The organism is Paenibacillus sp. J22R160 (assembly GCF_059692135.1).
The window spans coordinates 1-57,671 of the sequence record NZ_JCAUAU010000007.1; the positions used below are offsets into that span (position 1 = coordinate 1).

52 protein-coding genes, 9 tRNA genes, 1 rRNA gene, 1 other RNA gene and 1 riboswitch are annotated in these 57,671 nt (G+C 47.2%); of the genes, 53 read left to right on the forward strand and 10 right to left on the reverse strand.

Going from position 1 to position 57,671, the window contains the following annotated elements; genetic code table 11:
- From AC58UW_RS16760 to AC58UW_RS16800, 9 genes are all read left to right on the forward strand, one after another.
- A 23S ribosomal RNA gene (locus tag AC58UW_RS16760) occupies positions 1-97 on the forward strand; the annotation flags it as partial.
- Positions 98-215: 118 nt separating this feature from the next.
- Positions 216-307: transfer RNA gene (locus tag AC58UW_RS16765), tRNA-Ser, on the forward strand.
- A gap of 29 nt (positions 308-336) precedes the next feature.
- Positions 337-413, forward strand: a tRNA-Met gene (locus AC58UW_RS16770).
- Between the two features lie 16 nt (positions 414-429).
- Positions 430-505, forward strand: a tRNA-Val gene (locus AC58UW_RS16775).
- A gap of 13 nt (positions 506-518) precedes the next feature.
- Positions 519-594 (forward strand) — tRNA-Thr (locus AC58UW_RS16780).
- 27 nt (positions 595-621) lie between these two features.
- Positions 622-698: transfer RNA gene (locus tag AC58UW_RS16785), tRNA-Asp, on the forward strand.
- 44 nt (positions 699-742) lie between these two features.
- Positions 743-815 (forward strand) — tRNA-Phe (locus AC58UW_RS16790).
- A 47-nt stretch (positions 816-862) separates the two neighbouring features.
- A tRNA-Tyr gene (locus AC58UW_RS16795) sits at positions 863-944 on the forward strand.
- A gap of 9 nt (positions 945-953) precedes the next feature.
- Positions 954-1,026 (forward strand) — tRNA-Lys (locus AC58UW_RS16800).
- Between the two features lie 96 nt (positions 1,027-1,122).
- Here the strand turns inward: AC58UW_RS16800 and AC58UW_RS16805 are convergent.
- From AC58UW_RS16805 to AC58UW_RS16820, 4 genes are all read right to left on the reverse strand, one after another.
- A complete protein-coding gene (locus AC58UW_RS16805) occupies positions 1,123-1,425 on the reverse strand; it encodes an MTH1187 family thiamine-binding protein (protein WP_497421787.1) in 303 nt (100 codons plus the stop codon).
- Positions 1,426-1,516: 91 nt separating this feature from the next.
- Positions 1,517-3,079, reverse strand: coding sequence for a GMC family oxidoreductase (locus AC58UW_RS16810; RefSeq protein WP_497421788.1), 1,563 nt, complete (start codon positions 3,077-3,079; stop codon positions 1,517-1,519).
- Positions 3,076-3,672, reverse strand: coding sequence for a gluconate 2-dehydrogenase subunit 3 family protein (locus AC58UW_RS16815; RefSeq protein ID WP_497421789.1), 597 nt, complete (start codon positions 3,670-3,672; stop codon positions 3,076-3,078). Before AC58UW_RS16815 ends, AC58UW_RS16810 begins: the two co-directional genes overlap by 4 nt.
- A 6-nt stretch (positions 3,673-3,678) precedes the next feature.
- Positions 3,679-4,071 carry a hypothetical protein gene (locus AC58UW_RS16820; RefSeq protein ID WP_497421790.1) on the reverse strand — a complete coding sequence of 131 codons (393 nt, stop codon included), beginning with the start codon at positions 4,069-4,071 and terminating at the stop codon, positions 3,679-3,681.
- Between the two features lie 237 nt (positions 4,072-4,308).
- Here AC58UW_RS16820 and AC58UW_RS16825 point away from each other — a divergent pair, with 237 nt between their 5' ends.
- From AC58UW_RS16825 to AC58UW_RS16940, 24 genes are all read left to right on the forward strand, one after another.
- Positions 4,309-5,160, forward strand: a complete 852-nt coding sequence (locus tag AC58UW_RS16825; protein ID WP_497421791.1) for an NlpC/P60 family protein — start codon at positions 4,309-4,311, stop codon at positions 5,158-5,160.
- A gap of 134 nt (positions 5,161-5,294) precedes the next feature.
- Positions 5,295-6,410 (forward strand): PucR family transcriptional regulator, encoded by a 1,116-nt coding sequence (locus AC58UW_RS16830; RefSeq protein WP_497421792.1) that lies wholly within the window; start codon positions 5,295-5,297, stop codon positions 6,408-6,410.
- A 113-nt stretch (positions 6,411-6,523) separates the two neighbouring features.
- Complete coding sequence (locus AC58UW_RS16835; protein WP_161406843.1) at positions 6,524-7,645, forward strand: ABC transporter ATP-binding protein; 1,122 nt, start codon at positions 6,524-6,526, stop codon at positions 7,643-7,645.
- A gap of 183 nt (positions 7,646-7,828) precedes the next feature.
- Positions 7,829-8,770, forward strand: a complete 942-nt coding sequence (gene hprK / locus AC58UW_RS16840) for an HPr(Ser) kinase/phosphatase (protein ID WP_145668175.1) — start codon at positions 7,829-7,831, stop codon at positions 8,768-8,770.
- Positions 8,771-8,812: 42 nt separating this feature from the next.
- Complete coding sequence (lgt, locus tag AC58UW_RS16845; RefSeq protein WP_497421793.1) at positions 8,813-9,790, forward strand: prolipoprotein diacylglyceryl transferase; 978 nt, start codon at positions 8,813-8,815, stop codon at positions 9,788-9,790.
- Positions 9,768-10,427, forward strand: coding sequence for a pyrophosphatase PpaX (gene ppaX, locus AC58UW_RS16850; RefSeq protein ID WP_497421794.1), 660 nt, complete (start codon positions 9,768-9,770; stop codon positions 10,425-10,427). Before lgt ends, ppaX begins: the two co-directional genes overlap by 23 nt.
- A complete protein-coding gene (locus AC58UW_RS16855) occupies positions 10,424-10,900 on the forward strand; it encodes an acyltransferase (RefSeq protein ID WP_497421795.1) in 477 nt (158 codons plus the stop codon). The genes ppaX and AC58UW_RS16855 overlap by 4 nt, the downstream gene beginning before the upstream one ends.
- Before the next feature lie 235 nt (positions 10,901-11,135).
- Positions 11,136-12,347 carry an ATP phosphoribosyltransferase regulatory subunit gene (locus AC58UW_RS16860; RefSeq protein ID WP_497421796.1) on the forward strand — a complete coding sequence of 404 codons (1,212 nt, stop codon included), beginning with the start codon at positions 11,136-11,138 and terminating at the stop codon, positions 12,345-12,347.
- A gap of 72 nt (positions 12,348-12,419) precedes the next feature.
- Positions 12,420-13,058 carry an ATP phosphoribosyltransferase gene (hisG, locus tag AC58UW_RS16865; protein WP_497422018.1) on the forward strand — a complete coding sequence of 213 codons (639 nt, stop codon included), beginning with the start codon at positions 12,420-12,422 and terminating at the stop codon, positions 13,056-13,058.
- An 18-nt stretch (positions 13,059-13,076) separates the two neighbouring features.
- On the forward strand, positions 13,077-14,363 hold the full coding sequence (gene hisD / locus AC58UW_RS16870; RefSeq protein WP_497421797.1) for a histidinol dehydrogenase: 1,287 nt from the start codon (positions 13,077-13,079) through the stop codon (positions 14,361-14,363).
- The gene (gene hisB / locus AC58UW_RS16875) at positions 14,364-14,972 is read left to right on the forward strand and encodes an imidazoleglycerol-phosphate dehydratase HisB (RefSeq protein WP_497421798.1); all 609 of its coding nucleotides are present in this window, start codon (positions 14,364-14,366) and stop codon (positions 14,970-14,972) included.
- A gap of 2 nt (positions 14,973-14,974) precedes the next feature.
- Positions 14,975-15,577: an imidazole glycerol phosphate synthase subunit HisH gene (gene hisH, locus AC58UW_RS16880; protein ID WP_497421799.1), complete on the forward strand. Its 603-nt coding sequence runs from the start codon at positions 14,975-14,977 to the stop codon at positions 15,575-15,577.
- 253 nt (positions 15,578-15,830) lie between these two features.
- A complete protein-coding gene (gene hisF, locus AC58UW_RS16885; protein ID WP_497421800.1) occupies positions 15,831-16,589 on the forward strand; it encodes an imidazole glycerol phosphate synthase subunit HisF in 759 nt (252 codons plus the stop codon).
- Positions 16,586-17,242, forward strand: a complete 657-nt coding sequence (hisIE, locus tag AC58UW_RS16890) for a bifunctional phosphoribosyl-AMP cyclohydrolase/phosphoribosyl-ATP diphosphatase HisIE (RefSeq protein ID WP_497421801.1) — start codon at positions 16,586-16,588, stop codon at positions 17,240-17,242. Before hisF ends, hisIE begins: the two co-directional genes overlap by 4 nt.
- A gap of 26 nt (positions 17,243-17,268) precedes the next feature.
- Entirely contained in the window at positions 17,269-18,075 is an 807-nt protein-coding gene (gene hisJ / locus AC58UW_RS16895; RefSeq protein ID WP_497421802.1) for a histidinol-phosphatase HisJ, read from the forward strand.
- A 75-nt stretch (positions 18,076-18,150) separates the two neighbouring features.
- Entirely contained in the window at positions 18,151-19,101 is a 951-nt protein-coding gene (locus AC58UW_RS16900) for a ribose-phosphate diphosphokinase (RefSeq protein WP_497421803.1), read from the forward strand.
- A 103-nt stretch (positions 19,102-19,204) separates the two neighbouring features.
- Positions 19,205-20,941, forward strand: coding sequence for a tetratricopeptide repeat protein (locus AC58UW_RS16905; protein WP_497421804.1), 1,737 nt, complete (start codon positions 19,205-19,207; stop codon positions 20,939-20,941).
- 101 nt (positions 20,942-21,042) lie between these two features.
- The gene (gene trxB, locus AC58UW_RS16910) at positions 21,043-21,990 is read left to right on the forward strand and encodes a thioredoxin-disulfide reductase (RefSeq protein ID WP_497421805.1); all 948 of its coding nucleotides are present in this window, start codon (positions 21,043-21,045) and stop codon (positions 21,988-21,990) included.
- A 154-nt stretch (positions 21,991-22,144) separates the two neighbouring features.
- Positions 22,145-23,092: an ROK family glucokinase gene (locus AC58UW_RS16915; protein WP_497421806.1), complete on the forward strand. Its 948-nt coding sequence runs from the start codon at positions 22,145-22,147 to the stop codon at positions 23,090-23,092.
- An 84-nt stretch (positions 23,093-23,176) separates the two neighbouring features.
- Positions 23,177-24,064, forward strand: a complete 888-nt coding sequence (gene rapZ / locus AC58UW_RS16920) for an RNase adapter RapZ (protein WP_127458363.1) — start codon at positions 23,177-23,179, stop codon at positions 24,062-24,064.
- Between the two features lie 31 nt (positions 24,065-24,095).
- Entirely contained in the window at positions 24,096-25,079 is a 984-nt protein-coding gene (locus AC58UW_RS16925) for a gluconeogenesis factor YvcK family protein (RefSeq protein WP_497421807.1), read from the forward strand.
- Between the two features lie 5 nt (positions 25,080-25,084).
- Positions 25,085-26,017 carry a DNA-binding protein WhiA gene (whiA, locus tag AC58UW_RS16930; RefSeq protein WP_497374280.1) on the forward strand — a complete coding sequence of 311 codons (933 nt, stop codon included), beginning with the start codon at positions 25,085-25,087 and terminating at the stop codon, positions 26,015-26,017.
- Between the two features lie 148 nt (positions 26,018-26,165).
- Complete coding sequence (locus tag AC58UW_RS16935) at positions 26,166-26,435, forward strand: HPr family phosphocarrier protein (RefSeq protein ID WP_028555561.1); 270 nt, start codon at positions 26,166-26,168, stop codon at positions 26,433-26,435.
- Positions 26,436-26,652: 217 nt separating this feature from the next.
- Positions 26,653-28,422, forward strand: coding sequence for a stalk domain-containing protein (locus AC58UW_RS16940; protein ID WP_497421808.1), 1,770 nt, complete (start codon positions 26,653-26,655; stop codon positions 28,420-28,422).
- A gap of 267 nt (positions 28,423-28,689) precedes the next feature.
- Here AC58UW_RS16940 and clpP read toward each other — a convergent pair whose 3' ends face one another.
- The gene (clpP, locus tag AC58UW_RS16945; protein WP_029195996.1) at positions 28,690-29,271 is read right to left on the reverse strand and encodes an ATP-dependent Clp endopeptidase proteolytic subunit ClpP; all 582 of its coding nucleotides are present in this window, start codon (positions 29,269-29,271) and stop codon (positions 28,690-28,692) included.
- Between the two features lie 227 nt (positions 29,272-29,498).
- Positions 29,499-29,570, reverse strand: a tRNA-Arg gene (locus tag AC58UW_RS16950).
- 233 nt (positions 29,571-29,803) lie between these two features.
- On the opposite strand from AC58UW_RS16950, the gene AC58UW_RS16955 reads away from it, so the two are divergent.
- The 12 genes from AC58UW_RS16955 to ssrA all read left to right on the forward strand — a co-directional run bounded on the left by AC58UW_RS16955 (position 29,804) and on the right by ssrA (position 43,075).
- Positions 29,804-30,826: a sugar-binding transcriptional regulator gene (locus AC58UW_RS16955; RefSeq protein ID WP_497421809.1), complete on the forward strand. Its 1,023-nt coding sequence runs from the start codon at positions 29,804-29,806 to the stop codon at positions 30,824-30,826.
- Positions 30,827-30,906: 80 nt separating this feature from the next.
- Positions 30,907-31,911, forward strand: coding sequence for a type I glyceraldehyde-3-phosphate dehydrogenase (gap, locus tag AC58UW_RS16960; protein ID WP_145668129.1), 1,005 nt, complete (start codon positions 30,907-30,909; stop codon positions 31,909-31,911).
- Between the two features lie 137 nt (positions 31,912-32,048).
- Positions 32,049-33,230 carry a phosphoglycerate kinase gene (locus tag AC58UW_RS16965; protein WP_497374270.1) on the forward strand — a complete coding sequence of 394 codons (1,182 nt, stop codon included), beginning with the start codon at positions 32,049-32,051 and terminating at the stop codon, positions 33,228-33,230.
- Between the two features lie 27 nt (positions 33,231-33,257).
- Positions 33,258-34,010 (forward strand): triose-phosphate isomerase, encoded by a 753-nt coding sequence (gene tpiA, locus AC58UW_RS16970; RefSeq protein ID WP_497421810.1) that lies wholly within the window; start codon positions 33,258-33,260, stop codon positions 34,008-34,010.
- A 1-nt stretch (position 34,011) separates the two neighbouring features.
- The gene (gene gpmI / locus AC58UW_RS16975; RefSeq protein WP_497421811.1) at positions 34,012-35,550 is read left to right on the forward strand and encodes a 2,3-bisphosphoglycerate-independent phosphoglycerate mutase; all 1,539 of its coding nucleotides are present in this window, start codon (positions 34,012-34,014) and stop codon (positions 35,548-35,550) included.
- Between the two features lie 37 nt (positions 35,551-35,587).
- Positions 35,588-36,880, forward strand: a complete 1,293-nt coding sequence (eno, locus tag AC58UW_RS16980) for a phosphopyruvate hydratase (protein WP_477502391.1) — start codon at positions 35,588-35,590, stop codon at positions 36,878-36,880.
- 89 nt (positions 36,881-36,969) lie between these two features.
- On the forward strand, positions 36,970-37,686 hold the full coding sequence (locus tag AC58UW_RS16985; protein ID WP_497421812.1) for a M50 family metallopeptidase: 717 nt from the start codon (positions 36,970-36,972) through the stop codon (positions 37,684-37,686).
- 112 nt (positions 37,687-37,798) lie between these two features.
- Entirely contained in the window at positions 37,799-38,035 is a 237-nt protein-coding gene (gene secG / locus AC58UW_RS16990; RefSeq protein ID WP_477502393.1) for a preprotein translocase subunit SecG, read from the forward strand.
- A gap of 75 nt (positions 38,036-38,110) precedes the next feature.
- A complete protein-coding gene (locus AC58UW_RS16995) occupies positions 38,111-38,908 on the forward strand; it encodes an alpha/beta hydrolase (protein ID WP_497421813.1) in 798 nt (265 codons plus the stop codon).
- Positions 38,909-38,953: 45 nt separating this feature from the next.
- Positions 38,954-41,965: a ribonuclease R gene (gene rnr / locus AC58UW_RS17000; RefSeq protein WP_497421814.1), complete on the forward strand. Its 3,012-nt coding sequence runs from the start codon at positions 38,954-38,956 to the stop codon at positions 41,963-41,965.
- A 94-nt stretch (positions 41,966-42,059) separates the two neighbouring features.
- A complete protein-coding gene (gene smpB, locus AC58UW_RS17005) occupies positions 42,060-42,542 on the forward strand; it encodes an SsrA-binding protein SmpB (RefSeq protein WP_497421815.1) in 483 nt (160 codons plus the stop codon).
- Positions 42,543-42,710: 168 nt separating this feature from the next.
- Positions 42,711-43,075: a transfer-messenger RNA gene (ssrA, locus tag AC58UW_RS17010) on the forward strand.
- Between the two features lie 886 nt (positions 43,076-43,961).
- On the opposite strand, the gene AC58UW_RS17015 is transcribed toward ssrA, so the two are convergent.
- A complete protein-coding gene (locus AC58UW_RS17015; protein ID WP_497421816.1) occupies positions 43,962-44,822 on the reverse strand; it encodes a S1 family peptidase in 861 nt (286 codons plus the stop codon).
- Between the two features lie 447 nt (positions 44,823-45,269).
- On the opposite strand from AC58UW_RS17015, the gene AC58UW_RS17020 reads away from it, so the two are divergent.
- From AC58UW_RS17020 to AC58UW_RS17035, 4 genes are all read left to right on the forward strand, one after another.
- A complete protein-coding gene (locus AC58UW_RS17020; RefSeq protein WP_497421817.1) occupies positions 45,270-45,989 on the forward strand; it encodes a hypothetical protein in 720 nt (239 codons plus the stop codon).
- 427 nt (positions 45,990-46,416) lie between these two features.
- Positions 46,417-46,519: riboswitch (purine riboswitch) on the forward strand.
- Between the two features lie 207 nt (positions 46,520-46,726).
- Positions 46,727-47,554 carry a 5'-methylthioadenosine/S-adenosylhomocysteine nucleosidase gene (locus tag AC58UW_RS17025; RefSeq protein ID WP_497422019.1) on the forward strand — a complete coding sequence of 276 codons (828 nt, stop codon included), beginning with the start codon at positions 46,727-46,729 and terminating at the stop codon, positions 47,552-47,554.
- A 144-nt stretch (positions 47,555-47,698) separates the two neighbouring features.
- A complete protein-coding gene (locus tag AC58UW_RS17030; RefSeq protein ID WP_497421818.1) occupies positions 47,699-48,010 on the forward strand; it encodes a hypothetical protein in 312 nt (103 codons plus the stop codon).
- Positions 48,011-48,253: 243 nt separating this feature from the next.
- Complete coding sequence (locus AC58UW_RS17035; protein ID WP_497421819.1) at positions 48,254-48,787, forward strand: DUF3231 family protein; 534 nt, start codon at positions 48,254-48,256, stop codon at positions 48,785-48,787.
- A gap of 55 nt (positions 48,788-48,842) precedes the next feature.
- Here AC58UW_RS17035 and AC58UW_RS17040 read toward each other — a convergent pair whose 3' ends face one another.
- The 3 genes from AC58UW_RS17040 to AC58UW_RS17050 all read right to left on the reverse strand — a co-directional run bounded on the left by AC58UW_RS17040 (position 48,843) and on the right by AC58UW_RS17050 (position 51,948).
- Positions 48,843-49,715, reverse strand: a complete 873-nt coding sequence (locus AC58UW_RS17040) for a DNA-primase RepB domain-containing protein (RefSeq protein ID WP_497421820.1) — start codon at positions 49,713-49,715, stop codon at positions 48,843-48,845.
- Between the two features lie 181 nt (positions 49,716-49,896).
- Complete coding sequence (locus AC58UW_RS17045) at positions 49,897-50,304, reverse strand: CHRD domain-containing protein (protein ID WP_497422020.1); 408 nt, start codon at positions 50,302-50,304, stop codon at positions 49,897-49,899.
- A 375-nt stretch (positions 50,305-50,679) separates the two neighbouring features.
- Positions 50,680-51,948, reverse strand: a complete 1,269-nt coding sequence (locus tag AC58UW_RS17050) for an MDR family MFS transporter (RefSeq protein ID WP_497421821.1) — start codon at positions 51,946-51,948, stop codon at positions 50,680-50,682.
- A 169-nt stretch (positions 51,949-52,117) separates the two neighbouring features.
- Between AC58UW_RS17050 and AC58UW_RS17055 the strand changes: the two genes are divergently transcribed.
- The 4 genes from AC58UW_RS17055 (at position 52,118) to AC58UW_RS17070 (ending at position 57,247) form a co-directional block, all read left to right on the forward strand.
- The gene (locus tag AC58UW_RS17055; RefSeq protein WP_497421822.1) at positions 52,118-52,672 is read left to right on the forward strand and encodes a CcdC protein domain-containing protein; all 555 of its coding nucleotides are present in this window, start codon (positions 52,118-52,120) and stop codon (positions 52,670-52,672) included.
- Positions 52,673-52,942: 270 nt separating this feature from the next.
- A complete protein-coding gene (locus tag AC58UW_RS17060; protein WP_497421823.1) occupies positions 52,943-53,917 on the forward strand; it encodes an ornithine cyclodeaminase family protein in 975 nt (324 codons plus the stop codon).
- Positions 53,918-53,929: 12 nt separating this feature from the next.
- Positions 53,930-55,096 (forward strand): dipeptidase, encoded by a 1,167-nt coding sequence (locus AC58UW_RS17065; RefSeq protein WP_497421824.1) that lies wholly within the window; start codon positions 53,930-53,932, stop codon positions 55,094-55,096.
- Between the two features lie 12 nt (positions 55,097-55,108).
- A complete protein-coding gene (locus AC58UW_RS17070) occupies positions 55,109-57,247 on the forward strand; it encodes a CocE/NonD family hydrolase (RefSeq protein ID WP_497421825.1) in 2,139 nt (712 codons plus the stop codon).
- Positions 57,248-57,671 lie beyond the last annotated feature (424 nt).

Below are 57,671 nucleotides of genomic sequence, written 5' to 3' on the forward strand. Positions count from 1 at the left end.
GTAAGACCCCTTGTAGACGACGAGGTTGATAGGTTCGAGGTGGAAGTGCAGCAATGCATGCAGCTGACGAATACTAATCGGTCGAGGGCTTAACCTAATATAGGGATCTTTGAACGTAGTTCAAAATCTCTCTGCTTAAAACCTAAGAATCAAACCTTTACGCAAGTTTCGTATCTAGTTTTCAGGGAATAATATTTCCTGAGTATATATGTCTTGGAGAGATACCCAAGTGGCTATAAGGGGACCCTCTGCTAAGGGGTTAGACTGCGTAAGTGGTGCGAGGGTTCGAATCCCTCTCTCTCCGCCAGTTCCAAACATATATAACAGCTTTTATGTGGCGGCGTAGCTCAGCTGGCTAGAGCGTACGGTTCATACCCGTAAGGTCGGGGGTTCGAGCCCCTCTGCCGCTACCATAAAACCAATCCAGATGGAGGCTTAGCTCAGCTGGGAGAGCATCTGCCTTACAAGCAGAGGGTCGGCGGTTCGATCCCGTCAGCCTCCACCATCTTTCTTCACATGCCGTTGTAGCTCAACTGGTAGAGCAACTGACTTGTAATCAGTAGGTTGGGGGTTCAAGTCCTCTCGACGGCACCATTCATTTGGTGCAGCTTGAATTGTCATGGAGCCGTGGTGTAGAGGCCTAACATGCCTGCCTGTCACGCAGGAGACCGCGGGTTCGAATCCCGTCGGCTCCGCCATTCATGTTTTTCGATGAATGGGACAAACTAAAAGAAGTACATAAGGCTCGGTAGCTCAGTCGGTAGAGCAGAGGACTGAAAATCCTCGTGTCGGCGGTTCGATTCCGTCCCGAGCCATTGAGATGGTTGTGCTGCCACGACGCAGCACGGTTATCTCGCAATCTGGAGGCTTAGTGAAGTGGCTAAACACGGCAGACTGTAAATCTGCTCTCTCCGAGTTCGGTGGTTCGAATCCATCAGCCTCCATTTCCCTAAGAGCCATTAGCTCAGTTGGTAGAGCACCTGACTTTTAATCAGGGTGTCGTAGGTTCGAATCCTACATGGCTCACTTTTATAAGTAAAAGCACAAGACCGCGAGGGTCTTTTTTATTTTTATTATGTTATTTTACTTAATAGAAAAGCATCCCTAGATGGGATGCCTTTTTTATTTCAACTTCTCTGCAACGGACTGCATTTTTTGTGACATCGAGGCTGCTTTATCACGGCGATCGTCGATTTTGATGGAGGTGGAAACGCGCTGCGCTCCATTGGTGAAAGGAACCTCATGCACAGCACGAATGACTTCCAGAATTCGATCTAAGGCCCCTTCTAGAATAGTGCCCATGGGGGTCATTTCGAAGGTAATATCGTCGTGCTTTTCTAGCTCTTTGTGTAGATCAGCTACATAACCGCTAAGGCTGGTGGTTCCTGTTCCGATTGGGATTATCGTAAATTCTGCAATAGCCATATGACGGCACTCCTTTCATCTTGTCTGCTATGCTCTATTGTAGATGTTGAGGTGCACGAGATGCAACTAAGCCATAGAAAGATCAGCTCCATTAAATGCTGGCGAGTTCAATAATATAATCAGCAGTCCTTGCAGCGAGTGCCATAACGGTGTTGGTCGGATTGCAGCCGCTGGAGGTCACGAACAAGCTCGCATCGCAGATAAAAAGGTTCGGTATATCGTGGCTCTGCCCGTACGTGTTAACAACGGAAGTAGCAGGATTATTTCCCATGCGGCATCCCCCCATGAAATGCTGCGTATCCGGGACGACGAAGGCAATTTCGCCACCGGCCGCTTTGAGGATAAGCTGCATATTGTCCACGGCGTGATCAATGAGCTTGCGGTCATTATCTCCGTAATTAAAGGTGACAGCAGCACGCGGCATGCCATATTCATCTTTTTCATCAGATAAGGAGATATGGTTATCCCACTGCGGAAGTACCTCTCCCACCATCGTTAGCCTGCCATAGTGATTGTAATTTAGCATAGCTTGTCTTAACCCTGATCCCCACAAAGGTTCTTGTGTAGATTTGCTAATCCCATCGGCCATATCAATAGGCCTTGAACCGTGGGAGTGAATCGTATAACCACGAGCATAGCCGCGTCGAGGATCCGTTTCATAGAAATCTTGCGTAGACGCTAGCACAGGGGTGCCTTTGTATAAACGAACCTCTTGCTCAAATTTGGCATAAACATCGTTACTGCTGTGAGTCATAATCGCGCGGCCTACCCACCCGCTGGAATTAGCTAGACCGTCAGGAAATTGCGGCGACGCGGAGTGGAGCAGCAGACGAGGCGTCTCGACAGCATGTGCGCATAAAATAACCGTTTTGGCACGCTGCCGGTACTCCGTTCCTTGATGAACGAAAAGCACACCATTGACATGGCCGTTAGCATCAATTTCGATCTGAGTAACCATGCAATCGGGGAGAATTTCTGCCCCAGCCTTCACTGCTTTGGGAATATGTACGGTCAAGGTACTGAATTTGGCATTCGGCATGCAGCCCTGGATACAGAATCCGCGATTGATGCAGGGAGGACGCCCATCAAAGGGGGCAGATAGTATGGCAAGCGGTGTAACGGCTGATTGAATACCGAGTGCTTCGCAGCCTTTTTGAAACAGATAAGCATTGGGACTTAAGGGATCTCGTTCTGGATAGGGATAAGGTCCCTGAAAGTTGCCCCACGGGAAGAGTTTGGGACCGGAGACGGCAATTTCTTTCTCGATCCGATTATAGTAAGGTTCAAGATCTTTGTAATGAATAGGCCAGTCTTCTCCAACGCCATCGATGGATTTGGTTTTGAAGTCAGATTCATGAAATCGCAAGAAAACGCCTGTGAAGTTTTGTGTTCCCCCGCCAACCCCCCGACCCGAATTAGAGTAACCCATGCCTAACGGGACTGTCCCATCTACTAGCCGAGTATCTTCCCAGCCCAACTGCCGCATGCTCAATTCGTCGCTAGCAAAGTTTTTCTGAGGATCTCGCCAAGGGCCAGCATCCAAAACAACGACACTCAGCCCAGCCTCACTCAGTTCTTTGGCAAGAACTCCGCCAGCAGCGCCTGCTCCAACAATTAAGATATCAACGGCATCTTGCTCATATCGCCTTTTCATTGCTCTTTCACAGCCTCCCAGGGGTCAACCTGACCTGTTTCAGCACGAACATAACCACGAGGATAGGCAGGACCGCCAAAACCAATCTCTGACCATACCAAAGGATGAGAATAGTAAGCCTCTACGCTGAGCTTTAGTAGTTTTTGAAATAAAGCTTTCTGCGGGAGGCCATCCCAATTTACAGTTGGAGGATAGCTGTCGCTGCTGATCTGCAACATAATTTGTCGCTGAGAAGGTTCATCTAGCTGGAAAAAAGGTTTGCTGCTATCGATCCAGCCAGTCTCATCAATGGCTTTAAGTCCTTGGCGTAAAAGCGCGCGTACAGGGGGAACATTTGCTTTTCGCTGCCCCTCGCCTTTGTCTTGTGTGAGAACCTCGTCAATATGACAGAGGATGTATTGAATGATTTCGCCTCGATTATCATCCATTAGCAGCGAGCACCATGCCCGCAGTGTTTCTGCCTCAACATGTGTGAGGAACTGATACATAGTATCACGCTGTAAACGAGCGTTTACGATATTCCGGGTATTGGCATCCCATTCCTTTTGCTCATCCATGACGTTATAAGTCGGATAATAGCTATGATTTGTCATCGTCAATCAACCTCCATAAATGGCAGCAAGACCAAGAATACTTAGAAATGAAAATAGTATAGGCATCAGCACTGGCGGTCCTGTGAGAAAATTTCGTAAAGCAAAGCCGCCTACTCTTTTTCGAACACCAATGAGGTGAAAAGTAAAGCCGATCAATCCTTGGAGGACACCAAGCCAAAAGATGATATGCACAGTCGTATACCACCCATGACGATTTATCAGCGTGCACAAGATGGAGACAAGACTGATAAGGAGAGACAGGATGACTGGACTCCACATTATTTTCTTATGAAAGTTTTGACGATAGTGCGATAAAGTCACTTGGATCCATAAGAGGAGATAGGCGACTCCAACCAAGAGAATGATGACACGGTCCAAAGACCATAGCGTCCAAACCATATGTAGTACCTCCTATAGGGCAAACATCCCTTGTACAATTATTTCCAAAAATACGAAGTTTATGAGCACGCCAGCCTTTAATGGACGCACGGAAGAAAGATTTGTTAGGTTTACCAATCATGTGCGGGTTAGGAAACATTTTAGGAATGAAAGACTTTTCATTGACATGGTAATCTTGTACTAGATTAATTGGACTTTTCCATATCTACTAACAAATACGTACTGGAGGATTTAAAAATGATAAAGATTCTTGCAAGACGCACATTTGGGATTACGGCAGCGGTAACGATTGCTCTGTCAGCAACAACAGCTATATCCGCATACGCCGCGAACGATGATATGGATGCAGTTTCACTAGCCAAGAAAATGGTAGGAGTCGATTATTCCAAAAGCAACGAAACGCCTGGTGCGGGGTTTGATTCCGCGGGCTTAATTTATTATGTCTACCAAACGTTGGATTACTCGATTCCAAGAACACTTGCTGATCAATTTAATATGAATAAAAAGAAAATTACGGATATTTCCAAAGCGGAACCAGGTGACGTCTTGTTCTTTGGCAGTGGCGAGAAGCCGTCATTTGCTGGCATCTATGTCGGTAAAGGCAAAATGGTCATGTCTTCCCAGAGCAAAGACGAAGTCGTCACTCGCAGTGTAAGTGACTATAAGAGTAGTTTTATTGCCGGGAGAAGCATTCTTTCCTCTAAGGATCGTTTGAAAGCAGAACTTATTTTGACTGCTCAGAAATATTTAGGCACACCGTACGTCTTTGGTGCGCCATATGGACAAACCAAAACGATGGATTGTTCGTCTTTTGTGAAGACTGTGTTTGCTGAGTACGGCATTACGCTGCCGCGGGTATCTCGCAATCAAGCCAAAGAAGGCAAGTTTGTAAGCAAAAGCGATTTGCAGACCGGTGATTTAGTTTTCTTTACAACAGTGGATTCAGGGAAAAATATTGGACATGTCGGGATTTATGTAGGGGATGGGAACATGATCCATACGTACGGTGAAGGCGGCGTGAAATTTACCTCCATAAACAAAGAATGGTGGGCAGATCATTACGTGACGGCACGTCGGGTTTTAAACTAGAAGGAAAGCTGCTATTTAATGAAGAGAACCCTTTTGCTGCCTAGTTGCAGGAGGGTTCTTTTCCATGAAACCTGCCATATATGGTACAATAGGGAGATATAGATAGAAGAAGCTAGGAGTAAGGAGAGACGCAGATGGATTGGGAGCGCATAAAAGAACGTTTGGAAGCGGTTTTACAGACACATATGCACATTAGTTTGATCTCTGAAGCAGATTGGTTGCACTTATCCGAAGAACAAGCCGAATATCCGGCGAGCTTTTGTCGAAGCATTGAACGTGGGCAAGATGTGTTGTTTTATTTAGCTAAGGAACACAAGGAAATACGCGTATTGCAGGTAGCTGGAGCAAAACTGACGGCATCTGAGCGTAAACTCGTTGAAATGACGGTTGAATCCAAGCAAACTCAGGAAAAGAAGCAGCGCGGCACTTATCTGTCAGAAGATGAAAGAAAAGCCTACCAGTTAAGGGATTGGCTGCTTCAGCAAATGGAGCTCGGTTCAACTTATGCGGAACTTCCGGATGCGCTTGCATCACAATCCTCTCTGTATTCAACGAAAATTCCGCTGCTCTTATACGGGGATTACTCCCAAAGCCAAAGCGTTTCTTACGCGGAGCTGAAGAAGCTGCTGGAATCTTTCTTTGAATCGGAGATCATTCTGATTCCTCTAATGGACAAAGAATGGCTGATTCTAGCGCCGGAAGGCCTACTAACGAGCGGCAGCGAGGAACGCGAGGGCGACGAAGAAGAGAGTGTAGAACAAACGCTAGATGCCCTAGGTTCAGGTTTATATGAAATGCTAGCCAATGAATGGGTGGGAGAGTGCCATCTTGCTATCGATTATCCGGTGAAACCCGCGAAATCGCTGTTTGCTACGATTCTCAAGCTAAGGGAAACCATTATGCTGGGCCGATCTTTCCACGTAGGCAGCTTCCTTCATCTTCGATGGGAGCTTCGTTTGGAAAAGCTGCTGCATCTTATTGAGGAAGAGGAAAAGGCAGAATTCCTCGAACAAGTACTACGCGGTACGGACCATGCACTGGATACGGAAACGGTTACAACCCTTGAACATTTCTTTACGTTAGACTGCAATGTTAGTGAAACTGCGAAGAAGCTGTATATTCATAGGAACACCCTATTATATCGGTTGGACAAGTTCAAAAATGAGACCGGACTGGATGTCCGAACGTTCAATCATGCGGTATTGGTGAGACTTGCCCTATTATTGTACAAAGTAACGAAAAGAAAGTGATTTTTTTGTAGGTATTGTGCATAGTCAGTCCGGCATTCGTGGGGTAAGATGAGTATAGTCAAAAGTTGATGAACAAGTAGTGTACATCGATAAATCGTAGGGGGAATGAACACATGGCAGGCGTACGTTTAAATCATATCGTTAAAAGATATTCTGGTGCAGAAGAATCTACAGTTAAAGATTTCCATCTTGAAGTTGCAGATAAAGAGTTCGTCGTATTGGTTGGAGCATCCGGTTGCGGAAAATCCACAACACTTCGTATGATCGCAGGATTAGAGGAAATCACTGAGGGTGAACTTTACATCGGAGACCGCCTAGTTAATGACGTTGCTCCTAAAGACCGCGATATCGCAATGGTATTCCAATCCTATGCCCTTTACCCGCATATGACTGTTTATCAAAACATGGCATTCGGTTTGAAACTTCGTAAATTCAAAAAAGCTGATATCGATGCTCGCGTTCGCGAAGCAGCGAAAATCTTGGATATCGTTCACTTGCTGGACCGCAAACCAAAAGCTCTTTCCGGTGGTCAACGTCAACGTGTTGCCTTGGGTCGTGCGATTGTTCGTGAGCCACAAGTATTCTTAATGGATGAGCCGCTTTCCAACTTGGATGCGAAACTTCGCGTACAAATGCGTGCGGAAATCACAAAATTAACAAAACGTCTTGGTGTTACGACAATTTACGTAACGCATGACCAAATCGAAGCAATGACAATGGGCGATCGCATCGTTGTTATGGATAAAGGTATCATTCAACAAGCAGCTACACCTGAAGAAATCTACAACTTCCCAGTGAACATCTTCGTTGCGGGCTTCATCGGATCCCCATCCATGAACTTCATGACAGGTACATTGACACAAGAAGGAAGCGGAATTTTCTTCAAAGCAGGTTCTGTTAACGTTGAAGTTCCAGCTGGTAAAGCACAAGTTCTGAAAGATAAAGGATATGTTGGTAAAGAAGTGATTCTGGGAGTTCGTCCAGAAGACATTCACGAAGAGCCAGTATTCTTGGAAGCTTCCCCTAACACAGTATTCAACGTAAACGTTGAATTGACTGAGAACTTGGGTCACGAAATGTACTTGTACCTGAACGGTATCGGCGCTAACACAGTTATCGCACGTGTAGATGGCCGTTCCGGAATCAAAGAAGGCACAAACGTGAAATTGGCTTTGGATATGAACAAAGTTCATTTCTTCGATAAAGAATCCACATTGTCCATCTTAGTTAAGTAATTTGGATTAGAAAGGCCAGCCGTTATCGGCTGGCTTTTTTGCTGTTTGAGGAGAAAGAGGAAGTTTGCGAACACTTTAGTTGATTTCGATATCGTATTCCATTACGATGAAACTATTGGAAAGAAAAGAGTATGAGCAGATGAAGCAGGTTTTGCTCAGGCAAAACGCAGAGGAGATAGGACGATGGCCAAAAAGGTGAAGGTTTCCGAGTTAGTGGAACAACTCCATATGGAGGTTCTTGCAGGTGAATCTGGACTCAAACGTGCGATAACAACCGGAGATTTGTACCGTCCGGGTCTCGAGATGGCGGGATATTTCAATTATCATCCGAGAGAACGTATCCAAATGCTAGGGAAGACAGAAATCACCTTCATGGAGATGTTAACGACAGGTGTACGTAGAAACCGAGTAGAGCAGCTATGCGCTCCAGAGGAAACACCTTGCATCATCGTGACAAGAGGACTAGATATCCCAACTGAGCTATTGGAAGAAGCGACAAAACGAGACCTTCCTGTGCTTCGCAGTCAAATGTCGACAACCATTTTTGCAAGCCGATTAACGGGGTTTTTGGAAAATAAATTAGCGCCAAGCACGACAATTCATGGCGTACTCGTCGATGTTTATGGAATCGGTATGCTGATTACAGGCAGCAGCGGTATCGGGAAAAGCGAAACGGCTCTTGAGCTTGTAAAAAGAGGGCATCGCCTGATTGCGGATGATGCGGTTGAAATACGACAAAACGGGGATAAAGTGCTGACAGGGAATGCGCCGGAATTGATCCGTCATTTGCTCGAAATCCGCGGCGTCGGTATTATCAATGTGATGACGTTATTCGGTGCCGGAGCAGTTCGTAATGTAAAGAAAATTTCTGTCGTGGTGAAGCTGGAGAATTGGCAGCAGGACAAGCAGTATGATCGTTTGGGCTTAGATGAGGAGCTTACACGCATCATCGACACGGATCTGCCGCTCGTTACGATTCCTGTACGACCAGGACGAAATCTCGCGGTTATCGTAGAAGTGGCTGCGATGAACTATCGTTTGAAGCGGATGGGGTACAACGCGGCGCTTCAGTTTACGAATAAACTGACAGAATCGCTGAACGAAGATTATGAAGATTTTGATTGAGATCTGGGTAGAGAGAAAGTTTACATCTGAAGGAGTGAAACTATGTTAGAAAGTGTTGCGTTCTCCCTTGGACCCATTCACGTCCGGTGGTATGGCATTATTTTAGGTACAGCAGCATTAATCGGGCTATTATTGGCGATTCGAGAAGGGAAACGATTCAAGATTATCCCTGATTTCTTCATGGATTTGTTGCTGATTGGCGTGCCTTCAGCGATTATTGGGGCAAGAATATACTATGTGGCTTTCCAGTGGTCTGATTATAAGAATAATTTGGCTGAAATATTCATGATCTGGCACGGCGGAATCGCCATCTATGGTGCGTTAATCGGGGCAATTATAGGCGTGTACTTCTATGTTAGAGCGAAAGGCTACGGTTTTTTGCGGATTGCGGATATTTGCGCTCCAGGCTTAATCGTTGGCCAGGCTATTGGACGTTGGGGCAACTTCATGAATCAGGAAGCGCACGGTGGTCCTGTTTCAGAGTCATTCCTGCGCGACACGTTGCATTTGCCTAATTTTATTGTGAATCAAATGAATATTGAAGGTACTTTTTATCACCCAGCGTTTCTGTACGAATCGTTATGGAACATTGTAGGATTGTGTGTGCTTCTGTGGCTTCGCCGCAGACCATTCTTGCGGGCAGGCGAGCTCTTCTTCGGCTACTTCATCTGGTACTCCATAGGGCGCTTCTTCATTGAGGGCGTGCGCACAGATAGTCTGGATATCACAGGTCCTGCATGGCTAGCTTCGTTTATTAATGCACTTTGGTCTCCGATGAAAATCGTCTTTGAGCCGGGCGTGATGACTTATGGCGGCAACGTGAGATTCTCTCAGCTGCTAGCGCTCCTGCTTGTCATCGGAATGGCGATCTTGATTATCGTAAGAAGGAAAAAAGGGTATGCCAATGTTCGTTATGCGGACCCTATTGTCTCGTCAAAAATATTAGACAAAAACAGAGTAGTGAAAGATCAAGAGCAACAGGATAAAGGAGCAGAATATGATTCAAACCGTACTGTTTGACCTGGATGGCACTATTGTTGATACCAATGAGTTGATTGTGCAGTCCTTTTTGCATAGTTTGGAAGGCGAAACGCTAGAACCCGTAGGCCGGGAGCTAATTATCCCGAATATGGGGCGACCGCTTGTGGAGCAAATGGAGTTTTTTACAGGTAAAAAAGAAGTGGAAGAGCTTATTAAGAAATATAGATCGTTTAACTTATCCAAACATGATGAGCTTGTTAAAGAGTTTCCTAACGTACGAACAGTCATGAAGAAGTTGCATGAAAATGGGATTAAAATCGGCATCGTGACCAGCAAAATCAGACAAACAACCCTAATGGGCCTAAAATTGTGCGGATTAGACGAATTCGTGAGCACGATCGTTACCGTAGAGGATGTCAAGGAAGCGAAACCGCACCCGGAAGGGATACTCGCCGCGCTGAAGGTATTAGGGGGCACTCCGGATCAAGCCGTGATGGTGGGAGACAGCCATTATGACATTGAAGCCGCGAAAAATGCGGGTGTCATCTCAGTCGGCGTTACATGGTCATGGAAAGGCCGTTCCTACTTGGAGGAGTATAGCCCGGATCATCTGATTGACGATATGTTTGACCTGCTGCCTATTGTGGGGCTTACGTCGGATGTGGATGCTCATTGAGAAAAACGGACAGGTATCCGGTTGAGGGTCCTAACGCCCTGTGGCAAATCTATCATACCGTCAGCAAATGGAAGGCGATTCGTAATTTCGTATTTATCCAACTTACGAGGTACTCGCCTTCGCTGCGGATGAAAAACTGGATCTATCGGCATATCCTTGGGATGACCGTGGGGGAACACACAGCATTTGCCTTGATGGTGATGGTGGATGTGTTTTTTCCAGAGAAGATACATATTGGCAATAATACGATTATCGGGTATAACACGACAATTTTGGCTCATGAATATTTGACCAAGGAATACAGGCTTGGCGATGTTCATATCGGGTCCCATGTGATGGTAGGGGCAAACACGACGATTCTCCCTGGTGTAACGATCGGAGACTACGCGATCATTGGCGCCGGTTCAGTCGTGCACAAGGATGTAGCCCCGCATAGCTTCGTCGCAGGAAATCCACTGCAAACGATACGTTAAATACAAAATGAGAAATAAGGGTTGTACGCTATTGAGCTGTACAGCTCTTTTTCTTTGTGCATGTAAAGTGGTTGTAAATGTAGGGAACTAGAGAAAGAGGCAATTGACGGTCCTAGGGTTACGTGATAAAATAGCCGTACATTCTTTATTTTGGTAGTATGGTAGCACGTTAATGCATTAAAGTAAAAGATGAGAGAGAAAACAGAACTGAATTCCAAGATGTTGAGGTGAGACGGTGTCAAAGCCAAAAGTATTTGAAAAGCCGTTAGGGGTCAAGGATTACTTACCTGAAGCGGTAATGAAGCTGCGCAACATAGAATACCGTGTACTGGCTTGTATGGAGCGCTGGGGATATAACCAGATCCTGACACCTACACTTGAATATTACGATACCGTTGGAGTGGCAAGCTCCACAGAAGATAAGAAGTTGTTCAAATTGCTAGATCGTAAGGGTCAAACGCTAGTTTTGCGTTCTGAATTAACCGCTCCGATCGCTCGAGTGGCTTCGTCATTATTGAAAGAACATGCGTTCCCATTGCGTTTATCCTATCATTCGAACGTGTTTCGCGCAATAGAAGAAGAAGCAGGGCGGGATTCTGAGTTTTACCAAACAGGTGTGGAACTCATCGGGGATGCTTCATCAGAGGCTGACGCTGAAGTAGTAGCCTTGGCGATTGCTTCTCTGCAAGCAGCTGGCGTTGGAACATTCAAGATTGCGCTCGGCCATGTAGGTTTCTTGAACGGACTGTTCCAGGAGACACTGGAAGGCCGCAACGATGCGCAGCTGAGCTTAAAAGAACATTTGCTCGGTCGTGATTATGTCGGATACCGCGAAGCTATTAAGTCACTAGCCCTTACGCCAGAGGTAGAGCGGGAGTTAATCGGCGTGTTAAGGCTTAGAGGTGGAGATGAAATCTGCGAGCAAGCTCGGATGGTATCTCAACATCCTATCGCTCAGGATGCGATTCGACACCTATGTGAAGTATGGGATGTCCTGCAAGCTTATGGCGTAAGTGAGCATGTTGTTATAGATTTAACAATGATTGGAGATTTCTCCTACTATACAGGCATGACATTCGAAGGATATGCGGCGGATCTTGGCTTCCCTGTGTGCAGCGGCGGCAGATACGATAATCTATTGAGCCAGTTTGGGCGTCCTGCGCCGGCGACGGGTTTTGCGCTGAAGACGAACCGCATTCTTGAGGTGACTGGCGGAGAAGCTGTAGCGACTCCTAAGCGCGTTTTGATTGCTTATGATGCAGAGCACCGTGAAGAAGCACTCCAACTAGCCAAAGCTAAGCGGAGCAGCGAGGAAACGGCTGTTGTGATTACGCAGCTGGTGAGCGAGCCAGAAGCTTGGTCGAAGGCCCGAGTGGTTAAGGAAGACGGTTCAATTGAGGTGCGCGGCATTGTGTATCAGGAAGTTATAGCGTTGTTGGCACAATAAGGCAAACACAAAGCAGGAAGGGAGCGCAGATTAAGCGCTTTTCCTCCGGTGATCGGAAAGAAGGTTGGAACGGTGGATGACATACTTAAAGTAGCGATGCCGAAAGGCCGTATTTATAAACAGGCAGCGAAGCTTTTTCATAAAGCGGGGCTGCCGATTCCGGAGGATCTGGAAGAAGGACGCCGGTTAATTATTCCCGTACATGAAGCGAAAATGGAATTCATTTTGGCAAAGCCTGTGGATGTCCCAACGTATGTCGAATACGGAGTAGCGGATATCGGGGTTGTCGGTAAGGACGTGCTGATGGAGGAAAACCGTAACGTTTACGAGCTGCTGGATCTGGGAATTGCACGCTGCCGCATGTCGGTGATCGGGCTGCCGGACTGGAAGCAAGTAATCAATCCGCGGGTGGCGACGAAGTATCCGAACGTCGCGTCACAATATTTCCGCGAGCAAGGACAGCAGGTGGAGGTCATTAAGTTGAACGGCTCTATCGAGCTGGCGCCGCTCATCGGTCTTGCTGACCGTATTGTAGACATGGTGGAGACGGGACAGACGCTCAAAGAGAACGGACTCGTGGAGCAAGAGGAGATTTTTCAAATTACGAGCCGCTTAATTGCGAATCGAGTCAGCTACCGCATGAAGAACGAATCCATTCAGCGGTTGTGTGATATGCTGCAGGCGGTGCTTCCTGCGCTGACGAAGGTCTAGAAAGAGAGGGAGATGGATATGCGGATACTACCCGCCTCTGAATTTGAATTGAAACGCGAGGTTGAATACGGCTCACCGGAGCAAAATGAAACCGTCCGCCGCATCATCGAAGAGGTGCGTCAGGACGGCGATGCCGCGCTTCGGCGCATGGCGAAGGAATTCGACCGTGTCGAAGTCGCTGAGCTTCGCGTCAGCGAGGAAGAGATCCAGGCGGCGTACGCAGAAGTCGACGCCGAGTTTCTGGCGGCGCTGCGTCAAGCAGCCGCAAATATTCGTGCGTTTCATGAGAAACAGAAACGCACGTCATGGATGGACCTGCAGCCGGACGGCAGCCTGCTGGGACAAATCATCCGACCGCTGAAGCGGGTCGGCTTGTACGTGCCCGGAGGCAAGGCGGCTTACCCGTCCTCCGTGCTGATGAATGCCATCCCCGCGATCGTGGCGGGGGTGCCGGAGATTGCGATGGTGACGCCTCCGGCCACCGCTGGGGAAGAGGGCATCAACCCGCATATCCTCGTGGCAGCAGCCGAAGCGGGTGTGAAAGAGATCTACCGCGCAGGCGGGGCGCAGGCGGTAGCCGCGCTGGCCTACGGCACGGAATCGATCCAGCCGGTCGATAAAATCGTCGGCCCTGGCAACATCTACGTCGCGCTGGCGAAGCGCTTCGTGTTCGGCGTCGTCGATATCGACATGATCGCCGGGCCAACAGACATCGTCGTGCTGGCGGATGAACACGCCGATCCCGAATACGTGGCGGCTGATTTGCTGGCGCAAGCCGAACATGATGAGATGTCACCGGCCATTCTGGTGACAACATCGCAAGAGCTAGCCGAATCGGTTCGGCTAGAACTATGGCGGCAGCTGGACGTACTGCCGAAGAAAGCGATCGCTGCCGTTTCCACAGCGACCAAAGGGGCCATTCTCCTCGTGGACAGCTTGGACGAAGGCGTTGACGTAGTCAACCGCTTGGCGCCAGAGCATTGCGAGCTGTTGGTGCAGGAGCCTTTTAACCTGCTGCCGCGCATTGAGAATGCTGGGGCTATTTTCTTGGGAGCGTACAGTACAGAGCCTGTCGGCGATTATTTCGCCGGCCCGAATCATGTACTGCCGACAAACGGTACAGCCCGTTTCTCATCTCCGCTGAATGTAGACGATTTTTTGAAAAAATCAAGCGTTATTCACTATAGCAAGGAAGCGCTCATCGCGAACGGCGAAATGATTATGACTTTGGCCCGCAACGAAGGGCTCGAAGGTCACGCGAGAGCGGTGGAAATACGACTCAAGAAGGAAGGGAAGTTGAAATAAATGGCTGAACAGGACAAAGGGATTACCCGATCGGCGAGTGTAGCTCGCAAGACGAATGAAACGGATATCAAACTTTCGTTCCAGGTGGATGGGACAGGGGTTTCGGAAATTCAAACGGACGTTCCTTTCTTGAATCACATGCTGGATTTGTTCACGAAGCATGGACACTTCGACCTGAATGTTGACGCTAAAGGCGATATCGAAATTGACGACCATCACACGGTCGAGGATATCGGGATTTGCTTGGGGCAAACGTTACGCGAAGCATTAGGTGATAAAAGAGGTATCAAACGTTATGCAAGCGTGTTTGTGCCTATGGATGAGGCGCTCGCGCAGGTCGTGATTGATATCAGCAACCGCCCGCATTTTGAGTATCGTGCTCAGTACCCTACGGCTAACGTGGGCAGCTTTGAGACGCAGCTTGTTCACGAGTTTCTATGGAAGCTGGCGCTGGAAGCTCGCATCACGCTTCATGTGATCGTGCATTACGGGCAAAACACTCATCACATGATTGAAGCGGTGTTCAAAGCGTTAGGCCGTGCAATAGATGAAGCGACATCGATTGATCCTCGCGTGCAGGGGGTTCCTTCGACGAAGGGAGTGCTGTAAGAATGATCGCGATTATTGATTATGGCATGGGGAATCTACATAGCGTCAGCAAAGCCGTTGAGAGGCTTGGTTATGAAGCTGTGGTTACAGGTGATGCGGAGCAGATTCTAGCTGCTGAAGGGGCAATCCTGCCAGGGGTAGGCGCGTTCGGCGATGCGATGGAGCAGCTCCGCGAGTCAGGGCTGAACGATGTCGTTCTGCGTTACGCAGAATCGGGCAAGCCGCTGCTCGGTATTTGCCTCGGCATGCAGCTGCTGTTCGCTAGCAGCGAGGAGCACGGGAATCATGAGGGGCTGGGCCTTTTGCCCGGATCCGTTGTGCGTTTCCGCGGTGACTACAAAGTGCCGCATATGGGTTGGAACAAGCTGAGCTATAAGCAAAGCGCGAGCCCAATCTTTAAAGGGATTGAGGAAGGGCACGTATACTTCGTGCATTCCTATCATGCGAAGCCAGAGCGCGAGAGTGATCTGCTAGCGGTGACGGATTACTATCAGCCGGTGACGGCGATTGTCGGCAGAGACAACGTGTACGGAATGCAGTTTCACCCTGAGAAAAGCGGAGATATCGGCATGCAGCTGTTGAAAAATTTCCTGGCGATGTGTTAGGAATGGCCGGGGAATAGCAGTCCTAAAGGTCTCTTATTTCGTGGAATGGGACAGTTTGAGCAGGAATAGAAGTCTTTGGAGACTCTTATTCGGAAGATGGAGTGGAAATTGCCCTCCTTTAAGCTAATTAGAGGACTCTAAAGACTCTTATTTTAGCGGGCCTGGTCTTTTTTCCTAAATTTGAAGCCTCCAGAGACTCCTATTTTGCAATAATAGAATCCAGGGGCTCTTAAGTTAAGAAGGAGGTGCCAACATGTTAGCCAAAAGAATTATTCCTTGCCTCGATGTCAAGGATGGTCGGGTGGTCAAGGGCGTAAATTTCGTGAATTTACGAGATGCGGGCGATCCCGTGGAGCTAGCAGCGATTTATGATAAAGAAGGCGCGGATGAGCTCGTATTCCTCGATATTTCGGCTTCCGTCGAAGGACGCGCAACGATGGTAGAGGTCGTCCGGCAAACGGCGGGAGAAATCACGATTCCTTTCACGGTAGGAGGGGGCATCTCCAGCGTGGATGATATGAAGCGCCTGCTTCGTGCAGGAGCGGATAAAATCGGTATCAACACAGCGGCTGTTCGTAATCCTCAGCTTGTGTCCGATGGAGCGCGCAAGTTCGGCTCCCAGTGTATCGTTGTAGCGATTGACGCGAAGTTTAACGCGGAGTGGGGCGAGTGGGAAGTGTTCACGCACGGCGGGCGTAATGCAACAGGCATCAAGACGCTAGAGTGGGTGAAGCGGATGGAAGAGCTTGGCGCCGGCGAAATCTTGCTGACGAGCATGGACGCGGACGGTACGAAGGACGGGTTCGACCTGAAGCTGACACGCGCTGTATCTGAACTGCTCACCATTCCTGTGATTGCTTCCGGTGGAGCGGGCAAAACCGAGCATTTCTATGATGTATTCACCGAAGGCAAGGCCGATGCAGGGCTGGCTGCTACGATTTTTCATTATAAAGAGCTATCGATTCATGGGGTCAAGGCTGACCTGAAAGGTAAAGGGGTTGAAATTCGATGACATTTTCACTGGAACAGATTAAATATGATGCACATGGACTAGTACCTGCCATTGTACAGGATGCCGTCAGCAAAGAAGTGCTCATGCTGGCCTATATGAACAGCGAATCTTTGCAGCGTACGATTCAAACAGGAGACACTTGGTTCTGGAGCCGTTCCCGTGAGGAGCTGTGGAACAAAGGCGCTACTTCCGGTCATACGCAAAAGGTTAAGGCTCTACGCTACGACTGCGATGCGGACACGCTGCTTGTTCTTGTAGAGCAAGTAGGCCCAGCTTGCCACAATGGTACTTACACTTGCTTCACGGAAAGCATTCCGGTTGAAGGGGCAGCGCAAGAAGGAACGGAACCTGCGGTCTCCGGAGATCGTTTTGCCATCCTTGGCGAGCTGGAAGCGGTCATTGCTTCACGCGATGCTGAGCGTCCGGATGGCGCTTATACGACCTACCTTTTCGAAAAAGGCGTCGATAAGATCCTCAAAAAAGTAGGCGAAGAAACGGCAGAAGTCATTATCGCTGCCAAAAACAAAGACAACGAAGAGCTTCGCTATGAAGCGAGCGACCTTATTTTTCACTTAATGGTCCTTTTGCGTAATAATAAATTGCCATTGGATGATATTATGAAAGAGCTCGCGAATCGACATGTTAAAAAATAAATAAAACGACCTGGAGTGATTTCACGATGTTGATTGATTATCATACACATCATGTGCGCTGCGGTCATGCCTCTGGGGAACTAGAGGAGTACGTCAAACGCGGCATCGAGATCGGGCTCACACAATTAGGGCTGTCTGATCATATGCCGCTTTTGCATGTGAATCCGCAGACCTATTGGCCTGAGATGGCTATGCCTATGGAGGAGCTGCCTCGCTATGTCGAGGAGTGCCTGCATTTGAAAGACAAGTATAAGGGTCAGATTGATATCCGTGTCGGTCTCGAGGGCGATTACATTGAAGGCTATGAGTCAGAAATTGAGGCCATTATTAATGCGTATCCATGGGATTATGTGATTGGGTCCGTTCATTTTTTGGGCGAGTGGGATATTTCTGATTTTCGCCAGATCGCAGGTTGGGAAGGTAAGGATATTTATGAGGTTTATACCCAATACTACGAGGCAGTGAAGAAAGCAGCCCGTACTGGACTGTATGATTACCTGGGTCATCTTGATATGATCAAGCGATTTGGTTATGTACCGGATCGCGATACATGGGAGCTGGAGAAAGCAGCGCTGGATACCGTGAAAGAGTGCGGGCTTGCGATTGAGCTGAATGCTTCCGGGCTGCGTCATCCGTGCAAAGAGATGTTTCCGAGCCGCCGCATGCTAGAATATTGCCATAAGGTGGGAATCCCAGTGACGCTTGGATCGGATGCTCATCAGCCGGAGCGGTTAGCCCAATATTTGGATGAAGCAAGATCGCTGCTCAAAATGATTGGATTTAACGAAATAGCCACATTTCATGCACGAAATCGACAACTTGTGACTTTTTAAATTCGACAGCTTTCATGTATAATGAGTAGGGCGTGAACAATCTATTTAATGAACCTTCGGAGGTAACCATTAACCATGCATAGCGACAATGTTAAAATTTTTTCCGGATCTTCGAATCCGAAGCTTGCGGAACGTATTTGTAAAGAGCTCGGCCAGCCGCTTGGACAAATCAAATTATCCCGTTTTAAAAGCGGAGAAATCTACTGTCTCTACGAAGAAACTATTCGTAACTGTGACGTATTCCTGGTACAAACCTTCTCCCATCCGATTAATGAACATATGATGGAACTCTTGGTCATGATGGATGCGGCAAAAAGAGCTTCTGCAAAAACGATCAACCTTGTCATCCCATATTATGGTTACTCTCGTCAAGAACGCAAAGCTGCTCCGCGTGAGCCGATTTCTGCTAAATTAGTCGCTGACTTGTTCAGTGCGGCAGGGGCAAACCGTGTTGTTACAATTGACCTGCATGCACCGGCTATTCAAGGCTTCTTCAATATTCCGGTGGATCATCTGACGGCTCTTGACGTCATCAGTGATTGCATCAAAAAGAAAAATCTGCATAACCCAATCATCGTATCTCCAGATGCAGGCCGTGCAACGACGGCTGAGAAAATGGCGAATATCCTGGATGCGCCTTTCGCGATGATGATCAAGAAGCGTCCGGAGCACAATGAGTCTGTGATCACTCACGTCATTGGTGACGTTGTAGGCCGTACCCCGATTATTATCGAGGATCTAATTGACACAGGAACGACGATCGTTAACGTTGTGGAGAGCTTGAAGGAAAGAGGCGCGCACGACGTTTACATTTGTGCAACGCATCCTGTCTTCTCAGGGCCAGCTCTGCAGCGCTTGGATCACCCGAACATCAAGGAAGTTATCATTACGGATTCCATCGCGATTCCGGAAGGGCATTCCGATAAATTTAATGTGCTTTCCGTAGCTCCGTTGCTATCCGATGCGATTCGCATTATTAATGATGGCGGCTCCTTATCCTCCTTGTTTAAATACGGCGGCGTTTAAGCCAATTGTATAGACCAGATCTTACCTTCGGATAATGTTTTTGGCTTCCAAGCGATCTATGGTATAATTTGAGTTGTAATCAAATTGCCGGAGGTGTCTTGCTATGGAAAAGATTAAGCGTGTGTCCGAAGCGCCAAAACCTAAAGTAATCTCAATAAATATGGATGCCGCATTCTTTTTCGAGAGAGCGGTTCAATCTTTGGATCGGTTTCATTATGATAAGGCATTGAAATATTTCCGGCGGGCTGCGGAGTATGAGCAGGATAACCCTGTGAATCACTGCAACCTTGCGGGAGTTCTCTCCGAAATGGGCAATTACGACGAGTCGAACCAAATTTTGCAGCATATCCTTGAAACGATCGATCCCGAGATGACGGAATGTCACTTTTATATGGCAAACAACTATGCCAATATGGAAAATTTCGAGCAGGCAGAACAAGCATTAGTTCGGTATTTGGAAACTGACCCTACAGGTCAATTCATGGATGAATCCGAAGAAATGATGGAAATGCTGAGCTATGAGCTTGAACGGCCCGCCCCTCTCACTAGCATCAAGAGCAGAGAAGGGCTCTTCGAGCATGATAAAGCCCGCGCCCTTCTGGAAGAAGGGAAGTTCGCTGAGGCTGTGAGGCAGCTGGAGAAGCTGGTGAAGAATCAGCCTGAATTCACTGCAGCACGGAACAACTTGGCCCTCGCTTATTATTATATGGGTCAATTTGAAAAGGCGATGGAAACCATTCAAGGGGTACTCGAAATTGATGCTGGGAATTTGCATGCGCTGTGTAATATGGCCATTTTCCATCAGCATTTCGGTAATAAGAAAGAGTTAGCTGAATTAACGGATCTCCTGTGCAAAACGTTTCCTTTTCAGCAGGATCACGTATTCAAGCTTGCTACGACGATGGGGATTCTTTCTCAACACGAGAAGGCGTACCATCTGTTCAAGCGTTTGCTTAAAGCAGGCGATGGTGCAGCAGACCCGTGTCTGTATCACTATACAGCTGTTGCTGCTTCTCATCTAGGTCGGTTCGATGAAGCCTACCGGTATTGGAAGCAAACACAGAAGCTGGATCCTGGCGCGGAAATCTCCAAGTTTTATTTGGATCAACTGCGTACGAGGGAGAAGGCGGAAGGTCCATTAACTTGGAGCTACCATTACCACTTGCCCTTTGAAGAGCAGTTCCGTGTGCTGGAGAAATCCACGCAGGGCATACCTGATCAATTGAAGAAAGATCCGCTCGTGCGTTCCTCCTTCTTCTGGGCATTGCGTCATGGAGATATCGAAACGAAGCTGCAGGTTATTCAGGCCTTTGGTCTGATTGCCGATGGTGAAGTGAGAGATGCGCTGCAGGACTTCATTCTGGATCGTCACGAAGATGACTATTTGAAGAAAGTAGCCATTTTTGTGCTTCGCAGCATGGGGATTCGAGAGTCCATTCCTGCTTTTCTCGAAAATGAAGAGATTATGGTCGAAGCTTCACCATACTCGCCGCACTTGCCTATTTGGGATGTCAAATGGCAGAGCGTGATGGAAACAGCGCTTTCCCATATGCATAAGCGCTACGATATGGTGCAACAGTATGATTTGGAGATACTGTGGGTTGAATTTTTGACGAAGATGTATCCGTCCGTGCCCAAAATTCAGAAGTCGGAAGGCTGGGCAGCGGCGTTAGAATATTTGATTGCCAAGATGCATCGCCGCGCAATTTCGTATCAAGAGGTTTCTACGCGCTATGGCGTAACGGTCTCTACGGTCAGCCGCAACGTGAAGCTGATTGATGATACTTGCGGCTTGCGCGAGAAGATGGAAGCCATTTTTGACAAGTTTACAAGCATTTGATAGCTGGGGTTTTGCCGTGTCGCGAGACCCGGCTTTCATACATAGATGTATGCATACTAAAGATAGCTTTCCATTAGGAAAGCACATAGGAGGGAAACCAATTGTACAAATCAGTCGTCGTAGGAACAGGACCATCCGGTCTAACAGCAGCCATTTACTTAGCTCGCGCTAACCTGAGCCCACTCGTCATCGAGGGACCGGAGCCGGGCGGGCAATTGACCACTACCACCGAGGTAGAGAACTTCCCGGGTTTCCCTGAGGGCATCATGGGTCCTGAGTTGATGGAAAACATGCGCAAGCAAGCAGAACGCTTTGGCGCTGAATTCAAAACGGGCTGGGTCAATTCGGTTGAACTGACCAATCGTCCTTTCAAGCTGCAAGTTGAAGGTGTGGGCGAGATTGAAACGGAAACACTGATTATCTCTACTGGCGCTTCCGCAAGATTGCTCGGTATCGGCAATGAGAAAGAAAATATCGGACGCGGCGTAAGTACTTGCGCAACGTGTGACGGCTTCTTTTTCCGTGGCAAAAAGATTATCGTCGTTGGCGGCGGAGACTCTGCTATGGAAGAGGCGAACTTCTTGACTCGCTTTGCTTCCGAGGTTCGTTTGGTTCATCGTCGCGATGAGCTTCGCGCTTCCAAAATCATGCAAGACCGCGCACGCGGCAACGAAAAAGTGAAATGGGCATTGAACAATACACCACTTGAGGTTGTTGCAGGTGAGAAAGGTGTAACAGGCCTGAAAGTGAAAAATAATACCACTGGTGAAGAAGAAATCATCGAAACAGATGGTATTTTCGTAGCGATCGGTCATACACCGAATACGAAGTTCCTAGGCGGACAAATTGATACCGATGAGCATGGCTACATTATTGTGAAGCCAGGCACAACGGAAACGAATATTCCTGGCGTTTTCGCTTGCGGTGACGTTCAAGATACGAAGTATCGCCAAGCGATTACAGCGGCTGGAAGCGGATGTGCAGCAGCACTGGAAGCTGAGAAATTCCTTGAAGGCCATATCGTACACGATTGGAGTCAATCGCTGTAAGAGGGGACAGAAAACGTGGAAGGCTATGCTTTCCACGTTTTCTCATTTCTTCTGATGAATAGTTGAATCTTGACCTGTATACAGGGTTGTCTTATAGTTTAAACAGGAGCATATGCCCGAAAATTTTAATGATTATTCATGAGGTGACCTTGCAATGTCAAACCAGATTTATATCGGTGTAGATTTAGGCGGTACCAATATCAAAGTTGGTATCTGCGACGAGCAGGGGAATTTGCTGCAAACGTTAGAAGGACCTACAGGCGCTGAGAATGGCGCTGAGTCAGTAATTGGACGAATTGCGCAGCAAGTGCGACAAATTGTCGAAGAATCCCCGTACGAGTGGGAGCAAGTTGCGGGTATCGGCGCAGGGTTAGCGGGATTCATGGATATTCCGGAAGGATTCATCAAATTCTCTCCAAATTTGAATTGGCATAATGTCCCTGCCAAGAAAATGTTGGAAACGCTTCTAGGCAAAACAGTGAAAATCGACAATGATGCCAATGTTGCTGCGTTAGGCGAAGCATGGGCTGGAGCAGGCGCAGGGATCCCGAACGTAGTTTGCTACACGCTGGGTACGGGTGTTGGCGGCGGTATTATTATTAATGGTAAAATTTATCAAGGTTCTGCGGGTATGGCTGGCGAGCTTGGTCATATGTCGGTTGTGCCTGATATCGAAGCCATTCAATGTGGATGCGGACAAATGGGTTGTCTAGAGACAGTATCTTCTGCAACAGGCATCGTTCGTATGGCCAAAGAAGCCGTAGAACGTGGTGAGCGTACTTCTCTTGCACTTCATGAGAAAATTGAAGCAAAGCATGTATTCGACGCTGCAAAAAGTGGAGATGAAGTTTCTCTTCGCATCGTGAACCGTGCTGCCTACTATCTTGGACGCTCTATGGCAGCATTGGCTGTCGTTGTTAACCCGAAACGTTTCATCCTCGGTGGCGGCGTATCCAAGGCAGGAGAAATTTTGTTCCAACCGATCCGTGATACGTTCAAGAAATACACACCAGAAGCAGCGGCTGAAGGCGTGGAGATTGTTGCTGCTACGCTTGGTAATGACGCTGGTGTCGTAGGCGCTGCCGGTTTGAACTTACGTTAGAACGCTAAATTGACAAGTACAGGTTCGTATGGCTGATGGCAGGGGCTTCGGCTTGCGAAAGCACTCCAAAGGAAGGTGTCATTCATGGAAGAGAACCACCCTTTAGCGAAACTGGTCATTATTACTGGAATGTCGGGTGCTGGAAAGACAATTGCGGTGCAGAGCCTTGAGGATCTCGGATTTTTCTGCGTCGATAATTTGCCGCCTGTCCTTATTCCTAAATTCGCTGAGTTGATCGTACAGTCGATGGGGAAAATCGGCAAAGTCGCACTGGTGATTGATTTGCGGGGGCGTGAATTTTTCACTGCACTTCAGGAGTCGCTTCGATATATCCACGAGAATTACACGCTAAGTTATGAAATTCTTTTCTTAGATGCAACCGATGCGACACTTGTTCAGCGTTATAAAGAAAGCCGACGCCGTCACCCGCTTGCTCCTGAAGGTGCTCCACTTGAAGGCATAGGTCTTGAGCGCAAGCTGCTTGAGGAACTAAAAGGTCTTGCTACACAGGTTATTGACACCAGTACCTTAAAACCAGTGCAGCTCAAAGAAAGAATTATTTCCCGGTTTACCAATTTGGAAACCAACCGCATATCTATAAATGTAATCTCTTTCGGATTTAAATATGGTGTACCCATTGATGCTGATTTAATCTTCGATGTTCGCTTCTTGCCGAATCCCCACTATGTGGAACAGCTTCGCCCGCAGACAGGTCAAGACCCCGATGTGTATGACTACGTGATGAAATGGACCGAGACGCAAGAGTTCCTAACGAAATTACTTGATATGCTGAACTTCTTAATGCCTCAATACAAGAAGGAAGGTAAAAGTCAGGTCGTAGTTGGGATAGGCTGTACAGGAGGAAAGCATCGTTCCGTAGCAATTACTGAATACCTGGGGAAAGTACTGGGGAATAGTGAAACAGAAGCTGTGCGTTTGAGTCATCGAGATGCCGAGCGGGACCGGGTATAAGCGTCCTAACGATTAAGAGGGTGAATGAAGGATGAAACATGAAAAATCACAGCGCACTCCTAGAATAGTCGTAATCGGCGGCGGCACAGGTCTATCTGTCATGCTTAGAGGTTTGAAGGAAAAGCCAGTTGATATTACAGCTATCGTAACGGTAGCAGACGACGGAGGAAGCTCTGGCATTCTCCGCAATGAGATGCAGATGCCCCCTCCGGGGGATATTCGAAACGTACTGACCTCACTAGCGGATGTCGAGCCGCTGCTGTCTTTAATGCTGCAATATCGATTTCAGGTAGGGACAGGTTTAGCTGGACACAGTCTGGGAAATCTAATATTAGCGGCTCTCACTGACATTACCGGTGATTTCGTAACGGCCGTGCAAGAGATGAACAGGGTATTCGCTGTCCGTGGTCGGGTTATTCCAGCTTCTAACCAAGCAATCGTGTTGAAAGCGATAATGGAAGATGGTACTTTAGTCATAGGAGAATCCAAGATTCCAAAAGCGGAAGGGCGCATTAAGCGCGTGTTCATAGAACCCGCTAACGTGACGCCGCTTGCGGACGCTGTTCTTGCTATACGCGATGCGGATGCGATTCTTTGCGGTCCAGGTAGTCTATACACCAGCCTGCTGCCGAATCTGCTTGTTCCTGGTATTGCTGAAGAGATTGCCAAATCGAAAGCAGTTAAAATGTTCATTTGCAATGTCATGACGCAGCCTGGGGAAACCGACGACTACTCGGTCAGTGATCACCTAGATGCGGTGTATGATCATCTCAAGCAGCACCTGTTTGATTATGTGATCGTAAACAATGGCGAAATTCCACCGCAAGTTCAGGCGAGATATGCCGAAAAAGGTTCGAAAGCGGTTCACTTGGATTTAGATGAAGTCACGAAAAGAGGGTATCAGGTCATTGCTGACCGACTTGTGCTGTTCCGCACGTACCTTCGTCATGACGCTGAGAAATTGAGTGACCATATTTATCAGCTTGTCGAAAGCTGGATGTCAAGGAAGAAGTGAGTCTCATGTCCTTTGCGGCAACAACCAAAAAAGAATTGACCTTAATAACCGAAGCGGAAGCGTGTTGTGAAAAAGCAGAGTTGTCTGCTCTAATTCGCATGAATGGATCGGTTCAGTTAACGAACCAACGCGTTGTTCTCGATATTTCCACCGAAAACGCTGCTATCGCCAGACGTATATACTCGCTCATCAAAAAGACGTACAAACTGCACACAGAGCTGCTCGTGCGCAAGAAAATGCGTTTGAAGAAGAATAATGTATATATTGTTAGAGTACCTGGTCAAGTGCAAGAGCTGCTCAGTGATCTGAAAATCGTTTCTGAAGGGTTTATCTTTACGACAGGAATCAACAAAGAGATTATTAAGGGCAACTGCTGCAAACGCGCGTATCTGCGCGGAGCTTTCATGGCTGGCGGCTCGGTCAATAATCCCGAGGGATCTTCTTATCATCTTGAAATTGCCTCGATTTATGAAGAGCATTGTAAGGCATTGGCGAATCTCGCCAACAAATTTGACTTGAATGCCCGCTTTATCGAGCGTAAGAAAGGGTTCGTCCTGTACATCAAAGAAGGTGAGAAGATCATTGAGTTTCTCAGCATCATTGGGGCTCATCAAGCGTTACTACGCTTTGAGGATGTCCGGATTATGAAGGATATGCGAAATTCAGTGAATCGGATTGTCAATTGTGAAACAGCGAATCTGAACAAGACGATCGGAGCTGCGGTGAGGCAGATCGAGAACATTCGTCTTCTACAAAGAGAGGTTGGACTCGACAGTTTGCCTGAGAAGCTGAGAGAGGTTGCCGAAATCAGACTTCAGCATCCCGATCTGAATCTCAAGGAAGTTGGCGATATGCTCAAGGGCAATGTCAGTAAATCCGGAGTCAATCATCGTCTGCGAAAAATAGACGAATTGGCTGAAAAACAGCGAAATTCCTAGATTTTAAGGGATTGAACACGATGTAAATAAGTTTTTCTCATTTTTTCTAGTGTACTTCGGGGAAAAATGGTATAATGTTATAACATAAGGAATAGCACTGTTATCAGTAGTAATTCATATAAGCGCCACACTAGGGGGAATTAGTTCCATGTCCAGACGTCCAGTCGTTGTGAAGTTGAGAACAGGACTTCATGCCAGACCTGCGGCATTGTTTGTTCAAGAGGCGAATAAGTTTTCATCTGAGATCTTTGTTGAGAAAGATGAGAAGAAAGTGAATGCCAAGAGCATCATGGGAATTATGAGTCTCGCGATCAGCACAGGGACCGAAGTCTTCATAAGTGCAGAAGGTTCGGATGCAGAGCAGGCTGTAAACGCTTTAGTCACGTTAGTTAGCAAGGAAGAATTGGAAAACCAATAATCCTTCAAAAGCTTCCTTTCGAGGAGGCTTTTTTGCAATTGACCGCTGCTTCGGCAGTACTGGTTAATAAGTGTCAATCTTGTTAACATTTAGAGGGATTAGCAACCTTTTTCTCTTGGCGGCGTCTAATGAACGTGGTCATTGAAGGAAAGGGCTATTTGCTTTGCCCTCTATCCCGCATACCTCGCATACTAAGGCAAAAGGAGTTATAGAGAGAATGAAATGGAATGCTTTAAGGAAAGAGATTACTGTCATGCTCGCTTTACTAGTGTTTCTGGCTAGTGCGATATCTGCACCAGCAGCGCATGCCGTATCGGCGAGTTCGTCCTTTATTTTACTTTATATCGATAAGGCAGAAGCTTTCGTTAATGAGGATCAGATTCATTTGGAGTCGCCATCTACGATTATTAACGGCAGTACGTACGTTCCTGCTAAATTCCTGGGCGATACCATGGGCTTCAAAGTAGAGTGGAATAATGATTCACGAACGATTCAAATGACACCTCCGGGCTACAATATCGTGCTGGATGCTGACCATAAGACAGTTACAACCAATGGGCAGGATACGCCATTTAATTCGGTTGCTGCGATTGTGAACGGGAAGCTTCTGGTTAAGCTGACATGGCTTGCGGATTACATGGGTGCGAAGTACACGTACAACAATGAACTGCGTCGTGTAGAGATCGTCCACTTTAAGACGCCTGAGGGCATCTACATCGATCAAGACAGCAATTCCAGACCAGTAGCCAAGTTTGCAACAGCAAAGCCTACATACCGTCTTGGAGAGCCTGTGAAGTATCTGGACTTGAGCTACGATCCGGATGCGGAAGGTATTGCGTCCTATGATTGGGTTGGCAAACAAGAAGCATTTTTTAAACCAGGCAAATATCCGGTCACTTTGACCGTGAAGGATCGCCATGGGCACGAAAGTAAATTGTTCAAAAGCTATGTAACGGTTGTGGATGAAACTTATTTGAGTCAAGTGGAGTACCCGATTTATACGGCGCCAGTGGGCAGTTTCATCAAATCCGACTGGGGAACAATTTGGTCCCATTTCAACGAGTTGCCGCTGCTTCCAAGGAAAGTAACCGAGGTTACTGGCCGTACACTGCTTGTGAGCGATAGTCCTGAAGAGTTTACAGAGAAAGGCATTCTGTATCAAGACAAAATCAATGGGAAAGCGCGATTGTACGCTGACCATATCAACGGGACGAAGCAAAATATGACGATGGCGATCTTTGCCACGAATAATACAGATAAAGCGGTGACGATCAAGACGACGAATAAAGGCGAGGTCTACCCTTCCGTTTACGCTAATTTGATCGGCAGCGAGGCTTCCGTAGACTTCCTGTTGAACAATGTATACACAGATCAAATGACGGTTGCTCCGCACGAGACATACGTGTATGCGAAACTTCCAGACTTTTATCCAGGGCAAGGCGTGAATTTGTTCTATGATGTAGAAACAGATGGCGAGCTGCAAATGTCTTTCGCGGTTACGGATCAAAGGTTAACGTCGAATACAGTGAAAGAGCTTCCTATGTTGGCTTTTAATGGTCATGTGAGGGGGACCTTCCCGGTGTCGGAGATTAAGTGGGATATTGATGCGGCGAGCTTTGCCAAAACGTCCGTGCTGACGATAGGCGATAATAAGACCGACCCATTCGTCAAAGGTTATGACGTGATGCGCAAGCAGAACGTAGAGAACGGCGGAAACTATGGTGTGGTTTATAAAATCCATTCGGATAAGCCGCGCAAAATGGCCGTTATGATTATGGCTAGAGGCGGCGTGTTCAAAGGGCCGTTCAAAATTAACGGTGAGATCATTCCAGTTCCGTATTCCGGTGTAATTACGGCGTTTGACGGCATGGAAGTGCTGGCCCGTACGACAGGTACGGAAGACGCGCTGGACATTGAGTTCACGCCTCCGGCTGGCTCAGCGTTCCCGATTGATCTAATCTTCTATCCATTGGATGATAAAAAGTAAGTGATTGTTAAGAGCCTTGGAGACCTTATCGCTTGAAAATCGGATGATTTTCGGGTGGATAGGAGCCTCTGGGGCTTTTTTTTGCTTGAGTTTTTCTGTGCAGCTTGGTTTGCAACGATGTTTTGCATCGCTGCAGCTGGAGGGCAGAGCTAGCTGCACGCCGTAACGATGTTTCTCATCGTTGCAGAAGAGGAAACCAACCCAACAATAAAAAAACCAGCCGCAAGCCCGCTCAGAAGAGCAGTCATGCTAGCTGGTTTATTGTTGTTAGACGCGCTCGATCACTTTATCAATGAGTCCGTATTCGGCTGCTTCAGCAGCACTCATGAAATTGTCGCGGTCTGTATCTTTTTCGATGCGTTCGAACGTTTGTCCTGTGCGCTCTGCAAGGATTTTGTTCAGGTTGTCTCTCATTTTCAAAATACGCTTTGCGCGAATTTCGATGTCGGAGGCTTGACCTTCAGCGCCACCAAGCGGTTGGTGAATCATAACTTCGCTGTTCGGAAGCGCGTAACGCTTGCCTTTGGCGCCAGCCGTTAGCAGGAAGGCACCCATCGAAGCAGCCATACCTACACAGATCGTGGAGACATCTGGCTTGATGAACTGCATCGTGTCGAAGATCGCCATACCGGCTGTGATGGAACCGCCTGGGCTGTTAATGTATAGCGAGATATCTTTATCAGGATCTTGTGCGGCCAAGAAAAGTAACTGAGCAATGATGGAGTTTGCCACAACATCGTTGACACCCGTGCCTAAGAAAATAATGCGGTCTTTCAGCAAGCGAGAGTAGATGTCATATCCTCTTTCACCGCGTGCGTCCTGTTCGACGACCATAGGGATAAAACTCATGAGAATGACCTCCTTGGGGTGGGTAGATGGTTTAAAAGATGGTTGCTGCCTGGGGCCAATGTCATCCTATGAGTTATGAAATTGATCTCCCGTGTACATACTATTTACAGTATCTACAAGTATGATAACGAAAAAACCTCCGAAGGTCAAGGAAGGTCAAACTAACAGCAAAAAAAATCAGTCGAATGACTGATTTCTCTGATATTTCTCATTATCCACGTTGTTTACGCGCCCGAAAGGAATCGAACCTTTATCTCAGGCTTCGGAGGCCTACGTCATATCCATTGGACCACGGGCGCATGTTTCAAAAAAGCGAAGCAAGGGTTATTATATGCCACCTCTTCACAAAAAGCAATACCGTAAGCCCTTACAGTACATTTTGTTGAAATTGTTTGAACAATTGTTGAATGTTAGAGGGTTATTGGTTATAATAAGCGTGTAAGGCAATTTTTTTTCACCCGGGTGGGACACAAAATGCAGACCCGGGACATAAAACGTCCATCACTGGATCAGGAGCGTCGAACGTCGTTATATGAGAGAAATTCTAGACATTCAGAAAAAGCTCTTGCCGGATCTCATGGACATCATGAAAAAGCGGTACTCGATTCTGCATCATATCTTAATCTCTGGTGTTGTCGGACGCAGAACGCTTGCTTCTTCGCTCGATATGACGGAGCGGGTGCTTCGCGGAGAAGTTGACTTCCTTAAGGAGCAAGGGCTTCTGGAATCGGATGCCTCGGGGATGAAGATCAGTGAGTCCGGCCGTCAACTGCTCGAAGATATGCTGCCGATCATCAAGATCGCTTTTGGATTGACAGATTTGGAAGAAAGCATCGCGAAAGCGTACGGTCTCTTGCAAGTCATTGTGGTTCCTGGCGACACGGACACTTCGGTTTTTACGAAGAAGGAGCTCGGACGCGCTGGAGCAGCGGCATTGCGCAAATATGTAGCCAAAGGCGACATTATTGCGGTAACCGGCGGCTCAACGATGGCGCAGATTGCGAATAACCTGACGATTTCCTCTTCCATGAAAGGCAATTGGTTCGTACCGGCTCGCGGTGGACTTGGCGAAAGCGTGGATATGCAGGCAAATACCATCGCATCTATTATGGCCAAGAAGACAGGCGGGAAATACAGACTGCTTCATGTACCGGATCATTTGGGCGAGGAAGCGTACCAGACCCTTATCCAAGATCCGCAGATTCAGGAAGTTGTTGACGCTGTACGCAGTTGTCGCATCGTTGTTCACGGTATCGGAGATGCTATGGTCATGGCTCGAAGGCGTAAGGTGGATGCCGAAACGACTCGCAGCTTGCAGGGCGATGGCGCTCTGGCAGAAGCATTCGGGTACTATTTTGACCGCCAAGGTAATGTTGTGCACAAGATGCCTACAGTCGGGCTTCGTCTCGAGGATCTGCAGCGGGCAGAAGTTGTGATTGGCGTAGCAGGCGGTAAAAGCAAGGGTGAAGCGATCGCTTCCGTTCTAAGGCATGGGCAAGAAGATGTGCTGGTAACGGATGAAGCGGCGGCAATTGAAATTATGAAACATGTATAAATGAGACATCATAACGTGGGCTTGTACTAGCTGCGTTTTGAAATAAATAAAATTTTTTTTAATCTTAGGAGGAATTCGCTATGGTAAAAGTAGGTATTAACGGTTTCGGACGTATTGGTCGTAACGTGTTTCGCGCAGCTTTGAACAGCACAGAAGTACAAATCGTTGCAGTAAATGATTTGACTGACGTTAAAACACTGGCACACTTGCTTAAATATGACACAACTCACGGTAAACTAGACGCAACAGTAGAAGCTGGCGAAGGTGAATTGATCGTTAACGGTCGTTCCATCAAAGTTTTTGCTGAGCGTGACCCTGGGAACCTGCCATGGGCATCCGTTGGCGCTGAAATCGTTGTTGAATCCACTGGTATCTTCACAGCGAAAGAAAAAGCATCCCTTCACTTGAAAGGCGGAGCTAAGAAAGTTATCATTTCCGCTCCTGCATCCGACGAAGATATCACAATCGTACTTGGTGTTAACGAAGACAAATACGATCCAGCAGCTCACACAATCATCTCCAACGCATCTTGTACAACAAACTGCTTGGCTCCTTTCGCGAAAGTTATCAACGATAGCTTCGGAATCGTAAAAGGTATGATGACGACTGTTCACTCTTACACGAATGACCAATCCGTGCTTGACGTTCCTCATAAAGATCTTCGTCGTGCTCGTGCAGCAGCTGAGAACATCATTCCTTCCAGCACTGGCGCAGCAAAAGCAATCGGTCTGGTTCTTCCAGAACTTAAAGGTAAATTGAACGGTATGGCTATGCGTGTTCCTACACCTAACGTATCCGTAACTGACTTGGTTGTTGAACTTAAAGTTAACGTAACTGTTGACGAAGTTAACGCAGCTCTGAAACAAGCTTCCGAAGGCCCTCTTAAAGGCATTCTGAACTACACAGAAGAGCCGCTTGTATCCAGCGACTTCAATGGCGACCCAGCGTCTTCCACAGTTGATGCTTTGTCCACAATGGTAGTTGGCGACAACATGCTGAAAGTGGTTTCCTGGTATGACAACGAGTGGGGCTACTCCAACCGTGTAGTTGACTTGGCTGCTTTCATCGCGAAAAAAGGTCTGTAATTTCATAATACACACACTAACAATCACATGAAGAGGAGAAGCGATTCTCCTCTTTATGTGCGATTGTTGCCTATATAAGGTTGCTCGGAAGCAGGAAGTACGGAAGTAAACCATACACGTTCAGGAGGCTTTAACTTATGAGTAAGAAAAGTGTTCGCGATGTTGAAGTAGCTGGTAAAAGAGTATTCGTCCGCGTTGATTTCAACGTACCTGTAGAGAATGGTCAAATCACTGACGATACACGAATCAGAGAAACGCTCCCTACAATTAAATTCTTGGTAGAGCAAGGCGCTAAAGTCATCCTTGCTGCCCACTTTGGTCGTCCAAACGGACAAGTGGTTGAAGAGCTTCGTTTAACACCCGTTGCTGCGAAATTGGCTGAGCTTCTTGGTCAAAACGTAATCAAAGCGGATCAATCCGTTGGTGAAATCGTGAAAGCACAAGTGGATGCGCTTGAAAATGGCGACGTTCTCTTGCTTGAAAACGTTCGTTTCAACGAAGGCGAAGAGAAGAATGATCCTGAATTGGCAAAAGCTTTCGCTGATCTGGCAGATCTGTTCGTGAATGATGCATTCGGTGCTGCTCACCGTGCACATGCTTCGACTTCCGGCATTGCAGCTTACATCCCGGCTGTTTCCGGTCTTTTGATGGAGAAAGAGCTTGATGTTCTAGGCAAAGCGCTGAACAACCCTGAGCGTCCTTTCACAGCGATCGTCGGCGGATCCAAAGTGAAAGACAAAATCGCTGTCATTGAAAACCTCCTGAACATTGCAGACAACGTCTTGATTGGCGGCGGTCTATCCTATACATTCTTGAAAGCACAAGGCTATGAAATCGGTAAATCGCTTCTAGACAATTCGAAGCTTGATTTGGCGCTTAGCTTTATTGCGAAAGCAAAAGAAAAAGGTGTTAACTTCCTGCTTCCAGTAGATATCGTTGTTACGGATAAATTCAGCGCTGACGCTAACACGCGTATCGTTGATATTGACAGCATTCCTGCAGATTGGGAAGGCATTGACATCGGACCTAAAACACGTGAACTTTATGCAGATGTTATCGCGAAATCCAAACTGGTTGTTTGGAACGGACCGATGGGCGTATTTGAAATTGAGCCTTTCTCCCATGGTACACGTGCTGTAGCACAAGCTTGTGCAACAACAGAAGGGTACACGGTAATCGGCGGTGGAGATTCTGCAGCAGCAACGGAGAAATTCCACTTGGCTGAGCAAATGAACCACATGTCCACAGGCGGCGGAGCTTCCTTGGAGTTCATGGAAGGTAAAGCATTGCCAGGCGTTGTAGCCTTGAACGATAAATAATTTATTTTCAAAGGAGAGCATATCCGAATGAGCAGAAAACCGATTATCGCGGGTAACTGGAAAATGTTCAAAACTGTTTCCGAAGCGGTTAGCTTTGTAAACGAAGTAAAAGGTAGCACGACCCAAGGCGTAGAAAGCGTAATTTGTTCTCCTTTCACAAACCTGCCTGCACTAGTTGAAGCTGTAAAAGGCACAGACGTGCATGTAGGCGCACAAAACCTGCATTTCGAAGACAATGGCGCGTTCACAGGCGAAATCTCCGGCGTAATGCTGAAAGATCTTGGCGTGGAGTATGTCATTATCGGTCACTCCGAGCGTAGAGCTTACTTCGCAGAAACAGATGAAATCGTGAATAAGAAAGTCGTTGCGGCTTTCAAACACGGTTTGAAACCGATCCTATGCGTAGGCGAGAAGTTGGAAGAGCGCGAAGCGGGTCAAACGAAAGATGTTTGCAAAGTGCAAACAGAAGCAGCTTTCGCTGGTCTTAGCGCAGAGCAAGCGGCACAAGTGGTTATCGCATACGAGCCAATCTGGGCTATCGGTACTGGCAAGTCCTCCACAGCAGCTGATGCACAAGACGTTATCGGCTACATCCGTGAGCTTGTGAGCGGTCTATACGGCGCTTCCGTAGCAGATGCAGTTCGTATCCAATACGGCGGCAGCGTGAAGCCTAACAACATTGCTGAATACATGGCACAACCTGATATCGATGGTGCACTTGTTGGTGGAGCAAGCTTAGAGTCTGCTTCCTACATCCAACTCGTCCAGGGGGCGAAGTAATATGTCCAGACCGAAACCGGTAGCACTCATCATTCTCGATGGCTTCGGACTTCGTTCGGAAGAGCAAGGGAATGCCGTTGCTCATGCCAAAAAGCCTAACTATGACCGTTACTGGTCAAGTTATCCACATACAACTTTAACAGCTTGCGGTGAAGCTGTAGGTTTGCCGGAAGGCCAGATGGGGAATTCTGAAGTAGGACACCTGAATATCGGCGCAGGCCGTATCGTTTATCAGGATCTGACGCGGATTTCCAAATCGATTCGTGACGGCGAATTCTACGACAATGAAACGATTCTGGGCGCTGTTCGTCATGCGAAAGCAAACGGAAAGAAGCTGCACCTGTACGGGCTGCTTTCTGATGGCGGCGTGCACAGTCACATTCAGCATTTGTTCGCTTTGCTGGATGTAGCTAAGAAAGAAGATTTCCATGAAGTGTACATCCACGCATTCCTGGACGGCCGCGACGTGGCTCCGGATTCTGCGAAAAGCTACATGGAGAGTCTGCTGGAGAAAATTAAAGAGATCGGCGTAGGTAAAATTGCGACCGTTCAAGGACGCTATTATGCAATGGATCGCGATAAACGTTGGGAGCGTACGGAGAAATCCTACCGCGCCATGGTTTACGGTGAAGGTCCAGCCTACACCGATCCGATGAAAGCTATTGTTGAATCTTACGAAAAGTCCATCTTCGACGAGTTCGTAATGCCAACGGTTATCGTTGGTGAGGATGGCAAACCGGTAGGTCTTGTTGAATCAGGCGATGCGGTCATCTTCTTCAACTTCCGTCCAGACCGTGCGATTCAGCTTTCTCAAGTCTTCACGAATGAAGACTTCCGTGGCTTTGATCGTGGTCCTAAGGTCGCTAAGAACCTTTACTACGTATGTCTGACGTTGTTCAGCGAGTCTGTAGACGGTTTCGTAGCTTACAAACCTAAGAATCTCGACAACACGCTAGGCGAGGTGCTGGCTCAGAACGGTCTGAAACAGCTTCGTGCAGCAGAAACTGAGAAGTATCCGCACGTAACGTTCTTCTTCAGCGGCGGCCGAGACGCGGAACTGCCAGGCGAAACTCGCTTGCTTATTCCATCGCCAAAGGTTGCTACCTATGACCTGAAGCCAGAAATGAGCGCTTATGAGTTGGCTGATGCTGTAGTCAAAGAGATCGAAGCCGAACGTCATGACGCGATCATCCTTAACTTTGCTAACCCTGACATGGTTGGTCACTCCGGCTTGCTGGAGCCAACAGTGAAAGCGATCGAAGCGACAGACGAGTGTCTGGGCAAAGTGGTGGAAGCGGTTCTCGCCAAAGGCGGGGTTGTCTGCATCACAGCTGATCACGGGAATGCGGATGTCGTCACGAATGCGGACGGTTCACGCAACACGGCGCATACAACGAACCCGGTGCCTTTTATTGTTACGGACAAATCTGTTACACTAAGAGACGGCGGGATTTTGGCAGATATTGCCCCAACACTGCTAGACTTCTTAGAGGTTAAACAACCGGAGCAAATGACCGGGACTACAATCCTTAAGAAATAGCAACCAAATTAATTATATAAAAGGAGTGTTTTCTACAATGACTATTATTTCTGATGTTTATGCACGCGAAGTATTGGATTCCCGCGGTAACCCAACGGTTGAAGTTGAAGTATATCTAGAGTCCGGCGCTTTCGGCCGCGCTATCGTTCCATCAGGCGCATCCACAGGCGCATACGAGGCTGTTGAGCTTCGTGATGGTGACAAAGGTCGTTACCTGGGTAAAGGCGTTCTGAAAGCCGTTGAGAACGTAAACGAAATCATCGCTCCTGAAATCATTGGTTTGGATGCACTTGACCAAGTTGGCATTGATACAAAAATGATCGAGCTAGACGGTACTCCGAACAAAGCAAAATTAGGCGCTAACGCAATCCTAGCTGTTTCCATGGCTGTAGCTCGCGCTGCTGCTGATGCTTTGGACGTTCCATTATACACATACCTTGGTGGATTCAACGCTAAAACACTTCCAGTTCCAATGATGAACATCATCAACGGTGGGGCGCATGCCGACAACAACGTTGACGTTCAAGAGTTCATGGTTCTGCCAGTTGGCGCTCCTACTTTCAAAGAAGCTCTTCGCATTGGCGCAGAGATTTTCCATAGCTTGAAATCCGTATTGAAAGACAAAGGTCTTAACACAGCTGTTGGTGACGAAGGCGGATTCGCTCCTAACTTCACATCCAACGAAGAAGCGATCACAACAATCCTTACAGCGATTGAAAAAGCTGGTTACAAACCAGGTGTTGACGTATTCTTGGGTATGGACGTTGCTTCCACGGAGTTCTTCAAAGACGGTAAATACGTGCTTGAAGGCGAAGGCAAATCCTTCACATCCGCTGAGTGGGTTGACTTTCTTGCAGCTTGGGTTGATAAATACCCAATCATCACGGTTGAAGACGGCTGTTCCGAAGATGACTGGGAAGGTTGGAAGTTGCTTACTGAGAAATTGGGCAACAAAGTTCAACTCGTTGGTGACGATCTGTTCGTTACGAACACTGAGCGTCTTTCCACTGGTATCGAGCAAAACATCGGTAACTCCATCTTGGTAAAAGTTAACCAAATCGGTACGCTTACTGAGACTTTTGATGCGATTGAAATGGCAAAACGCGCTGGTTACACAGCAGTTATTTCTCACCGTTCCGGCGAAAGCGAAGACAGCACAATCGCTGACATCGCAGTAGCTACAAACGCTGGTCAAATTAAAACAGGTGCTCCTTCCCGTACAGACCGCGTTGCGAAGTACAACCAACTTCTTCGTATCGAAGACGAGTTGTTCAGCGTAGCTCAATATGCAGGTAAAAAAGCTTTCTACAACTTGAGAAACTTTAAATAAGTTGGTTCGTAATAAATAACTAAATAGCAGCTGAGACTGGACGGTGACTACGGTCACCATCTGGCTGAGCGACCGAGGGGGTCATTGTAATGAGCAATTGGGTGAAGACTATTTTATTTCTGATAGGTTCCGCATTGCTCACGCATTGGATCCCCTCTTCTTTTTTTCGTAACCTGGATACCATGGTTCATGAGTTTGGGCACGCGGTGGTGACACTGGCGCTGTCTGGCCAAGTGCAGCGCATCGAGCTGTACGCCAATCATAGCGGAGTAACGCTTTCAGCGATTTCTCAGGCTAGATCGTGGTCGATCATTCCTGTGGCTCTGGCGGGGTATACGACAGCTTCCGTATTTGCTTGGTTCCTGTTCTCAGCCTTTGCTAGAGGGAAGCAGCAGATCGGCTTTCTGGTCATGATCGCGATATCCACCATTTCCTTGCTATTGTTCGTTCGCAATGGCTTCGGTATCATGTTCTTAATCGGCTTCATTGCCTTAACGGTTATCATGATGGCTATTCCTCTCAAATGGCTGCGCAACTTCTATTACTTGCTGCTCGCTTTTTTATGCTTGGAAGAGTCCGTGTTCGGGCCGATTTATTTGATCCAGGCTGCTTCGCGAAATACACGCCAAGCTGGGGATGCCACGAATTTGGCGCTTCATACAGGGGTTCCGACCATGGTGTGGGCGATTATCTTTACGCTTTTTGCGTTATGGTGCGCGAAGCAAGCGGTGCAGGTTTTTCTAGGGAGAAGCAAACGGCCAAGAAGCGCTAATCGCCAGTCATCCGCTTATTCTTATCGTGACTAAAACGTATCGAAACGTCCAAATACCTATTTTATTGTATTCTAGGACGAACTGTGTTAAAATACTCATGCTAGTTATATAAGCAAAAGTACAGGCAATTGGGGTGCTAATAAACATGTTAATCTTTATGAAAATTTTGTTGATCATAGCTTCGGTCGGATTAATTGCGATTGTTCTTCTACAAAAAGGTAAGAGCGCAGGATTGTCTGGTGCCATCTCCGGTGGTGCGGAGCACTTATTTGGTAAACAAAAAGCACGCGGTTTGGAACTTTTCTTGTCCCGTTTCACAATGGGGCTTGCTGCTGCATTTTTCATTCTTTCCGTTGTTGTAGCATACGTAGTGAAGGCCTAACACACATAAAACGATAACAGCAGGGGAAATCTACTCCTGCTGTTTTTTCATTTTAAACGGGCCTATAGGTAGGAGATGTTTACCATCGAGAGCAAAATTTACAAATCGACCGAGCCTTTTTTCTGGACAGGCACTGGTACGAAGCAGACGACAGGCATATTAATGATTCATGGGTTCACGGGATCCCCCTCCGAATTTCGAAGGATTGGGTATGAACTGCGGGAAGAAGGCTACACCATCCAGGCAGTAAGACTTCCCGGACATGGAACATCACCAGAAGATATGATACGAACCGGATGGACGGATTGGTATGGGCATGTGCTGGAGAATTACGATGCGCTTGCAGCGAAATGCAAAAATGTCGTCGTGATGGGGCATTCGATGGGTGGGCTTTTGGCCCTGAAGCTGGCGGTCGAACGTCAAGTGGCAGGTGTGGTTTCGCTGGCTACACCGATTTTCCTTACGTCAAGAAAATCTGCGCTGGCAGTCATCGTGCAGTATTTTATCAAATACATAAATAAAAAGCCCAAAACACTCTCCACGCTATTAGATGAGTCATGTGCTTATACCAAAACGCCGATTCGCTGCGTCGTTAGTTTGCGCAAGCTTTTAAAACATGTCAAACGATTGCTGCCTCAAGTGGAAGCGCCGATATGGATCGGGCAGGGGGGCAATGATGGTGTCGTCCATCACGGAAGCGCATCGTTTTTATATGAGCGTACTCGCTCAGAAAGTAAAGAGCTTCGCTATTATGCGAAGTCATCGCACGGTTTGCTGCTGGATCAAGAGAGAGAGCTTGTTTATGCCGATATTGCAGCGTTTATCCTTTCTCTACAAGTGGCATACTATGGAGTAAAGGAACGGGTACGGTGAATGCATGAGCGATGCTCAACAACAACAAGAAGGTGAAGAGGTTATATGATAACAAATCAAGATATTATTAGTTTGATGCAAGATGAGGCTTATAAGCCCATGTCCTATAAAGAACTCGAAAAGCATTTCCAGATTGCAGGAGCGGAAGAGTTCAAGGACTTTATTAAATTATTGAACCAATTAGAAGAAAGCGGTCACGTGGTCCGAGGCGGGAATGACCGTTATGGCGTGCCAGAGCGCATGAACTTAGTAAGAGGAAGACTGCAAGCGCATGCGAAAGGCTTCGCATTCTTAATCCCGGAAGATCGGGAGCACCCGGATGTTTACATTAATGCGCACGATTTGAATACGGCTATGAACGGGGATATCGTTTTCGTCAAAGTGACATCGAGAAGCCAGGGCGGAGGCCGTTTGGAAGGCGAAGTCGTGCGTGTGATTACGCGTGCCAATACGCAGATCGTGGGAGTTTTTCAGGGGCAGGATACGTATGCGTTCGTTATTGCTGATGATAAGCGTGTGACGAGAGATATTTTCATTCCTCAGCATGCTTTTAATGGCGCTGTCACTGGGCAGAAAGTCGTTGTAAAGATCGTAAGTTATCCAGAAGGTCGCTCTGCGGCTGAAGGGGAAGTCATTGAAGTCCTTGGTCATAAGGATGATCCAGGTGTTGATATTCTAGGGATTGTGCGCAAGTTCCAGCTGCCTGAGGCTTTCAAAGAGGATGTATTAGAAGAAGCGGAGGCTGCACCGGATTCAATTACGGAGGAAGAGATTATTGGCCAAGGCCGCCGAGATCTCCGTTCGAAACGGATTGTCACAATTGACGGTGAAGACGCCAAGGATTTGGACGATGCGGTTAATGTGGAGCTTTTGGAAAACGGTAATTTTAAACTAGGCGTTCATATCGCTGATGTTAGTTATTATGTACGAGAAGGTACGGCGCTGGATATTGAGGCATATAACCGCGGCTGCTCCGTGTATTTAACGGATCGTGTCATACCAATGCTGCCACACCGCCTGTCGAACGGCATTTGTTCGCTTAACCCGCAAGTAGACCGTCTGACGATGTCTTGCGAAATGGAGTTCGACGAGAACCTTAAGGTCGTTAATCATGAGATTTTTACGAGTGTTATTAAAACAAGTGAGCGTATGACATATACAAATGTGCGTAAGCTTCTAACGGGTGAGGCTGAGCCTGAGCTTGTGGAGCGGTATGCGTATTTGATGGAAGATTTCAAAAGGATGGAAGAATTGGCAGCGAGACTCCGTTCCAGACGGATGAAGCGCGGAGCGATTGATTTTGACTTTGATGAGTCTAAAATTATCGTAGATGCGGACGGCAAACCAACCGATATCGTGAAAAGAGAGCGCTCTGTCGCGGAAATGATGATTGAAGAGTTCATGCTGGCTGCGAATGAAACAGTCGCTGAGCATTTTTCGTGGATGAAAGTGCCATTCTTATACCGTGTGCATGAAGATCCTGATGCTGAAAAGCTGATGAATTTCATGGAGTTCGTGACGAACTTCGGATATGCGGTTAAAGGAAAAGGTAACTCCGTACATCCGCGCGCTTTGCAGAGCTTATTGGAAGACATTAAAGGGACGCCAGAGGAGACGGTCGTTAGCAAAGTCATGCTGCGCTCGATGAAGCAGGCTCGTTATGATGCTCAGAGCTTGGGGCATTTTGGTTTGGCGGCGGAATTTTATTCGCACTTCACCTCTCCGATTCGTCGTTATCCCGATCTGATCATTCATAGGGTCATTCGCGAAGTGTTGGAAAGCGGTACTCTGTCTGATACTCGTCATGAATATCTGGCTTCCCGGATGAACGATATTGCTCAACAATCGTCGGAACGTGAGCGTGTGGCTGTAGATGCAGAGCGTGAAACAGAGGCACTCAAGAAAGCTCAGTATATGATGGATAAAGTCGGCGAAGAATTCGAAGGCATTATTTCTAGCGTGACAGGCTTCGGTATGTTCGTAGAACTGGATAATACAGTAGAAGGTTTGATCCGGTTAAGTGATCTAACCGATGATTATTATAACTTCCATGAGAGACAGTTTGCTCTTGTTGGGGAACGTACATCTAAGATCTATCGGATCGGGGATGAAATTAAAGTCCGTGTGGCTCGCGTGAATATGGAAGAGCATACGATTGATTTTGAATTGTTGGATATGAAGCCTCGTAAAGAGGGTAGCTTTAACCGAGGCGGCGGAAGCGGCAAGCCGTTCAAAGGGGCGGCAGGATTTAAGGGCTTCCGTGGCGGTAAAGGCAAGACGGAGAAGGGTAAGGGCGGCTATACCAAAGGTAAAGGCGGCTTTGCGAAGTCTCAGGGTGGGGGAGAAGGAGCAAGGGCAGGTCAAGGGCGTGGTGAAGGCGGGGCTACAGAAGGACGTGTGAGAGCTGGGCAAGAGCGCACAGAAAGCTCGGCAGGACGTGCAGGAGCAGGTCGCGGTCGAGTGGAAGGGCAGGAAGGAAGCGCTCCTCGTGATGGTGCTGAGGGACGTGCGAGATCAGGTCAAGAGCGTATAGAAGGCGCAGCAAGACGTGTGAAAGCAGGTCAAGAGGGAACTAATGGAGCAGGCCGTTTAAGATCAGGTCAAGAGCGTGTTGAGGGCACTGGGCGTGCGAGATCTGGTCAAGAGGGCACTAGCGGAGCTGGACGTGCAAAAGCAGGTCAAGAGCGAAGTGAAGGCGCTGGGCAGGGCAAATCGCGCCGCGGAAAAGGCGGTAACACGCCGTGGAGCGATAACCGCGGCAAGGCCGGCGCTGGTCGCGGGAAGGCGCGTGCTCCAAAACTGAGCGAAGGCGGCAGCTTGAGCTCGAGACTTGAATCTGTCGGCGCAGGGCGGACAGATAGCGGCTCTGGGCGCGGCGAAGGCAAGCGCGGCCGCGGAGGGATTGCACTTGGGGGCGAAGCCCAAGCGGGTGGCGGTTCCGCTGCAGAGCGCAGCAGCGGCGGCAGTGATTGGGCGAGCGGCGTGAACGCGCTCGCCAAGGGCGGTCGCCGCCGGAGTGACGGCGACGGTGGCGGTAGCAAGAAGCGGCGGAGATAACGCCGCTTCTTGCATTTCGGGCTTGATCTTGCTACAATAGGATGCACATTGTAGCAGTATTTACCTGCAGGACAGTGCGGGAGGAGGATCTCACGTGGCAACGAAGAAGGCAGATGGCAAGGTGCTTGCCCAGAATAAAAAGGCTTCACACGATTACTTTATCGAGGAAACGTACGAAGCTGGTCTTGTCTTGACCGGCACGGAGATCAAATCCTTACGGGCAGGTAAAGCGAACATTGGCGATAGCTTTTCGACTATTCGTAATGGTGAAGCTTTTGTTCATAACATGCACATTAGTCCTTTTGAGCAAGGTAACCGAAGTAACCCAGAAGATCCGACTCGGACGCGGAAGCTGCTTTTGAAGAAAGCGCAGATCGCCAAGATGTTGGGGCAAGCGAAACAGGAAGGTTATACACTCGTGCCATTGAAGGTGTATATCCGCAATGGATACGCGAAGCTTCTAGTAGGTATCGGTAAAGGGAAGAAACAGTACGACAAACGTGAATCGGCAGCCAAAAAAGATGCACAACGCGATATTCAGCGTGCTCTGCGCGAGAAGCAGAAGATTGCCAGATAACCCGTTTTGGTAAGCTGCACCTTGACTTCCACAAACCTGCGCGTTCATTTTTGCACAGCTTGTGGTATACTATTTTTACGGCAAGTGATTAATGTTTTTAAAAGCAATTTCGCTCTAACAGCTCGTCTTTTACCTTCTCCGCTCTATCAGCGGAAATGAAGGCAATCCGGGGGTGTTCTTGGATTCGACGGGGATAGTTCGAGCGCGGGTTGCGGGTAGTGGGGACGCGTCCGCTTTAACAACGCTAAAGCCTATTAAATGGCAAACAAAACAACAACTTAGCTTTCGCAGCTTAATAACCTGTGAGCTAGCTCCTCCCTCGCATCGCCCATGTGTTAGGATAGGGGCCCAACCTTAGTGGGATACGACGTTTGGTCTCCGCCTGGGGTCGAACGTAGGAAGACAATCAGGCTGACCCAACGCAGAGCGGGTTACGGCGCGCTGCTCGGGTGACATCAAAACTGTGACTACACCCGTAGATGCCTGTGTGGCGATATTTTCGGACAGGGGTTCGACTCCCCTCACCTCCATACAAAAGAAAGAAGCACCCGTGAGGGTGCTTTTTTTCTTTTGTATTAGGAGGTACGGGGTGAGAACCCCTCACGGGTTCGCCCGCGCGGACCGGAGCGTAAGCGTAGGGAGCACGGCATTGAAATGTACCGTTAGGGTAGTCATCGGTGAGAGTGCATCGTTAGCAAGTTAAATGGACATTTCAATACTCCCCTCACCACCATAATTACAAAAAAGATTGTTTAGTGGCGATCTTTTTTGTTTACTTCTAAAAATGCACGACTGAGTCATTCGAACAGGGCACAAACCAATCAATGGAGATGAATCAGTTGGAAATATCTAGAAAAATTGGTGATCAAATAACTATAAAAAAGTTACACAAGTTTACTCAGATTTAGTTTGCGAAAATATTGAACATCTCCCAAGGAAACTTGAGAGAGAATCGGGCAAACTAGATCCTTCTCTCGAAATTGTAATTATATTGTGTAAGGATTTTAATTTGGATTTAATGGATTTATCAATAATCAGCCAAGTGAGGGTACTTCGTTACTGTTAGATAATAATGAAACAAAGCTTATTTATGAATACCGTCAGTTACAAGATGTGGCCAAAGAGGAACAGGTTGATCATTTGGATTTAAAACTAAAGAGATATACAAATAATGATCTCTGAAGTTATCCCCATTCCTGTCGAAGTCCCTTAATAAAGGGGCTTTTTATTATCAATTATCAGTCTAATTAGGTCTATACAGTAGATGGGCAAAGCCTTGCTGCAACTGAAGCTTTCACCGATCTGGACCAGGTTGCGGTCAAAGATAAAATTATTTCTCTACAATCGCAGGGCCTTGTATCGGGTGTCGGCAATGACCTGTTTCAGCCCAATGCTACTCTTTCAGCTACATCATGCCGCCTAAAGGGTGGTTGTATAAGTACCATTACTAAAAACCGTACTATACAACGGTCCTCCGCTATCTCCGAATGTTGCCGATACGCTGGTTGATGTTAATGGACCAACCCAATAACCTATAATTTGATGCGCATTCGTGCCAGTTATTGTACCACATGTAGCTCCAGTGGAAATACCTGTTTTACACACAAAAGTCCCGACTACTTCACTACCAGCACTCTTCACGTCGTTGTACACATTAGCTCCAAATTGATTTGTAGTAACGTAAGACGAAGCATTCGACGCTGAAATACTAATAGCTTCGGAATCAGTCTTTGTCTGATAATGAGCGGTGGCAGGTAAGGATCGCTTCGTAACAGTACCTATCTGAGTACCATTCGAAGTTACTGTATCTCCCATTTGAAAACAATGAGCTGCCGTAATGTAGTAGTAGTTAAATCCAGATTTAGCACTAAAGGCACCTGTGCAGTCATCAATACTAGAGATTTGATCACCGCCTCTTAATGCAGTTTCCTTAACATCTTGTCTTTTAACCGTCTCAATGCGAACTGATTTTGAATTGAAAGTATTATTGAGACTATTCTCAACATTATTATCATGATCGTACAATGCAACGATTACTTTGTTTTCTTGCTCGTCAATATTAGTATAAGCCACAATCTCTTTATAGTTATCAAAGAGATAAGTATTAATTTTTTTCTGTAAATCTAACAACTGTTGATAAGATAAGTCAACATAGTAAAATTCTACTTTTCCCTGATCGAGATGGCTGCTTTTGATTTCCTTCTCCAACTCAGCATGGCTTCCCTCTTTGGTCGTTGCACTTCTTAATGTTCCATCGTTTTTTAAGTGCTCGAAGTACATGCCACCATAACTATCACTGTATTTATTTTGAACATCCTCTTTAATCTTTCCAGTTTCATCGATTTGTTTCTGCCTTTTATTGAGTTTCGCTTCTTCTTCATCCGTTAGTGCAATACCATAGTATTTCTTTTTATCTTTATATTTTGCGTTGTTGTTGATGTCTTTGATGAAATCAGAGTCAGAATTGAAACCTAATTCTGTTCTAACCTTAATGTCTTCATTGTAATTGCTGGTATCATCGGATTTTGCAAATGATTGTGAACCAGACCATATAGCTGATAATAAGAGTGCGCTAACTATTAACTTAGATTATTTGAAAATAATGGTATATTTCCTTTATAATGGTATTTATGAACTGGCCAGATCACTTGAGGATAATAATACAATTAATTTACTATATTTGTAAAATTCATATTTTAAGAGATTAGATGAAAACGGAGGGATTTTATGAGAAAAGTGATTTTAAGCTTTTTGGTATTGTTTTTGTCGAGTTTCTCCTTCACAATTTCATTTGCAGAAAATAGTCTTCAAGTCTCTTTATTCGGTGGAGATGTATTCTTAAATGGTAATAAATTAAACTTCACCGGTACTGAATATAGTAATTTGAACTACAATGGCCATATTTATGTTCCTCTTAGAAGCTTAAGTGAAACTCTCCAAGGAACAGTTTCTTATAATGAAGAAAAAAATGTTGCAAATATTAATATTCGTGGAGGCAAAGGCAGCTATAAGTCAGAGACTAGTTCAGCAAATTCTGACGACTTCTTTAAACTCAGCATTCACTCAGAGAAAGAAGTGTATCAATATGGACAAGATATAAACATCTGGAGCGCTCTTACTTACACCGGAAAGGAAGAAAAAAGAATTGTTCATTCAAGTGATTTATTAGCATATACATTGACGGATGAAGATGGCAACACGTATGACCCAGGAGAGACTTTGTCTCTATTAAAGTCTACTTTTAAAGAGAATGATGTTTATATTTCTTCTTTACAATGGATTATCTTGTTCGGATACAATGATCTATACTCGGAAAGTCTTCCGGAATCAAAAACACATTTGAAGAGAGGTACCTATACCGTTACAGTTCGAACAACATATTCCGATACAGAAGACATTAAGACAAATCACAAATTGCAAACTAGTATAAAAATAAAAGTTGAATAAAGTTTTAGATTAATTGTTTTTAAGAGTGCACATCATTTGGCTTTAATAAATATGTTCTATACAATTCGATATTAATTAACAAAAACCAGTCAAAACACTAAATATAAAGTGTTAGACTGGTTTTCGTTTATTGCTATCGTTCTTAAGCGAACAAACCTATTTGCAGCTGTCACCTGGTCCCTGAATTTAGAAGGCAGTTGAAAGAGTCCTCTGTGATGGCTAATTTTTCTATCATGTCCTTTGCTGCTATATTTTACATTTATTAACACCTGACGCTTACCAAAAGGAAAATGGTCGGATTTTGACTTAGTCTCTAATCTTTACATCTAAAATTCGCAAAATTACGAACATTATATATATTTTTATAATTATTATTCGGTTTTATCTTGAGATTTCTCTGCGAGTTTGCTATACTTTCAAAATAATAAACAATTAAAAATGGATAACTCGTATATGCTCGGTAATATGGTCCGAGTGTCTCTACCCGGTTCCCCAAAATGAACTGGACTTCGTGTTAAAGTATAGGGTATTTTGGTTTGTGACCAACGCATCATTTAATTTGGCAAAAGCTTTATTTTGCTTAATTTTATACTTTTGCTCTCTAAGTCTAGCTCCAGGTATGGGTCTAGTGTAGAGGGCATTTTTCATTTATAGACTTTTTGTTGGCCTATAATTCATCGAGTGTTTCAAACATCAAGGGGGAAACTAATTTGTTTAAGAAGTTTGGTTTGTTAGGGATGGTTGGCACATTACTGGTAACAGGAGCAGTAGGTTGTAGCTCTGCTCAAAAAAGTAGTGCTCAAAAACCAATTATTATTGAAGGTCCAATGCCAATTGAAGCTGAGAAGTTTGCTAAAAGGTTGGAGAATGTTAAGGAAGAAAAGTCGGGAAGTTTTGTGTTCTATAAAGGTACTGTAGATAATTATCCTGTAATCGTTGCAAAAACAGGAAAGGGAATGGAGAATACGGCTGCTGCTACAGCATTGGCTATCGAGAAATATAACCCTGTAGCCATTATTAACCAAGGAACTTCAGGGGGACATGATCCAAATTTAAATGTTTTTGACATAGTTCTAGGACAGAGAACGACCAACATCGGTTCATTTAAAGCGGCAGACAAGGGTGCGAATCAGGGTATTGATCCAACAATATGGAAACCCATGGATTTGATGGCTTCTGAAGGAAGTGCAGGGGAAGATCCAAACGCTGAGAAACCTCGTTACTATGAGGGAGACAAAAGTCTACTAGCAGCAGCGAATGCCGTTAAAGATATGTATAAGAAGGGTAAGATTGTTGAGGGTACAATAGGTTCAGGGGATTTCTGGAACAACGAGGTTGATCGAATTAAATGGCTGCATGACAAGTTTGGTACGTCCGTGGAGGAAATGGAAGGTGCCTCGGCCGCACAAATTGCTAATTCGTATGGTGTGCCATTCCTGGGTATTCGTGTTCTTTCTAATAATAAAACAAATGGTGGAAAATATGACCCGAGTACAGCAGAGGGATGTCAGGAGTATGTATACGAGGTGGTCAAAAAATACATTTCTACATTGCCGAAGAAATAATTGTGCAGTGTCGAAGCAAGAACGCAATTGAAGACGCTGTTGGGTTCGTTAACAACGCCGGATTGTGGATATACCTATACTCCCCTCACCTCTATACAAAACAAAAGACACCCCAAAAGGTGTCTTTTCTCTTTACCCCCTCCATTGAGCTCACCCCATTTGTTTGCTGAAACGAAGAATCAAGTAAAAGGGGTGCAGGGCAACGTAGTCTATCTTCAAGTAAGGGACAAAATGATGTGGCTGCAAGGTACCAAATACGCCGGTCATTACTACGAACCACTCGGTCTAAAAGCACCAGAGCAAGCAAAAGGCGAAGGCTCAGCGCTTACGCTTGAAGGCTTGGTTCAGATCAATCCAGATTATATTATATTTTCCTGGGATACTTTAATTACAGAGACAAATCCCAGCCAGCTCTTGCAGACGAATGGGAGAAAAGTGACGTTTGGAAGACGCTAAAAGCTGTGAAGCACAATCATGTGTACAAGTCGACGGAGAACTTGCCTATGGATACGGTCCAATTAGCAGGGTGTTTGGGACGGATGCCATTGTGAAAGCACTGAAGTAATTGAAAAGGGGCTTGCCACTGAAATTTTCGGGTGGCGTGCTCTTTTGGTTTTCGGGATGCATGGGTCGGCTGCTTCATTTTCCCTTATAAAATAGATGCCGATGGGTACGCTATTAGCAAAAGGAGCTGGAAACATGAATATCATGGAGGTACTCGGCGATACGATAAAGCCGTTTCTGGATGGCGAAAAGCCTCCTTTAAACGTAGGAGAAGTCATGAATCTGTGGTTTTATTTCAATGCAACCGATCAAACCATGCGCGGTGAGCAGGTATCTTTTAATATTGCTGAGGATCCTGAACTGAAAGAGAAGCTGCGAGAGGTCATTAATGATGTGCATCGACCGATTCTCGCGGAGTTAACTGAATTTTTAAAAGTTGAAGGTGTCCCGATGCCAGAGGCGTCTCCGGATAAACCGGTTGGCGATTTTCGACATATTCCGGAAGGCTCGAAGTTATCAGATAAGGAAATAGCGAGTCTTCTCAGCTTCAATTTAGTATTGGGAATCAATTATGGCTGTCGGGGGATGACAGAAGCTGTACGGCCGGATGTGGCCGCGTTGTTTGCCAAGTTTCAAATGAAAAAGATAATCTTTTCGATAACGTTTAAGGATCTTCTGATGCGCAGAGGGTGGATGTTGGCTCCGCCGTATTTTAGACCGGAAGCATGAAACGAGCTGCTATATAAAGAAAGAAGCACCTGTGTAGGGTGCTTTTTGCAATTGTTTATGGTTGCAACATTAGTTTATGGATAAGCTCCTCTTGCGTGAAAGGTTGCTTTCTTCCTGAATGAATGACTCTGACTAGGTAGGGCTTATCCGGATTTTTCATATGGTAAAATCCGGGAATTCGCATCACTCGCGATAGGTTCGTAATCATAGGATCTGAACCAAATTTGCCGGCTAGCGCTTTTTGAATAGGAACGAATTTGTTGATGGATCCGCCTTGAATGACCCAATAGATGTGATAGCCGTTTTTGGTTTCGACGATCATTGCATTTTTGATCTGATGCCAATTTTTTTTCAGGAAGTTTTTTTTCAAATGGGCAACTCGCTCTTCGGCGCGATGAGCTTTCAGCAGGTATTGCCCTTGTTTCGTTTTTTTGATGGTAATGGACTGGATCCGCTCCAAGGGGTCAGATTTGAGCTGTTTGATTCGTGCTTTTAATTGCTCTTTAGTTTGGAATTGTTCGGATATTTTATTAAGATCAACATCGATAAACTGGGCTCTGACTTCTTTGATTTCGCGACTTTTCTCATCTCTGCGGTTAATTTCCATGAATACTGCGTAACCTTTAGCATTTTGACTAAGTAAATGGATTGATTTGTTGTTTTTGGAGATCAGCTCGATTTGTGGGACTTGTTTTTCCAAGAGTAAGAGGGGTTTATGCAGAAGGACGGCTTGTTTGTCGTTGGATGAATTCAAGGAGTGCGCAGAATGTGCGGAGTTAGCCTGGTTTTGTTTCGTGCGCTCAGCATCATGAACTAGGATGAAATGAAGTTGTTCATCCCCCTTGCGGCAAAGTTTATGAATGAAATGATGCATATGGCTGGAACTGCGCTGAACCAGAGTAGAGTAAAGAGTTCGTTTATTTTTCATCAGGCCACATCCCCTTTGTCTAGGTTTCCGTCACCTATGTGACTGGTATTCTAAACATTCATATTCGGAGAAGACCGAACAAGTGTAAACCTTGGAACCTATTTTCATGCGGAGATAGGGATGTTCGCTTTAATAAGAAAAGACACCCGTAGGGGTGCCTTTTATGATCATTTTCATATCCTTAGGCACGTCTTACTTGGCCGCGGATTTCACCGTCAGGATTCCGGTTGGTGTGGACGTTGACATAGGCATTACCGCTTTCAAATTCAGTGATTAAGTCTCTAAGCGTCTTCCCTTGCAGCGGACCGACTAAATCCTGATTCGTCAAAATGCCCCGAATGACACCGCGTCTGACAGAAATACCGAATTTGTTAGGGCCAAACAGGAATACAGCAACTGGGCCATTGCGGCCTGTTCGTCCAAGATGAATATGGCCTTGGGTTGCACGGGAAATATTCCGTATGATTAGTGCAAATCTTAGCTGGGTTCCATTGCTGTTCAGCTCAAATATGGCGTCTCCGGTTGCTAATGTTTGTACGGGAGGAACCTCGTTTTTACCGTTTAGAAAGGCTTTGTATATAGTTGGAATAGGTCTTCACTCTCCTTTTCTAGTAATACTTCTATGTATTCATAGATTGAGAGATTTGCTTGTTAATAGGCCTAAATGATAAGAATTTCATCAAGCCAGAGGGGGCTAGGGGAACTATAGTCCTTTATTTTGGCGGGAAATGGCATTTTGGCATGTCAGAAGGAACTGTGATCCTCTATTTCGCTGTTTTTGTCTGTAAATTACGGCTCCAAGCACAAATAAGGCCCTGTAGTTCCGCTAGAAGAGGAAATTACTCGATTTCCTTCAAATAGCGGACTCCAGTTCCGTTAAATAAATGCCTAGAGGAATTCACAGCCAGGGTCTCTGCATGTGGTGGGGAAGTTGGCTGCATGGTGAGTATAATGAACAGTTGGTTTAAGCAGCCGTCTGTCGGTCATACAAGTTGAACATGATGTTGTACAGGACCGCTGAAATAACTGCTATTCCTGCAAGCAGGATGAACGTCCATGTGAAGCCGATCCATGAAGAGATCGGGATCGACAGCGGCGCTAAGGTGCGCCCAAGCGTATACCGCAAGCTGCCTGCGGCAAAATACTGACCGCGCATATGCTCGGGAGCCAGCCGGGAAACGAAAGCTTGCTGAGGGCCAGCCGACATAAGCTCAGCCAATGTGAACACGGCAATCGCGAGGGTGAAGCCCCAGAAGGTGGACATGTGGCCGAACATGACGATGCCAAGTGCATAGAAAAGCGCACCGCCGATGAATACGTAGCGATCCCGGTAAGCAAGCATCCACTTGGTAACTATGACGGTAAATAGGGCTACGAACAGTCCGTTCTCGGATACAATCAGGCCGAACAACTGCTTGCCGGATAACTGCAGATTCCAGTCGCCGTAGGAGAAGATCGTCGATAACTTCACGGTTTCCTCCATGAAAACAGGGAACAGCAAATCCAGCTGCATGAAGGTCTGAGACAGCAGCACACCTGCGAGGATGAACAGCAGGAAGACGCGGTCAGCTGCAATAATCTTGTAGTCCCGCAGCTGCGCGGCGAGGAATCGGTACCAAGGCTCACCGGCTGTGGAGCGGTTGCGCAGGGCAAGCTTCTCCGGCAGCGTTTCGTACAAGGTGCGGCTCATCGTCAAAGAGAGGAGAAGGCAGAACACCGAAGCAGCGATAAGCACGATGTATGGATTATCATCGTATGTGATAGATCCGAGCAGCGGGCCGACAACGACAGACACGTTCGCCGCTGTATAGAAGATGGCAAAGACGCTGGAGCGGTGCTCCTCCTTCACAACATCCGCGACCATCGCTTGGCTGGCAGGCCAATAGATGGAACCGGACATGCTGGCGAAGCTGAACCCGATGAAGCCAAGAACGGGCATCGCGAGCAGAGGCGAAGCGGCAAGAGCGAAGATGCCGTACCCGACGCCTTGTCCGCATGCCGCGAGGACCATCATCCGTTTGCGTCCGAAACGGTCAGCGCAGTAGCCTCCCATTAAGTTGGCGAAAACGGACAGCATTTGTGACAAAATTAGGAGAACGCCCGTCCAGCCTTTGCCGAAGGAATTCGCAAAATAGATCGATAGAAACGGAAAAAAGGTCCAAAAAATAACATTAAAAGCGGTTTCTCCGCCAAGGCGGATTTTTAAATTAATATCCCAATCTCTCATTCTCATCTGGCTGTTACCTCTAGTTGATAGTGTTTACTTACATACTACCATTCTTGCTAAATAAACAAAACGAAGGAAGGACATGCGGATAATCGGATTAGTCGCACGAAAAGGAGGTTGGATGCGGGGAAATGTATCGGTCTGGAGACCGAGATGAAGTATGCCCTGCGTCTGAATGAATTCAGTGATAGATCGTGTATACTTATATAAAAAAGCGGCAACAGGAGGGACTTTTATCATGAATGCTGGAACGTTGGTCGGCTATGGTATTGGCGCACTGGTTATCATACTGGTCATATGGCTCAGAACCCGGGGCAAAACACGTCCGATCAAAAATAAAGGCATGGGGATTTTAATTCCTGTCATTATCCTGCCTATTTTATTTGGTTTTTCTATTTACTCGTTAACGCAAATTCCTGATCATCCTTTTCATTTACCTGTGATCTGGGAGATGTTGTGCGCTATGCTGCTTGGTATTGGGCTTGGCAGTATTATGTTGTATCATACCGGTTATGAAAAGCGGGAAGACGGTTATGTTTACTCGAAGCCAAACAAGAATTTCAAGTATGTGATCATTGCCGTATTGGCGATTCGCATCGTGCTTTCACAGTATTTTAAAGGGCTGGATTATACCGAATTTACGGTTCTTACTATGTTAATGGCGTACTTATACATTTCAGTTTGGCGCATTGGCAGTTTCATGAAATACCGCAAAGCCAGTGTGAACTAAATCGTGACAGAGGAGTACCCAGGCTGCTTGCAGCTTGGGCCTTTTTTTTATTTTGGCGGAAAGGTAGAGTGCTCATGATATATCAGTAGAAGATTCGGATTGCTGCAGCGGTAGATTCAGACCTCAAGAGTGAAGGGATATAAACAGATCGCGGCTTCGATGGAGGCGGTAGGCGAGGCGGACGTGAAATAGAGCGCGCTGCAAGCCATAAGGGAAGGATTTTGCTATAATTAAAGGGCAAGTACTAACGAAGCGGGTGATCATTCAGATATGCTAGTCATCAATCAGCGCGAAGTTCTGGAATTGCTGTCCATGTCAGCTTGCATTGAAATCATGCAGGCTGTTTTGGCAGATTTGACGAATGGACAAGCGGTTCAATCGCTAAGAAGTGTTGTGCCATTGCAGGGAAATCATGTTATGGGTCTCATGCCGGCTTACTTGAAGCGGGAAGAGCGAGTTGGGGCCAAAGTGATTACGGTGCTGCCGGATAATCATGCCAAAGGGATGCCTTCGCATCAAGGGTTTGTTTCTTTGTTTAATTCAACCAACGGTCAATTGGAAGCGATTGTTGATGGTACCAAAATCACCGCAATCCGCACAGCGGCTGTCAGTGCGGTGGCGACTCAGCTGCTGGCGAGACCGGAAGCGAGCACGCTGGCGATGATCGGAACAGGCGAGCAAGCCAGAACTCACATCGAGGCGATGAGACTGGTTCGCCCGATCGAGAGGATTAAGGTATGGGGACCGAACCCGGCCCATGCCCAGAGCTTGAAAGAGGAGGCGGAAAGTCGGTACAACCTTCCTGTCGAGGCTGTATCTTCCGCGGCGCAGGCTGTACGGGACGCAGATATTATTTGCACAGTCACTGCGTCGACGACGCCTATTATGCATGGAGCGTGGATCAAGGAAGGCGCTCACGTCAATGCTGTCGGTGCCTGCCGGGCGAAGGACAGAGAGCTGGATACCGAACTCGTGCGTCAAGCGGAGTTGTTCGTCGATCGCCGGGAGTCCGCCGTGAACGAAGCGGGAGATTATTTGATTCCCCTGCACGAAGGGGCGATTGGGGATGGGCACATTTTAGGCGAAATCGGGGAATTATTGGTAGGGCTTAAGCCAGGTAGGAGTTCGAGCGCAGCGATTACCCTTTTTAAATCATTGGGGCTAGCTTGCGAAGATCTGGCATCTGCTCACTATATCGTTCAAGAAGCGGTTCGAAGGAATAAAGGCACACAAATTGCATTTTAGGAGCGATTAAAGATGAAGACGAATCTCAAGGATGGACTGTATCCTTTTCACTTAACGCCAGAGCAGGAGGACCGTGCGAGCCGGCTTCACGAAAGCAGTATCCTTATTGATCTGCTGTTCCAAGGGCCTTTGTCGCCCAAAGCGATCCCTGCGCATATCTCCGAAAACATCCGTGAAGCCTGCGAGCCTTACCGGGATGAGCCGATAGTGTACAGCGGTATGCCAAGCAAAATCATTCACGATATGGCAGCTCGCGGGGAGCTCCCGGAGTTCAAGGACGAGTGGTATCGTTCTGGCATTACCGCGGGCAACCGCCAATTGGACGTATCCAATATAGAGAGCATTGTGACCAGCATGGGCGAAATACAGCGCCAATTCGACACGATGGATTGGATGGTCAAAGTGCTGAAGGCGGAAGATATTCGCGCCGCCAAAAGCAGCAATCGAAAAGCGGGCATCGTAACCGCGCAGGAAACGGACGGATTAGGCAAAAATCTCGCCTTGCTTGACGCGCTCTATCATTTCGGTCTGCGTGTTTTGCAGCTTACGTACAACAATCAGAATTACATTGCTTCGGGCTGTGCGGAGCAGGCTAATGGCGGTGTAAGCAATTTCGGCGCGCGCTTCATTCGCAGAATGAACGAGCTGGGCATCATCGTCGACACCAGCCACTGCGGGAAACAAACGACGCTGGATGCTTGCCGGCTTTCGGCAGCGCCGGTTATCGCTTCCCATACAGGCGTCGAGGCGCTATTTGGCCATATGCGCTGCAAAAGCGATGAAGAGCTTCAGGCGATTGCTGGAACCGGCGGCGTAATTGGCATTTTTGCGATGCCGTGGTTCGTCTATCAGGACCCGAATGAGACGACAATTGAGCATGTGCTTGACCATATCGACTATGTGGTTCGGCTGGTCGGCGTTGATCATGTGGGCATTGGAACGGATTGGCCGATGAGCGATGTGGAGTGGTCTTTGGTGTATTTTAAAGAGCATATTGCGCCAAGAATTGGCTTTGCCAAAGGGGACGGGCCGTCGACGGAGACGGTGAAGGGGCTGGAGACGTACAGTTATTTCATCAACTTCACACGTGGCTTGGTTGCAAGAGGATATAGCGATGAGGACATTCAGAAGATTATGGGCGGCAACTGGCTGCGTGTTTTTGAACAAGTCTGGGGATAGGAGTTAACGGGGATGAGCACATATTTTCAGTCAATGACGTTCAATTTGTATTGTGCCGGTGTATATGAGGGGAAAATCCGTTTTGCTGAAAATGGGATCATGCATGCCAGAGTGGATGCTCGCAGGAGGACACAAATGCAGGAGAATGTCCTGCAGGAGAGAACGCCGTACATGTTGCCCTTCGCTAAAATAAAGATGTCCTTGGGGCATTATGCTGGGGCTGTTTGGCAGGGAGACGAGGTTACGCTTGGCAATGGCGACCTTTATGCACGGCATGTTTGTTATACGGCTTTTGTGGCGGGGCAAGTGGGAGAAGATGGAAAACAAATGACATCTCAAGTTTGGGCGATGCGGAAGGATACGGCGCTCGACATCGTGACTGTGGATGGACGTATCATAGCGTTCGTGGCACCGAACCGGTACGGCATGGAGTTGCTCGTAGCGGAGGGGTACGAAGCGTTGACTCCGCTTGCGGTGTACGAAGATCCGCTCCTCTCCAAACCGGAATTCGGCGTGAATGATCTGGGCACCTTCCTCGTTCCCATGCGGGACGGTGTGCGTTTGGCAACGGACGTGTACCTTCCTGAGGGTGCTCAATTCGCGCAGGGGTTGCCAACGATACTCGTTCGCACGTGCTATGATCGCAACTTGCGAAAAGAGTTTTTCAAGCGTTGGGCGAATAAAGGGTACGCCGTCGTCAATCAGGATGTCAGAGGACGCGCAGATTCCGAGGGAGAGCTGGTTCCGTTCTTCTACGAACGGGACGACAGTGCCGATACGATCGACTGGATCGTGTCGCAGGAATGGTCAAACGGCGACGTCGGCATGTGGGGGGCCTCCTATCTCGGGTATGTTGTGACCGCTGCATCTACGAGTGGGCACCCGAATTTGAAGGCGGTCGTCAACGAAGTGAACGTGGGCTCACCGTTCGTGGATACGGTGCGCAAGGGCGGAACCGTTTGTTCTTGGCCTTTGCTCTGCTGGACGCTTGCGCAGTCCGTTGGAACTAGGACGGATTTTGATATTTTCGCAGGTAAAACCGTTGATCCGGAGAAAGCTGTGGACGCCAGACCGATCAGAGAGATACCCCAGCAGATGATCGGCAGAGCCTCTGGCCCTTGGGATCTATGGAGTGAGCATCCGGAGTATGATGATTTCTGGAGAAATTGCACCTTCACGGAGCGTGGCGACCAGGTTAAGGTGCCGATGTTCGTCATTTCCGGTTGGTATGACGGGGACAGCGCAGGCGTCTCGGAGACGTGGCGCATGCTGACCAAGCACGACGTCCCCAACCGGAAAATATGGCTCGGACCCTGGGAGCACGGCCCTAACCGAGCAAGAGATCTGCTCGGTGCCAGCTTCAGCAACGATGCAGTTGTTTACGATTATGACGTAAACGTGCTGCGCTGGTTCGACAGGTTTCTAAAAGGGCTGCCAAACGGCATCGATCAAGAGCCAAGAGCGAAGTATTACGTTGTTGGCAGCAACGAGTGGCGAACGTCTGAGGATTGGACGCCTGCGGAAGCGCGGGTCAGGAACTTTTATTTAGGGAGTAATGGCCGTGCCAACTCCAGCCATGGAGACGGTGGGCTGATGGAGGCGCCTCCTCGGCACAGTTCTGCGGATACGTATGTGTATAACCCCGAGGATCCTGTAGCCGACAGCGGTGAAAGAGAGCCGGAGAACATGCGCAAACATGAGCTGCGCAGCGATATTCTCGTGTACTCGAGCGCTGTACTGGAGAGTGACTTAACCGTAGCGGGCGAGCTGTCTTGTGAATTGTATGCGGCAAGCACGGGAGTCGACACGGATTGGGTCGTTACTTTAAGCGATGTCGATGCGCAGGGCAATTCGATCAAGCTCTCGAATTACATCGTGCGGGCGAAGTACCGTGGTGGATTGGATGCTCCGGAGCTGCTTACGCCAGGTAAGGTAGAAAAGTACGCGATATTTATGCAAAATATCGCCCATACGTTCCGCCAAGGCCACCAGCTGCGGTTCACGGTTACTTCCTCGAGCAAGTTTATCGCGTTTCCCAACACGAATACCGGCATCAACCCCTATGAGAATCCGAAGCCAGTGATTGTGCAGCAAACGATTTACCACTCGGAGGAGTATCCTAGCCATGTGAAGCTTCCGATTATTTTGTAAGCAAGGGCGTTTAGAGAACTACAGTCCGCTATTTCTTTGAAAATTCACGTTTCTCACGAGTAAGGGGAACTAGGGTACGTTATTTCGCCGATTTCACCTTGAAAAAGCACCATAGGGTCTAAATTAGGCCCTGTAGTTCCGCTCCGAGAGGAAAAAGCTCTTTTTCCTCCATATAGGGGAACATAGTTCCCTTTCAGTGTGCTTTAGCGCAGTTCACGCTAATTTCTTGAAATTTGTTACTGGCTGGTGAAGTGGAAGTTGGCTGTACGGTGAATAGCGTGATGGGATGGCGGGGGTTAGGAAAGTAGCAAATACCGAATCCTGACGGAGTCTGGTGACCCGTCAGGATTTTTGTTTCTGAACGAAAGAATCTTAAACTTTCTGTAGGAGGGCTCCAGTTCCCCTGAGAAAAGCGTTAGTCGGA

Excerpts from the sequence above, each read along its gene's own strand:
- AC58UW_RS16805 (WP_497421787.1), bottom strand. The coding sequence starts at position 1,425 with ATGGCTATTGCAGAATTTACGATAATCCCAATCGGAACAGGAACCACC.
- AC58UW_RS16810 (WP_497421788.1), bottom strand. The coding sequence starts at position 3,079 with ATGAAAAGGCGATATGAGCAAGATGCCGTTGATATCTTAATTGTTGGA.
- AC58UW_RS16815 (WP_497421789.1), bottom strand. The coding sequence starts at position 3,672 with ATGACAAATCATAGCTATTATCCGACTTATAACGTCATGGATGAGCAA.
- AC58UW_RS16820 (WP_497421790.1), bottom strand. The coding sequence starts at position 4,071 with ATGGTTTGGACGCTATGGTCTTTGGACCGTGTCATCATTCTCTTGGTT.
- AC58UW_RS16825 (WP_497421791.1), top strand. The coding sequence starts at position 4,309 with ATGATAAAGATTCTTGCAAGACGCACATTTGGGATTACGGCAGCGGTA.
- AC58UW_RS16830 (WP_497421792.1), top strand. The coding sequence starts at position 5,295 with ATGGATTGGGAGCGCATAAAAGAACGTTTGGAAGCGGTTTTACAGACA.
- AC58UW_RS16835 (WP_161406843.1), top strand. The coding sequence starts at position 6,524 with ATGGCAGGCGTACGTTTAAATCATATCGTTAAAAGATATTCTGGTGCA.
- hprK (WP_145668175.1), top strand. The coding sequence starts at position 7,829 with ATGGCCAAAAAGGTGAAGGTTTCCGAGTTAGTGGAACAACTCCATATG.
- lgt (WP_497421793.1), top strand. The coding sequence starts at position 8,813 with ATGTTAGAAAGTGTTGCGTTCTCCCTTGGACCCATTCACGTCCGGTGG.
- ppaX (WP_497421794.1), top strand. The coding sequence starts at position 9,768 with ATGATTCAAACCGTACTGTTTGACCTGGATGGCACTATTGTTGATACC.
- hisD (WP_497421797.1), top strand. The coding sequence starts at position 13,077 with ATGCGGATACTACCCGCCTCTGAATTTGAATTGAAACGCGAGGTTGAA.
- hisB (WP_497421798.1), top strand. The coding sequence starts at position 14,364 with ATGGCTGAACAGGACAAAGGGATTACCCGATCGGCGAGTGTAGCTCGC.
- hisH (WP_497421799.1), top strand. The coding sequence starts at position 14,975 with ATGATCGCGATTATTGATTATGGCATGGGGAATCTACATAGCGTCAGC.
- hisF (WP_497421800.1), top strand. The coding sequence starts at position 15,831 with ATGTTAGCCAAAAGAATTATTCCTTGCCTCGATGTCAAGGATGGTCGG.
- hisIE (WP_497421801.1), top strand. The coding sequence starts at position 16,586 with ATGACATTTTCACTGGAACAGATTAAATATGATGCACATGGACTAGTA.
- hisJ (WP_497421802.1), top strand. The coding sequence starts at position 17,269 with ATGTTGATTGATTATCATACACATCATGTGCGCTGCGGTCATGCCTCT.
- AC58UW_RS16900 (WP_497421803.1), top strand. The coding sequence starts at position 18,151 with ATGCATAGCGACAATGTTAAAATTTTTTCCGGATCTTCGAATCCGAAG.
- AC58UW_RS16905 (WP_497421804.1), top strand. The coding sequence starts at position 19,205 with ATGGAAAAGATTAAGCGTGTGTCCGAAGCGCCAAAACCTAAAGTAATC.
- AC58UW_RS16915 (WP_497421806.1), top strand. The coding sequence starts at position 22,145 with ATGTCAAACCAGATTTATATCGGTGTAGATTTAGGCGGTACCAATATC.
- rapZ (WP_127458363.1), top strand. The coding sequence starts at position 23,177 with ATGGAAGAGAACCACCCTTTAGCGAAACTGGTCATTATTACTGGAATG.
- AC58UW_RS16925 (WP_497421807.1), top strand. The coding sequence starts at position 24,096 with ATGAAACATGAAAAATCACAGCGCACTCCTAGAATAGTCGTAATCGGC.
- whiA (WP_497374280.1), top strand. The coding sequence starts at position 25,085 with ATGTCCTTTGCGGCAACAACCAAAAAAGAATTGACCTTAATAACCGAA.
- AC58UW_RS16935 (WP_028555561.1), top strand. The coding sequence starts at position 26,166 with ATGTCCAGACGTCCAGTCGTTGTGAAGTTGAGAACAGGACTTCATGCC.
- AC58UW_RS16940 (WP_497421808.1), top strand. The coding sequence starts at position 26,653 with ATGAAATGGAATGCTTTAAGGAAAGAGATTACTGTCATGCTCGCTTTA.
- clpP (WP_029195996.1), bottom strand. The coding sequence starts at position 29,271 with ATGAGTTTTATCCCTATGGTCGTCGAACAGGACGCACGCGGTGAAAGA.
- AC58UW_RS16955 (WP_497421809.1), top strand. The coding sequence starts at position 29,804 with ATGAGAGAAATTCTAGACATTCAGAAAAAGCTCTTGCCGGATCTCATG.
- gap (WP_145668129.1), top strand. The coding sequence starts at position 30,907 with ATGGTAAAAGTAGGTATTAACGGTTTCGGACGTATTGGTCGTAACGTG.
- AC58UW_RS16965 (WP_497374270.1), top strand. The coding sequence starts at position 32,049 with ATGAGTAAGAAAAGTGTTCGCGATGTTGAAGTAGCTGGTAAAAGAGTA.
- tpiA (WP_497421810.1), top strand. The coding sequence starts at position 33,258 with ATGAGCAGAAAACCGATTATCGCGGGTAACTGGAAAATGTTCAAAACT.
- gpmI (WP_497421811.1), top strand. The coding sequence starts at position 34,012 with ATGTCCAGACCGAAACCGGTAGCACTCATCATTCTCGATGGCTTCGGA.
- eno (WP_477502391.1), top strand. The coding sequence starts at position 35,588 with ATGACTATTATTTCTGATGTTTATGCACGCGAAGTATTGGATTCCCGC.
- AC58UW_RS16985 (WP_497421812.1), top strand. The coding sequence starts at position 36,970 with ATGAGCAATTGGGTGAAGACTATTTTATTTCTGATAGGTTCCGCATTG.
- secG (WP_477502393.1), top strand. The coding sequence starts at position 37,799 with ATGTTAATCTTTATGAAAATTTTGTTGATCATAGCTTCGGTCGGATTA.
- AC58UW_RS16995 (WP_497421813.1), top strand. The coding sequence starts at position 38,111 with ATGTTTACCATCGAGAGCAAAATTTACAAATCGACCGAGCCTTTTTTC.
- rnr (WP_497421814.1), top strand. The coding sequence starts at position 38,954 with ATGATAACAAATCAAGATATTATTAGTTTGATGCAAGATGAGGCTTAT.
- AC58UW_RS17015 (WP_497421816.1), bottom strand. The coding sequence starts at position 44,822 with ATGTACTTCGAGCACTTAAAAAACGATGGAACATTAAGAAGTGCAACG.
- AC58UW_RS17020 (WP_497421817.1), top strand. The coding sequence starts at position 45,270 with ATGAGAAAAGTGATTTTAAGCTTTTTGGTATTGTTTTTGTCGAGTTTC.
- AC58UW_RS17025 (WP_497422019.1), top strand. The coding sequence starts at position 46,727 with ATGGTTGGCACATTACTGGTAACAGGAGCAGTAGGTTGTAGCTCTGCT.
- AC58UW_RS17035 (WP_497421819.1), top strand. The coding sequence starts at position 48,254 with ATGAATATCATGGAGGTACTCGGCGATACGATAAAGCCGTTTCTGGAT.
- AC58UW_RS17040 (WP_497421820.1), bottom strand. The coding sequence starts at position 49,715 with ATGAAAAATAAACGAACTCTTTACTCTACTCTGGTTCAGCGCAGTTCC.
- AC58UW_RS17050 (WP_497421821.1), bottom strand. The coding sequence starts at position 51,948 with ATGAGAATGAGAGATTGGGATATTAATTTAAAAATCCGCCTTGGCGGA.
- AC58UW_RS17055 (WP_497421822.1), top strand. The coding sequence starts at position 52,118 with ATGAATTCAGTGATAGATCGTGTATACTTATATAAAAAAGCGGCAACA.
- AC58UW_RS17060 (WP_497421823.1), top strand. The coding sequence starts at position 52,943 with ATGCTAGTCATCAATCAGCGCGAAGTTCTGGAATTGCTGTCCATGTCA.
- AC58UW_RS17065 (WP_497421824.1), top strand. The coding sequence starts at position 53,930 with ATGAAGACGAATCTCAAGGATGGACTGTATCCTTTTCACTTAACGCCA.
- AC58UW_RS17070 (WP_497421825.1), top strand. The coding sequence starts at position 55,109 with ATGAGCACATATTTTCAGTCAATGACGTTCAATTTGTATTGTGCCGGT.